General features: G+C 35.5%; 61 protein-coding genes, 2 tRNA genes and 2 pseudogenes. 46 read left to right on the forward strand and 19 right to left on the reverse strand.

What is annotated here, in order from left to right:
- The first annotated feature begins 1 nt into the window (after window position 1).
- The 8 genes from RSC39_RS10200 to RSC39_RS10235 all read left to right on the forward strand — a co-directional run bounded on the left by RSC39_RS10200 (window position 2) and on the right by RSC39_RS10235 (window position 9046).
- Window positions 2-75: transfer RNA gene (locus tag RSC39_RS10200), tRNA-Ile, on the forward strand.
- 42 nt (window positions 76-117) lie between these two features.
- Window positions 118-205, forward strand: a tRNA-Ser gene (locus RSC39_RS10205).
- A 185-nt stretch (window positions 206-390) separates the two neighbouring features.
- On the forward strand, window positions 391-2304 hold the full coding sequence (dnaG, locus tag RSC39_RS10210; RefSeq protein WP_332536988.1) for a DNA primase: 1914 nt from the start codon (window positions 391-393) through the stop codon (window positions 2302-2304).
- Between the two features lie 76 nt (window positions 2305-2380).
- Window positions 2381-3724 (forward strand): RNA polymerase sigma factor RpoD, encoded by a 1344-nt coding sequence (gene rpoD / locus RSC39_RS10215; protein WP_011675564.1) that lies wholly within the window; start codon window positions 2381-2383, stop codon window positions 3722-3724.
- Window positions 3725-3821: 97 nt separating this feature from the next.
- Entirely contained in the window at window positions 3822-4565 is a 744-nt protein-coding gene (locus RSC39_RS10220; protein WP_332536991.1) for a MurR/RpiR family transcriptional regulator, read from the forward strand.
- A gap of 156 nt (window positions 4566-4721) precedes the next feature.
- Complete coding sequence (locus RSC39_RS10225; protein ID WP_332536993.1) at window positions 4722-6101, forward strand: MFS transporter; 1380 nt, start codon at window positions 4722-4724, stop codon at window positions 6099-6101.
- A 308-nt stretch (window positions 6102-6409) separates the two neighbouring features.
- The gene (locus RSC39_RS10230) at window positions 6410-6754 is read left to right on the forward strand and encodes a hypothetical protein (protein WP_332536995.1); all 345 of its coding nucleotides are present in this window, start codon (window positions 6410-6412) and stop codon (window positions 6752-6754) included.
- Between the two features lie 45 nt (window positions 6755-6799).
- A complete protein-coding gene (locus RSC39_RS10235; RefSeq protein WP_332536997.1) occupies window positions 6800-9046 on the forward strand; it encodes an ATP-dependent Clp protease ATP-binding subunit in 2247 nt (748 codons plus the stop codon).
- A 135-nt stretch (window positions 9047-9181) separates the two neighbouring features.
- Here the strand turns inward: RSC39_RS10235 and RSC39_RS10240 are convergent, their stop codons facing one another.
- Window positions 9182-9652, reverse strand: a complete 471-nt coding sequence (locus tag RSC39_RS10240) for an Rrf2 family transcriptional regulator (RefSeq protein WP_011834564.1) — start codon at window positions 9650-9652, stop codon at window positions 9182-9184.
- Between the two features lie 225 nt (window positions 9653-9877).
- Here RSC39_RS10240 and gap point away from each other — a divergent pair.
- Window positions 9878-10891, forward strand: a pseudogene (gene gap / locus RSC39_RS10245) (type I glyceraldehyde-3-phosphate dehydrogenase).
- 224 nt (window positions 10892-11115) lie between these two features.
- Here gap and def read toward each other — a convergent pair.
- The gene (gene def, locus RSC39_RS10250) at window positions 11116-11751 is read right to left on the reverse strand and encodes a peptide deformylase (protein ID WP_011675571.1); all 636 of its coding nucleotides are present in this window, start codon (window positions 11749-11751) and stop codon (window positions 11116-11118) included.
- A gap of 153 nt (window positions 11752-11904) precedes the next feature.
- Here def and RSC39_RS10255 point away from each other — a divergent pair, with 153 nt between their 5' ends.
- The 5 genes and pseudogenes from RSC39_RS10255 (at window position 11905) to RSC39_RS10275 (ending at window position 16587) form a co-directional block, all read left to right on the forward strand.
- Window positions 11905-12360 carry an RNA pyrophosphohydrolase gene (locus tag RSC39_RS10255; RefSeq protein ID WP_043736105.1) on the forward strand — a complete coding sequence of 152 codons (456 nt, stop codon included), beginning with the start codon at window positions 11905-11907 and terminating at the stop codon, window positions 12358-12360.
- A gap of 10 nt (window positions 12361-12370) precedes the next feature.
- Window positions 12371-14449 (forward strand): excinuclease ABC subunit UvrB, encoded by a 2079-nt coding sequence (gene uvrB, locus RSC39_RS10260; RefSeq protein ID WP_332537000.1) that lies wholly within the window; start codon window positions 12371-12373, stop codon window positions 14447-14449.
- A gap of 193 nt (window positions 14450-14642) precedes the next feature.
- Complete coding sequence (locus tag RSC39_RS10265) at window positions 14643-15452, forward strand: ABC transporter substrate-binding protein (RefSeq protein WP_332537069.1); 810 nt, start codon at window positions 14643-14645, stop codon at window positions 15450-15452.
- A gap of 14 nt (window positions 15453-15466) precedes the next feature.
- Window positions 15467-16330 (forward strand): annotated as a pseudogene (locus RSC39_RS10270) (M20 family metallopeptidase); the annotation flags it as partial.
- 122 nt (window positions 16331-16452) lie between these two features.
- Window positions 16453-16587 (forward strand): hypothetical protein, encoded by a 135-nt coding sequence (locus tag RSC39_RS10275; protein ID WP_332537071.1) that lies wholly within the window; start codon window positions 16453-16455, stop codon window positions 16585-16587.
- 51 nt (window positions 16588-16638) lie between these two features.
- Here RSC39_RS10275 and fabZ read toward each other — a convergent pair whose 3' ends face one another.
- Entirely contained in the window at window positions 16639-17094 is a 456-nt protein-coding gene (gene fabZ / locus RSC39_RS10280) for a 3-hydroxyacyl-ACP dehydratase FabZ (RefSeq protein ID WP_011675575.1), read from the reverse strand.
- A 275-nt stretch (window positions 17095-17369) separates the two neighbouring features.
- Between fabZ and fabI the strand changes: the two genes are divergently transcribed.
- Window positions 17370-18122: an enoyl-ACP reductase FabI gene (gene fabI / locus RSC39_RS10285; RefSeq protein WP_011834571.1), complete on the forward strand. Its 753-nt coding sequence runs from the start codon at window positions 17370-17372 to the stop codon at window positions 18120-18122.
- Window positions 18123-18155: 33 nt separating this feature from the next.
- Here the strand turns inward: fabI and RSC39_RS10290 are convergent, their stop codons facing one another.
- From RSC39_RS10290 to RSC39_RS10320, 7 genes are all read right to left on the reverse strand, one after another.
- Window positions 18156-18590, reverse strand: coding sequence for an NUDIX domain-containing protein (locus RSC39_RS10290; RefSeq protein WP_332537003.1), 435 nt, complete (start codon window positions 18588-18590; stop codon window positions 18156-18158).
- Window positions 18591-18723: 133 nt separating this feature from the next.
- Window positions 18724-19686, reverse strand: coding sequence for a membrane protein insertase YidC (yidC, locus tag RSC39_RS10295; protein WP_011834572.1), 963 nt, complete (start codon window positions 19684-19686; stop codon window positions 18724-18726).
- Between the two features lie 174 nt (window positions 19687-19860).
- Complete coding sequence (locus tag RSC39_RS10300) at window positions 19861-20619, reverse strand: HAD-IIB family hydrolase (RefSeq protein ID WP_011675578.1); 759 nt, start codon at window positions 20617-20619, stop codon at window positions 19861-19863.
- 94 nt (window positions 20620-20713) lie between these two features.
- On the reverse strand, window positions 20714-21304 hold the full coding sequence (locus RSC39_RS10305) for an ECF transporter S component (RefSeq protein WP_011834573.1): 591 nt from the start codon (window positions 21302-21304) through the stop codon (window positions 20714-20716).
- Between the two features lie 16 nt (window positions 21305-21320).
- A complete protein-coding gene (coaC, locus tag RSC39_RS10310) occupies window positions 21321-21857 on the reverse strand; it encodes a phosphopantothenoylcysteine decarboxylase (protein ID WP_063281470.1) in 537 nt (178 codons plus the stop codon).
- Entirely contained in the window at window positions 21850-22545 is a 696-nt protein-coding gene (locus RSC39_RS10315; RefSeq protein WP_063281469.1) for a phosphopantothenate--cysteine ligase, read from the reverse strand. Before RSC39_RS10315 ends, coaC begins: the two co-directional genes overlap by 8 nt.
- A 146-nt stretch (window positions 22546-22691) precedes the next feature.
- On the reverse strand, window positions 22692-22877 hold the full coding sequence (locus tag RSC39_RS10320; RefSeq protein ID WP_011675581.1) for a 2-hydroxymuconate tautomerase: 186 nt from the start codon (window positions 22875-22877) through the stop codon (window positions 22692-22694).
- A 195-nt stretch (window positions 22878-23072) separates the two neighbouring features.
- Between RSC39_RS10320 and RSC39_RS10325 the strand changes: the two genes are divergently transcribed.
- The 3 genes from RSC39_RS10325 to RSC39_RS10335 all read left to right on the forward strand — a co-directional run bounded on the left by RSC39_RS10325 (window position 23073) and on the right by RSC39_RS10335 (window position 26697).
- Window positions 23073-25400: a cation-translocating P-type ATPase gene (locus RSC39_RS10325; RefSeq protein ID WP_332537007.1), complete on the forward strand. Its 2328-nt coding sequence runs from the start codon at window positions 23073-23075 to the stop codon at window positions 25398-25400.
- A gap of 31 nt (window positions 25401-25431) precedes the next feature.
- Window positions 25432-25875 (forward strand): GNAT family N-acetyltransferase, encoded by a 444-nt coding sequence (locus tag RSC39_RS10330; RefSeq protein ID WP_332537009.1) that lies wholly within the window; start codon window positions 25432-25434, stop codon window positions 25873-25875.
- Window positions 25876-26100: 225 nt separating this feature from the next.
- Window positions 26101-26697, forward strand: a complete 597-nt coding sequence (locus tag RSC39_RS10335) for a lipoprotein BA_5634 family protein (RefSeq protein WP_332537011.1) — start codon at window positions 26101-26103, stop codon at window positions 26695-26697.
- 204 nt (window positions 26698-26901) lie between these two features.
- On the opposite strand, the gene RSC39_RS10340 is transcribed toward RSC39_RS10335, so the two are convergent.
- Complete coding sequence (locus tag RSC39_RS10340) at window positions 26902-27615, reverse strand: hypothetical protein (RefSeq protein ID WP_332537013.1); 714 nt, start codon at window positions 27613-27615, stop codon at window positions 26902-26904.
- A 632-nt stretch (window positions 27616-28247) separates the two neighbouring features.
- Window positions 28248-28985: a hypothetical protein gene (locus tag RSC39_RS10345; protein WP_063281464.1), complete on the reverse strand. Its 738-nt coding sequence runs from the start codon at window positions 28983-28985 to the stop codon at window positions 28248-28250.
- Between the two features lie 526 nt (window positions 28986-29511).
- On the opposite strand from RSC39_RS10345, the gene RSC39_RS10350 reads away from it, so the two are divergent.
- The 13 genes from RSC39_RS10350 (at window position 29512) to serB (ending at window position 40742) form a co-directional block, all read left to right on the forward strand.
- Complete coding sequence (locus RSC39_RS10350) at window positions 29512-30081, forward strand: thymidine kinase (protein ID WP_011675593.1); 570 nt, start codon at window positions 29512-29514, stop codon at window positions 30079-30081.
- 10 nt (window positions 30082-30091) lie between these two features.
- Window positions 30092-30535, forward strand: a complete 444-nt coding sequence (locus tag RSC39_RS10355; protein WP_332537016.1) for a hypothetical protein — start codon at window positions 30092-30094, stop codon at window positions 30533-30535.
- Window positions 30536-30552: 17 nt separating this feature from the next.
- Window positions 30553-31626, forward strand: a complete 1074-nt coding sequence (gene prfA / locus RSC39_RS10360) for a peptide chain release factor 1 (protein ID WP_332537018.1) — start codon at window positions 30553-30555, stop codon at window positions 31624-31626.
- Window positions 31626-32153 carry a hypothetical protein gene (locus RSC39_RS10365; RefSeq protein WP_332537020.1) on the forward strand — a complete coding sequence of 176 codons (528 nt, stop codon included), beginning with the start codon at window positions 31626-31628 and terminating at the stop codon, window positions 32151-32153. Before prfA ends, RSC39_RS10365 begins: the two co-directional genes overlap by 1 nt.
- 69 nt (window positions 32154-32222) lie before the next feature.
- Window positions 32223-32978, forward strand: coding sequence for an oxygen-insensitive NADPH nitroreductase (nfsA, locus tag RSC39_RS10370; protein WP_332537022.1), 756 nt, complete (start codon window positions 32223-32225; stop codon window positions 32976-32978).
- Window positions 32979-33083: 105 nt separating this feature from the next.
- Entirely contained in the window at window positions 33084-33896 is an 813-nt protein-coding gene (gene prmC, locus RSC39_RS10375; protein WP_332537024.1) for a peptide chain release factor N(5)-glutamine methyltransferase, read from the forward strand.
- Between the two features lie 76 nt (window positions 33897-33972).
- On the forward strand, window positions 33973-34437 hold the full coding sequence (locus RSC39_RS10380; RefSeq protein WP_332537026.1) for an N-acetyltransferase: 465 nt from the start codon (window positions 33973-33975) through the stop codon (window positions 34435-34437).
- A gap of 23 nt (window positions 34438-34460) precedes the next feature.
- Window positions 34461-35354, forward strand: coding sequence for an L-threonylcarbamoyladenylate synthase (locus tag RSC39_RS10385; RefSeq protein WP_332537073.1), 894 nt, complete (start codon window positions 34461-34463; stop codon window positions 35352-35354).
- Window positions 35355-35586: 232 nt separating this feature from the next.
- Window positions 35587-36834 (forward strand): serine hydroxymethyltransferase, encoded by a 1248-nt coding sequence (gene glyA / locus RSC39_RS10390; protein WP_332537028.1) that lies wholly within the window; start codon window positions 35587-35589, stop codon window positions 36832-36834.
- A 180-nt stretch (window positions 36835-37014) separates the two neighbouring features.
- Window positions 37015-37617 (forward strand): lysozyme family protein, encoded by a 603-nt coding sequence (locus tag RSC39_RS10395; protein WP_063281458.1) that lies wholly within the window; start codon window positions 37015-37017, stop codon window positions 37615-37617.
- 126 nt (window positions 37618-37743) lie between these two features.
- Window positions 37744-38841: a 3-phosphoserine/phosphohydroxythreonine transaminase gene (serC, locus tag RSC39_RS10400; RefSeq protein ID WP_332537031.1), complete on the forward strand. Its 1098-nt coding sequence runs from the start codon at window positions 37744-37746 to the stop codon at window positions 38839-38841.
- Complete coding sequence (locus RSC39_RS10405; protein ID WP_332537033.1) at window positions 38838-40034, forward strand: 3-phosphoglycerate dehydrogenase family protein; 1197 nt, start codon at window positions 38838-38840, stop codon at window positions 40032-40034. Before serC ends, RSC39_RS10405 begins: the two co-directional genes overlap by 4 nt.
- A gap of 45 nt (window positions 40035-40079) precedes the next feature.
- Entirely contained in the window at window positions 40080-40742 is a 663-nt protein-coding gene (serB, locus tag RSC39_RS10410; RefSeq protein WP_332537035.1) for a phosphoserine phosphatase SerB, read from the forward strand.
- A 36-nt stretch (window positions 40743-40778) separates the two neighbouring features.
- Here serB and RSC39_RS10415 read toward each other — a convergent pair whose 3' ends face one another.
- Entirely contained in the window at window positions 40779-41072 is a 294-nt protein-coding gene (locus RSC39_RS10415; protein ID WP_332537037.1) for an acylphosphatase, read from the reverse strand.
- A 111-nt stretch (window positions 41073-41183) separates the two neighbouring features.
- On the opposite strand from RSC39_RS10415, the gene RSC39_RS10420 reads away from it, so the two are divergent.
- Window positions 41184-41942, forward strand: coding sequence for an RNA methyltransferase (locus tag RSC39_RS10420; protein ID WP_063281454.1), 759 nt, complete (start codon window positions 41184-41186; stop codon window positions 41940-41942).
- A gap of 210 nt (window positions 41943-42152) precedes the next feature.
- Here RSC39_RS10420 and RSC39_RS10425 read toward each other — a convergent pair whose 3' ends face one another.
- Window positions 42153-42542, reverse strand: a complete 390-nt coding sequence (locus RSC39_RS10425; RefSeq protein ID WP_063281453.1) for a cupin domain-containing protein — start codon at window positions 42540-42542, stop codon at window positions 42153-42155.
- A complete protein-coding gene (locus tag RSC39_RS10430) occupies window positions 42542-42769 on the reverse strand; it encodes a hypothetical protein (protein ID WP_063281452.1) in 228 nt (75 codons plus the stop codon). Before RSC39_RS10430 ends, RSC39_RS10425 begins: the two co-directional genes overlap by 1 nt.
- A 78-nt stretch (window positions 42770-42847) precedes the next feature.
- Here RSC39_RS10430 and RSC39_RS10435 point away from each other — a divergent pair, with 78 nt between their 5' ends.
- Together RSC39_RS10435 and RSC39_RS10440 are read left to right on the forward strand one after the other, a co-directional pair.
- Complete coding sequence (locus RSC39_RS10435) at window positions 42848-43195, forward strand: MerR family transcriptional regulator (protein WP_011834597.1); 348 nt, start codon at window positions 42848-42850, stop codon at window positions 43193-43195.
- Between the two features lie 13 nt (window positions 43196-43208).
- Window positions 43209-43535 carry an inorganic pyrophosphatase gene (locus tag RSC39_RS10440; RefSeq protein WP_332537041.1) on the forward strand — a complete coding sequence of 109 codons (327 nt, stop codon included), beginning with the start codon at window positions 43209-43211 and terminating at the stop codon, window positions 43533-43535.
- Between the two features lie 191 nt (window positions 43536-43726).
- Here RSC39_RS10440 and RSC39_RS10445 read toward each other — a convergent pair whose 3' ends face one another.
- The 3 genes from RSC39_RS10445 to RSC39_RS10455 form a co-directional block, all read right to left on the reverse strand.
- The gene (locus RSC39_RS10445) at window positions 43727-44170 is read right to left on the reverse strand and encodes a flavodoxin (protein WP_011675748.1); all 444 of its coding nucleotides are present in this window, start codon (window positions 44168-44170) and stop codon (window positions 43727-43729) included.
- Between the two features lie 147 nt (window positions 44171-44317).
- Window positions 44318-44692, reverse strand: a complete 375-nt coding sequence (locus tag RSC39_RS10450; RefSeq protein WP_332537043.1) for a hypothetical protein — start codon at window positions 44690-44692, stop codon at window positions 44318-44320.
- A gap of 48 nt (window positions 44693-44740) precedes the next feature.
- On the reverse strand, window positions 44741-45814 hold the full coding sequence (locus RSC39_RS10455) for a DHA2 family efflux MFS transporter permease subunit (RefSeq protein WP_332537045.1): 1074 nt from the start codon (window positions 45812-45814) through the stop codon (window positions 44741-44743).
- A gap of 221 nt (window positions 45815-46035) precedes the next feature.
- Here RSC39_RS10455 and RSC39_RS10460 point away from each other — a divergent pair, with 221 nt between their 5' ends.
- The 3 genes from RSC39_RS10460 (at window position 46036) to RSC39_RS10470 (ending at window position 48727) form a co-directional block, all read left to right on the forward strand.
- Window positions 46036-46665, forward strand: a complete 630-nt coding sequence (locus RSC39_RS10460) for a TetR/AcrR family transcriptional regulator (protein ID WP_332537047.1) — start codon at window positions 46036-46038, stop codon at window positions 46663-46665.
- 279 nt (window positions 46666-46944) lie between these two features.
- Complete coding sequence (locus RSC39_RS10465) at window positions 46945-47799, forward strand: methionyl aminopeptidase (protein ID WP_332537049.1); 855 nt, start codon at window positions 46945-46947, stop codon at window positions 47797-47799.
- A 34-nt stretch (window positions 47800-47833) separates the two neighbouring features.
- Complete coding sequence (locus RSC39_RS10470; RefSeq protein ID WP_332537051.1) at window positions 47834-48727, forward strand: YihY/virulence factor BrkB family protein; 894 nt, start codon at window positions 47834-47836, stop codon at window positions 48725-48727.
- A gap of 101 nt (window positions 48728-48828) precedes the next feature.
- On the opposite strand, the gene RSC39_RS10475 is transcribed toward RSC39_RS10470, so the two are convergent.
- Entirely contained in the window at window positions 48829-49275 is a 447-nt protein-coding gene (locus RSC39_RS10475) for a GtrA family protein (RefSeq protein WP_011675753.1), read from the reverse strand.
- Window positions 49276-49429: 154 nt separating this feature from the next.
- On the opposite strand from RSC39_RS10475, the gene RSC39_RS10480 reads away from it, so the two are divergent.
- The 9 genes from RSC39_RS10480 to RSC39_RS10520 all read left to right on the forward strand — a co-directional run bounded on the left by RSC39_RS10480 (window position 49430) and on the right by RSC39_RS10520 (window position 57581).
- Window positions 49430-50152: a TIM44-like domain-containing protein gene (locus RSC39_RS10480; RefSeq protein ID WP_332537075.1), complete on the forward strand. Its 723-nt coding sequence runs from the start codon at window positions 49430-49432 to the stop codon at window positions 50150-50152.
- A gap of 31 nt (window positions 50153-50183) precedes the next feature.
- On the forward strand, window positions 50184-50459 hold the full coding sequence (locus RSC39_RS10485; RefSeq protein ID WP_063281446.1) for a DUF1294 domain-containing protein: 276 nt from the start codon (window positions 50184-50186) through the stop codon (window positions 50457-50459).
- Between the two features lie 102 nt (window positions 50460-50561).
- On the forward strand, window positions 50562-50738 hold the full coding sequence (locus RSC39_RS10490; RefSeq protein WP_011675756.1) for a DUF3272 family protein: 177 nt from the start codon (window positions 50562-50564) through the stop codon (window positions 50736-50738).
- Window positions 50739-50870: 132 nt separating this feature from the next.
- Window positions 50871-51803 carry an HPr(Ser) kinase/phosphatase gene (gene hprK / locus RSC39_RS10495; RefSeq protein WP_011834603.1) on the forward strand — a complete coding sequence of 311 codons (933 nt, stop codon included), beginning with the start codon at window positions 50871-50873 and terminating at the stop codon, window positions 51801-51803.
- Window positions 51804-51864: 61 nt separating this feature from the next.
- A complete protein-coding gene (lgt, locus tag RSC39_RS10500; RefSeq protein WP_014573041.1) occupies window positions 51865-52650 on the forward strand; it encodes a prolipoprotein diacylglyceryl transferase in 786 nt (261 codons plus the stop codon).
- A 166-nt stretch (window positions 52651-52816) separates the two neighbouring features.
- Window positions 52817-53236, forward strand: a complete 420-nt coding sequence (locus tag RSC39_RS10505; RefSeq protein WP_011675759.1) for a DUF948 domain-containing protein — start codon at window positions 52817-52819, stop codon at window positions 53234-53236.
- Between the two features lie 29 nt (window positions 53237-53265).
- Window positions 53266-53826, forward strand: a complete 561-nt coding sequence (locus RSC39_RS10510; protein WP_011675760.1) for a YtxH domain-containing protein — start codon at window positions 53266-53268, stop codon at window positions 53824-53826.
- A gap of 133 nt (window positions 53827-53959) precedes the next feature.
- Complete coding sequence (gene gndA / locus RSC39_RS10515) at window positions 53960-55378, forward strand: NADP-dependent phosphogluconate dehydrogenase (protein WP_014573039.1); 1419 nt, start codon at window positions 53960-53962, stop codon at window positions 55376-55378.
- 181 nt (window positions 55379-55559) lie between these two features.
- Entirely contained in the window at window positions 55560-57581 is a 2022-nt protein-coding gene (locus tag RSC39_RS10520; protein ID WP_332537056.1) for a potassium transporter Kup, read from the forward strand.
- Window positions 57582-57671: the final 90 nt, after the last annotated feature.

Below are 57671 nucleotides of genomic sequence, written 5' to 3' on the forward strand. Positions count from 1 at the left end.
TGGGAGTTTAGCTCAGTTGGTTAGAGCACTGTGTTGATAACGCAGGGGTCCCAGGTTCGAATCCTGGAATTCCCATAATGGATATGTAAGGTATCTATTCATTGTTAATAAGCCTATGGGGGGTTACTCAAGAGGCTGAAGAGGACGGTTTGCTAAATCGTTAGGTCGGGAAACCGGCGCGAGGGTTCGAATCCCTTACCCCCCTTTGTTCGACGTCTATTGCTAAATAGGCGTCTTTTAGACTTTAAAGCGATAGAAAATGATAAAAAATTTGAAAGAATCGATTTTATTTTGTGAATGAATAATAAACCAGACTCTTTCCTAAGTGTTATACTTAAGTTGTAATTACTTATTTGAATGTTCATAGTCAAGATGAAAGGGGAGTAGCGAATGGTTTCAGTAGATACTGAAGTTGTGAATGACTTAAAGTCAAAGGTTAATATTGCTGATTTGATTTCACAATATGTTGCCTTAAGTCGCACCGGTAAAAATTATATTGGCTTATGCCCTTTTCATGGCGAAAAAACTCCTTCTTTTAATGTGAATGCAGAAAAAGGATTTTATCATTGTTTTGGTTGTGGTAGGTCTGGAGATGCTATTGAGTTCTTAAAAGAATATAATCAAGTGGGCTTTATTGATGCTGTTAAAGAGTTGGCTAATTTCGCCGGGGTCACTCTTGATATTTCTAATGACAGAGAAGAAAAAACCAATCCTAATGCGCCACTCTATGAAATCAATAATCAGGCTGCTCGTTTATATAATATTCTGTTGATGTCAACAGAATTAGGGGAACGAGCCAGAGACTACCTATCTGAACGGGGGATTACTGATGATGTAATCAAAAGATTTAATATTGGTTTGGCTCCTGAGGAAAATGATTTTATTTTTAAAAACTTATCAAATAAATTTGATGAAGAAGTTATGGCTAACTCAGGACTATTTCATTTTTCAAATAATAGGGTTTTTGATGCTTTTACGAATCGAATCATGTTTCCAATTACCAATGAATACGGTCAAACCATTGGTTTTTCTGGACGAAAATGGCAAGAGAATGATGATTCAAAAGCAAAATATATCAATACATCAGCAACGACAATTTTTGATAAATCTTATGAATTGTGGAATTTAGATAAAGCAAAACCAACTATTTCTAAGCGGCGTGAAGTTTACTTAATGGAAGGTTTCATGGATGTTATTGCGGCTCATAAAGCGGGAATAAATAATGTTGTTGCCTCAATGGGAACGGCTTTGACGGAGAAGCATGTTCGCCGCTTGAAACAAATTGCTAAAAAATTCGTATTAGTATATGATGGAGATTCTGCCGGACAAAACGCCATCTATAAGGCCCTTAATTTGGTTGGTGAATCTGATGTACATATTGTCAAGGTGCCTGAAGGGTTAGACCCGGATGAGTATTCTAAAACATATGGTCTAACAGGTCTATCAGCATTGATGGAAACTGGGCGGATTCAGCCCATTGAGTTCTTGATTGATTTTTTAAGACCTGAAAATTTGGCTAATTTGCAGGTTCAGTTAGATTTTATTGAGCAGATTGCGCCAATGATTGCAAAGCTACAATCGATAACGGCTCAGGATGCTTATATAAGAAAATTAGTTGAGATTTTGCCTGATTTCGAGTATAATCAAGTGGAGCAGGCTGTAAATTTGCGCCGTGAAAATATGAATATTACTGACCATTCTGTCAGTGATTATGGGGCTTCAAATCTAGTTGAAAATTTTGCTGACGAGAGAGATTATTCTAATCTTGATTCGGCCATACCTATTGATTTTGAAGAAATCTTTTATGAAAATAATATTCAACCTCAAGTAGCTGATAGAAGAAATGAACCAGCTCAAGTTTTTCAACCAACGATTCAGGTTCCTAAATTGTCTCGTTCGGAAAGAGCTGAGGAGATGCTCCTTCATCGAATGATTTATCATTCATCTGTTTTGAAAAAATTTTCTCAGGATGAAAATTTTAGATTTGTCCATAAACGTTATCAGGATATATTTGAAAAGATATTACTTGAGGCAATGGTTTATGAGCAGATTGATGAATCCCATTTGGCAAGTGAGTTGTCAGAGGAGCAGCGTAGTCTCTTTTATCAGATTATAAGTTTAGATTTACCAGAGACTGCATCAAGTCAGGAAATTAATGACTTGGTTTCCATTTTTTCAAATGAAATGGAACAAATAAAATTTGAAGAACTTCAGCAACAATTAGCAACTGCAGAAAAAGCAGGAAATAAAGAACGTATGTTAGAGTTAACCCTTCAGATTATTAATCAAAAGAAAAAATTATAATATTTTTTTACTGACAATTGGCTAGTCTATTTAATGACAGTTTTGTCAGTAGTTTTACCCAAAGAGGAGGATCGAATTGGCAGCAAATAAAAAAAGAATAAGTCAAATTTCGAAAGAAACAGGAGTTCAAAACCGTGTCTTGGTTGAGAAAGCCCAAGAAATTGGCTTACTTGTAAAATCACATTCAAGTTCAGTTGGACCTGGTGAGGAACGTCGTCTTCTTGAAGCATTAAATGTTAAACCTGTTGTTGTTGAAAAGATGGATAGTCCTAAAACATTAGCGAGAGTTGAAATCAAAGAAAATGGTGATACTTTTAATGTAAAAGCTTATGAAAAAGCAGTTAAAGGCTATATTACCAAACGTAAACCTTTGGGTGAAGCGCTTGATGAAGAAATCATGGATGAGCTTTCTGTTAAATTTGGAATTGTGGATGATGCTCTTGAAGATTTGTTCAAACAAATTCAAGATGCGGGAATTTCAATTGTGGATAAAGATGGAAATCCAAGTCCTTTGGCTCTTGTAACTGATGAAATTGAAAAAGAAGAAGTTTCAGATACTGCAATGGATGAAATCGTTACGAATGTTCGTATTGATGATCCTGTTCGTATGTATCTTAAAGAAATCGGTCGTTATCCATTGATTTCTCTTGATGAAGAAACGAAACTTGCTGAAGCAATTATTGCTGGTGGTGAAGGGGCAGAATTTGCGAAACAAATGCTTGCCGAAGCCAACTTGCGTTTGGTTGTTTCAATTGCAAAACGTTATTCTGGACGTGGAATGCAATTTTTGGATTTGATTCAAGAAGGAAATATGGGCTTGATGAAAGCTGTGGATAAGTTTGACCACACGAAAGGATTCAAGTTCTCTACCTATGCCACTTGGTGGATTCGCCAAGCGATTACACGTGCAATTGCTGACCAAGCCCGCACGATTCGTATTCCAGTGCATATGGTTGAAACAATCAATAAATTGATTCGTGTTCAACGTAATCTTTTGCAAGAACTCGGACGCGACCCTTCACCTGAAGAAATTGGTAAAGAGTTGCACATGGCGCCAGATAAAGTTCGTGAAGTTCTGAAAATTGCTCAAGAACCAGTATCACTGGAAACACCTATTGGTGAAGAAGATGATTCTCATCTTGGTGACTTCATTGAGGATGATGTCATCGAATCACCTGTTGATTATACAAACCGTATTCTTTTACGTGAACAGTTAGATGAAGTGATGGACACTTTGACTGACCGTGAAGAAAATGTTTTGAGAATGCGATTTGGTCTTGATGATGGACGGATGCATACTTTGGAAGATGTTGGAAAACAATTCAAAGTGACTCGTGAACGTATTCGTCAAATTGAAGCAAAAGCAATCAAAAAACTTCGTCACCCACGTCGTTCTAAACCATTGCGTGACTTTATGTAATTTAAAAACTTACTGATACAATTGTCAGTAAGTTTTTTTATATTTTTTTAGAAATTATAGCTATTAAGAGTCAACAATTTTTATTCAGAGGAGTTTTATGAATCATTTAACCAGTGTGGAAATTTATATTTGGAATTACTTAGAAGAAAATAAGACAAAAGTTATCCAAATGACAGTTGCTCAGATTGCTGAATCTGCTCATGTCAGTCCTTCATCAATCATTCGAACTTTGAAAAAGAAAAATTTTTCTGGTTTTTCTGAATACAAAAATACAGCAAAAATAAAAATGAATACAAATAAATGGATTCACGGCTTATCAGAAAGTGCCAATCAAGTTGTGTCTGAAACGATAGAGGAATTGTTAAGAACGGTGAGGCTACTAGAGAGTGAGAACTTAGCTAAAGTCCTTGAAAATATTTATCAGGCAGATTCTGTCGTAGTTATCTCTCGTGGTTTATCAGTGAGAATAGCCGATTCGTTTGCCAGAGATTTGCAATTTTTAGATGTCAAGGCGGTGAGTCTTTATCAAGACAATATGCAGAATTATCTTAGTAAATTGCCTGAAAATACTTTTCTTGTTGGCCTGAGTTTGTCCGGTGAAACAGAATTGATTGTTGCGACAGCCCTCAAAGCAAAAAGAGAGGGTAAAAAAGTTTTGGCTATTACCGGAAATTATGAAAGCAGATTAGCTCAACAAAGCGATTTATCTTTGTTTGCTTATCAAAAAAAGGCTTCTGGAAAAATTCCAGTTGACTATAATAATATGCTCCCACTAGAACTTATTATTCACCTTTTGATTCAACTTTATACAGAATATAAAGAACAGGGGAGGATTGTTTGATGGTTAGAATTTTACTGACAGATTCTAGTAAAATATGGTCTGTCAGTAAATTTTTTATTATTTAAGAATAAATTCCTGAAATTATAGTAAAATTAGGAATTTATTTCAATGGAGAGTAAGTTATAATTAATTTATCAAAATGAAAGGGGATTCAACATGCTTGGATTCTTAAAACCAGCTCCAGATGCAGAGCAAAAAATCTCAGAGGAAAAAGTTCCCCGTTTATATAAAATTTGGCAAACGCGGGTTCTAATTTCGATAGCAATGGTTTACATTGGTTATTATATTATTCGATTGATTTTCACCGTTCAGCAAAATGATATCTCAAAAGCTTATGGCTTTTCGATGGGACAGATTGGGACAATTCTCTCCATGTTTGGGATTGGCTATGGGATTTCAAAACTCATCATGGGAACTTTGGCTGACCGTGCCAATCCAAATCGTTATGTGGCGACAGGATTGATTGTTTCATCAATCATTAATGCGCTTTATGGGACGACTCAAAGTTTTGGAATGATTGTTTTTCTGATGTTGCTTAACTCAGTCATGCAAGGCATGGGGGCTGCGGCCTGTCAGCGATTGGTCGGCTTATGGTTTGGTCGCAAAGGGAAAGGCTCGATTATGGCGCGCGGAACGGCATTTTCGATTTGGTCATCGGCTCATAATGCAGGAGCCTTCATGTGTGTGGCTGTCATTAATTTATCTGCTTTATTTTTCGGCGCTTCGCTTCAATGGAGTTTTTGGACAGCATCAATTGTCTCGATTGTCATTGCTATCATCGTATTATTTCTTGGCTCTGATCGTCCAACAACAAAGGGATTGCCTACGATTGAAGAATATTCTGGCGATAAAGTGGTCATTAAAGATGGAGAAGTTGTTGAAGGCGATGTTTCTGACGAAAATGTCTTTAAAATTTTCTTTGAGTATATTGTCAAAAACAAACTCGTTTGGGCAGTTATCCTGACTTCACTCTCAATTTATGTGGTGCGTTATGGCATCATGAGTTGGATTCCAAATTATCTGGTCAATGTCAAAGGATTTGATAATTCAACGGCAAAATGGCTGACAGGAATATTTGAACTGGCGGCTGTCCCTGGTGTTATTATCATCGGATTTATTACTGATTTGCTCAAAGGACGTCGGGCCATTATGGTTTTGATTTCATTGATCGCCATGCTTGCTTGTCTAATTACTTATTTTGCGGCAACAAACCACACTTTGATTATCATTGTCTTATTAATTATGGGAACATTTATCTATGCACCGGCGACGATTGTCGGGCTGATGGTCAATGAAGCTGTACCAAAATTTGCCAATGGGATGTCAACGGGTACAATGGGATTCTGTCAGTATATCATTGGGGAAGTGACGGCAACCTTGGTCATTGGATGGGTTGTTCAATCTTATGGCTGGTCAGCTGGAAATATCATTGTTTATGCTTTTGCGGGCATTGCCATTTTGGCTTCAATCTATATCTTGATTCATCAAAATAAATTGTATAAGAAAATTGATAATGCTGCTGAGATTGCAGAATAAAAAAATTACTGACAAGAGACTAGAAATTTACAAGAACTATCCTCTAACAAATGAATCGGTAAAAAATAAACTAATCATCTTATATTTTATAATACTGACAGTTTTGTCAGTATTTTTTATTAAAAATTAACCCGAAAAAGTTCAAAAGACTTGATAAATTTTTCCGAAATGATTATAATAAATTTATCAATGGTCAAATATGGTCAAACTTTTTATATTAAAAAGGGAGAAATGATTTATTGATTTTTTAAATTTGATGTAAAATAAAAGTAAACGTTATCACTTAAATTACAAATTAAGGAGAGAAAATGACGACTACTGTTTATTTTGAAAAAGATGGTGGCATTGATATTGAACTTAAAGGGGCAAGAAAAGTTCTTTCTTTAAGAAAACATATCAGGATTGAACCTGAAAAAGTGGAGAATGTCCAGCTTATTTCTGACTTGAAAAAGCCCAAATTTTATAAAAAAGTAGCGGGAACTAATGGCTGGTGCTATGGTGGGTGGTTTAGAGAAAACGGCGAAAATGAGTTTTGGGATGTCCGTAATAATAATCGAGTTCTAGTCATTACCACAAATAATTTCAAATATAAAAAGCTTTACATCGAAGTTGGTCCCGATTTTAGATTAAATTCTTTCGTAAGTGGAAGATAAAAATTAATTTAAAACTGATTACTGAGAATTAAGAGGAGGAAAGCGATGCTTTGTCAAAATTGTAATATTAATGAAGCGACGATTCACCTTTACACAAGTGTAAATGGTCAGAAAAAACAAATTGATTTGTGCCAAAACTGTTATCAAATTATGAAATCTGGTGGTCAAGAAGCTTTATTTGGCGCAGGAAATGCCTCAAATGGAAATTCTGATGAACCCTTTAATCCGTTTAACGATATCTTCAGTGCTTTGCAAGGTCAAGATTTTAATGGGGCAGCAAGCAATCAAACTCCCCCAACACAAACGGGTGGACGTGGTCCGCGTGGTCCACAAAATCCTCGGGCAAAACAACCTAAAGGGATGCTAGAAGAATTCGGTATTAATGTCACCGAATCAGCTCGGCGTGGCGAAATTGACCCAGTGATTGGTCGTGATGAAGAAATCAAACGTGTTATTGAGATTTTAAATCGCAGAACTAAGAATAATCCAGTGCTAATTGGTGAACCTGGTGTTGGTAAAACAGCAGTTGTTGAAGGTTTAGCACAAAAAATAGTCGATGGCGATGTGCCACAAAAACTACAAAATAAAGAAGTCATTCGTCTTGACGTGGTTTCTCTTGTTCAAGGAACAGGAATCCGTGGACAATTTGAAGAACGGATGCAAAAATTAATGGATGAAATCAGAAAACGTAATGATGTCATTATGTTTATTGATGAAATTCATGAAATTGTCGGTGCTGGTTCTGCTGGCGACGGCAATATGGATGCAGGTAATATCCTAAAACCGGCTCTTGCGCGTGGTGAGCTTCAATTGGTTGGAGCAACAACACTCAACGAATATCGTATTATTGAAAAAGATGCGGCACTTGAACGTCGGATGCAACCGGTCAAAGTAGATGAACCATCAGTTGATGAAACAATTACGATTTTGCGAGGTATTCAAGCACGTTATGAAGATTATCATCATGTGAAATACACTGATGAGGCTATTGAAGCAGCTGCTCATTTGTCAAATCGTTACATTCAAGACCGATTCTTACCAGATAAAGCCATCGACCTTTTAGATGAATCTGGTTCTAAGAAAAATCTGACTTTGAAATTTGTTGACCCTGAGGATATCAATCGTCGAATTGCTGATGCGGAAAATAAGAAAAATGAAGCAACTAAGGCTGAAGATTTTGAAAAAGCCGCTCATTTCCGTGACCAAATCAGTAAACTTCGTGAATTGCAAAAACAAGAAGTTACTGACGAAGATATGCCAGTCATCACTGAAAAAGATATTGAACAAATTGTTGAACAAAAAACACAAATTCCAGTTGGGGATTTGAAAGAAAAAGAACAAACTCAGTTGATTAATTTGGCTGATGATTTGAAAGCACATGTGATTGGTCAAGATGAAGCAGTAGATAAAATATCAAAAGCAATTCGTCGCTCACGTGTAGGTCTTGGCAAACCTAACCGTCCAATTGGTTCTTTCCTTTTTGTTGGTCCAACAGGTGTAGGTAAAACCGAACTTGCTAAACAATTGGCTAAAGAATTATTTGGTTCAAGTGAGAGCATGATTCGTTTTGATATGTCGGAATACATGGAAAAACATTCGGTGGCCAAATTGATTGGTGCGCCTCCAGGATATGTAGGTTATGAAGAAGCGGGTCAATTGACCGAACGTGTTCGTCGTAATCCATACAGTTTGATTTTGCTTGATGAAATTGAAAAAGCTCATCCTGATGTCATGCACATGTTCTTGCAAATTCTTGAAGACGGCCGTCTGACAGATGCACAAGGACGGACAGTATCCTTCAAAGATAGTTTGATTATCATGACTTCAAATGCCGGAACTGGTAAAGTAGAAGCTTCTGTTGGATTTGGTGCAGCCCGCGAAGGACGAACTAAATCAGTGCTTGGTCAACTTGGTGATTTCTTTAGCCCTGAATTCATGAACCGTTTTGACGGAATTATTGAATTCTCTGCTTTAAGCAAAGAAAATCTCCTTAAAATTGTTGATTTAATGCTTGATGAAGTCAATGAACAAATTGGACGTAATGATATTCATCTTAGTGTCACTCAAGCCGCTAAAGAAAAATTAGTGGACTTAGGATATAATCCTGCAATGGGTGCAAGACCTCTTCGTAGAACAATTCAAGAAAATATTGAAGATTCAATTGCTGATTTCTACATTGAACATCCTGAATATAAACAATTGGTAGCTGATTTGATTGATGATAAAATTGTCATTTCTAATCAAACCCAAGAAACAGCAGAAACTACTGACGAAGAAGTTCCTGCCGAATAAAAAGTTTTGTCAGTAAAATAGTATTAGTGACAGAAAAACAAAATAATGAAACAATGAAAAAAATTGCTGACATGAATCTCGTCAGCAATTTTTTCTATTCACAATGAACTGCCATAAATTCTGTCAGTAAATTTTTCAATCCATTTCGTCAATCCACTCATCAAGATAGCCGAGATTGTAATTATATTGGGTTTCGTCAGCAACTTGCGCTAGCGATACATTTGACAAGGTTCTGACAAGAGTATTTTCAATCTCATCAAGCGCAGTTGTAATCGCACAATGTTGTGCTTTACCAGACTCTGCACCAATAAAATTTTGTAAGAGTCCTTGACTTTGAAAAATTCGTCCACGGCCCTCAATGGCCAAGAAGACATCATAAAAACTAATATCATGAAGATCTTTATTGAGGGAGAAGCCGCCATTTTTTCCAGTTGTTGAGCGTAAAAGTCCTTCATCAACGAGCGATTTGATTATTTTCTTGAGATAAGAGGGTGAAACTTTGAGACGATTAGCAAGTGCAATGGATGACATCGTCCGATTTTCAGGAAGTCTTGCCAAAATAAGTAAAACGTAAACAGATTGTTCCCAACCAGATGATAATTTCATAATAAAAACTCCTTAAACATTTTTAGTAAAAAAAATTGACACTAAATAAAAAAAGTAGTATCATTTATATTAGAGATAAGAGATGTCTCTAATAACTATAAATTCATTATTTATATTATACCACAGCAGTTGACCTGAAACAATGTTTCGTATTACGAAGAGTGATATTTGTAGTAGAAAAAGAGAAGTTCTCATCATCTAAATAAAAAAACGGAGGACTACATCATGGTAGTTAAAGTTGGTATTAACGGTTTTGGTCGTATTGGACGTTTGGCATTACGTCGAATTCAAGAAGTCGAAGGAGTTGAAGTAGCGCACATCAATGATTTGACAGATCCAGCAATGCTTGCACATTTACTTAAATATGATACGACTCAAGGACGTTTTAAAGGAACAGTTGAGGTCAAAGAAGATGGTTTTGATGTCAACGGAAAATTTGTGAAAGTCACTGCTGAACGTAATCCAGAAGATATTCAATGGGCTGATTCTGGTGTGGAAATTGTTCTTGAAGCGACAGGTTTCTTTGCGACTAAATAAAAAGCTGAAAAACATTTGCATCCTGGTGGAGCTAAGAAAGTTTTGATTACAGCACCTGGTGGAAATGATGTTAAAACTGTTGTCTTCAACACAAATCACACGATTCTTGATGGAAGTGAAACAGTTATTTCTGCCGGTTCTTGTACTACAAATAGTTTAGCACCAATGGCAGACGCATTAAACAAAAACTTTGGTGTTAAAGGTGGGACAATGACTACTGTCCACTCATACACTGGTGACCAAATGACACTTGATGGTCCACATCGTGGTGGAGATTTCCGCCGTGCGCGTGCTGCAGCTGAAAATATTGTTCCAGCATCAAGTGGAGCGGCTAAAGCAATTGGTCTTGTTTTGCCTGAACTTTCTGGTTTGATGAAAGGACATGCTCAACGCGTTTCAACTCCAACAGGATCAATTACTGAACTTGTTACAGTGCTTGAAAAACATGTCACTGTTGATGAAATCAACGAAGCAATGAAAGCTGCTGCTGATGAAAGCTTTGGCTATAATGTTGATGAAATTGTGTCATCTGACATTATCGGCATGGCTTACGGTTCACTCTTTGATGCGACATTGACTGAAGTGACAGACTTAAAAGACGGTGGACAATTAGTAAAAACTGCTGCTTGGTATGACAATGAAATGAGTTTCACTGCTCAATTAATTCGTACCCTTGAATATTTTGCCAAAATTGCTAAATAAAAATTTATGATTATTATTTCCTGAAGAATTTGTCAGTAGAAATTGCTGACAAAAGCTTTGGGATATCCGTAAACTGCTAAGGCAAGTAAGGATAATCTAAGATTATTTAATGTGAACACAGTAAACGTTAAAGCTGTGGATAAAAAAATTACTGACAGAAGCTTGTCAGTAATTTTTACTTTATTTTTCATTTTTGATGACAAATTCATCAGTGAATTTGCTGATTATTTAACAATAATCATGCCATCTTTAATTTCCCAAGGGTCATTCATATTGATGTGATCATAGAACATGACACCATTAGTGTGGTCAATTTCGTGTTGAACACAAATGGCTGGAAAATCTTTTAAGCGAATTTTTTTCTTTTCGCCTTCTTTGTTGTAGTATTCCACAGTTACACGAGCATGACGAACGACGTAACCTGGAACTTCACGGTCAACAGAAAGACAACCTTCGCCACCTTCAACGGCCGCATCTTGTACGGAATGGCTAACCACTTTTGCATTATACATGATTTCACGCATTTTGTAAGCTTCTTTAGGTGGAATTTCATTTCCTTCTTCATCAACTTCAGGTTCATTAGGAATCAAAACGGCAATGACTTTTTTGAGCAAACCAAGTTGGTTAGCAGCAAGGCCCACTCCGCCACGAAGTCCCATTTTTTCAGCCATAACAGGGTCTTGAGAATTGTGCAAGAATTGCAACATTTTTTCCCCTAAGATGATGTCTTCATCTGATAATGGCAAGGTCACATCATTTGCGACTTCACGTAAGGTTGGGTATCCTTCACGAATAATATCGTCCATGCTAATCATGTGACTTGCTTTAATTAAATTTGCTTGAATTTCATCACGATTCATTATTAATAAAACTTCCTTATCTTTTTTTGAATATAATTCAATTATAGCATATTTTTAGCTGTGAAAATGGTAAAATTGTATTAGAAGATTAATAATGAAATGATTTTTATATCTATAGAATTCAACACTAAAATAAATAAAAAGAGGATAAAAATGAAAGAATACAGACAAAACGTCGCAGCCATTATTCTCAATAAAGAAAACAAAATCTGGCTAGGTAAACGAGCAGACGGAATGAATTGGGGCTTTCCTCAAGGCGGAATTGAAGCAGGAGAAAATCCTGAAAGTGCCATTATCCGAGAACTTTCAGAAGAAATTGGCACGAAAAACTTTGAAATTATTGGACAATATCCAGGAACATTAAAATATGATTTTCCTAAAGACATGAAATTTCCAACATGGACTTATGCAGGTCAAGAACAGCACTATTTTCTTGTTAGATTAGATGAGCAAGCAAAAATTGACCTTGAAAGCCATCCTGAAGAAATTGAGTTTTCAAGCTATCAATTTTTATCTTTAACTGAGATTTTAAAAATAGATTTTGGCTTTAAAAACGAGGTTTATCATCAAGCATTAGATTATTTTTCAAATATCATAGAAAAGAATTAAAGGAAAAAGAATGGCAATAGAAAGAATAACAGATAATAAATTTGAACTGGTTTCAAAATATGACCCAGCTGGTGACCAAGGTCAAGCGATTAGTGAACTCGTAGAAAATATTAAAAATGGAGAAAAAGCGCAAATTTTGCGTGGGGCAACTGGGACAGGAAAAACCTATACGATGAGTCAGGTCATTGCTCAAACAGGAAAACCGACTCTAGTCATGGCTCATAATAAAACACTGGCTGGTCAATTATACAGCGAATTTAAAGAATTTTTCCCAAATAATGCGGTTGAATATTTTGTATCCTATTATGATTACTATCAACCAGAAGCTTATGTACCAAGTTCTGACACATATATTGAAAAAGACAGTTCGGTCAATGATGAAATTGATAAATTGCGTCATAGCGCAACTTCAAGCCTATTAGAGCGTAATGACGTCATTGTTGTGGCCTCTGTTTCTTGTATTTATGGTTTAGGTTCACCCAAAGAGTATCAAGATTCAGTCGTTTCATTGCGACCAGGACAAGAAATTTCTCGAGACCAACTTTTAAACGATTTGGTAGGGATTCAATTTGAGCGCAATGATATTGACTTTCAACGGGGCTGTTTCCGGGTTCGTGGGGATGTTGTAGAAGTCTTTCCAGCCTCTCGTGATGAGCATGCCTTCCGTGTTGAATTTTTCGGCGATGAAATTGACCGCATTCGTGAAATTGAAGTATTGACTGGACAAGTTTTAGGTGAAGTGGACCATTTGGCAATTTTCCCAGCCACTCACTTTATGACAAATGACGACCGCATGGAAGAGTCCATTGCCAAAATTGAAGCGGAATTAGAAGCACAATTGAAAGTTTTCCGTTCAGAAGGAAAGCTTCTTGAAGCTCAACGTTTAGAACAAAGAACTAACTATGATATTGAAATGCTTCGTGAAATGGGTTATTGTAATGGGGTCGAAAACTATTCGCGTCATATGGACGGACGTGAGGAAGGCGAACCGCCTTATACCTTGCTTGATTTCTTCCCTGATGATTTCATGATTATGATTGATGAATCACACATGACAATGGGACAAGTTAAAGGAATGTATAACGGTGACAGAGCTCGTAAAGAAATGCTCTGTAACTATGGATTCCGTCTGCCTTCAGCCCTTGATAACCGTCCTTTAAAACGTGAAGAATTTGAAAGCCATGTTCACCAAATTGTTTATGTATCAGCGACTCCTGGCGATTATGAAATGGAACAGACCGATACCATTGTGGAACAAATTATTCGTCCGACAGGTCTGTTAGACCCTGTCGTAGAAGTTCGACCAATGATGGGACAAATTGACGATTTAGTGGGTGAAATTCATAAACGAGCTGAGAAAAATGAGCGAGTTTTTGTCACGACTTTGACGAAAAAAATGTCTGAAGATTTGACTGCCTACTTCAAAGAAATGGGGATTAAAGTCAAATATATGCACTCAGATATCAAAACCTTAGAACGAACCGAAATTATTCGCGATTTACGTTTAGGAGTGTTTGATGTTCTGGTGGGAATTAATTTGCTTCGTGAAGGGATTGACGTTCCCGAAGTTTCTTTAGTAGCGATTTTGGACGCGGACAAAGAAGGATTTTTGCGAAATGAACGTGGTTTGATTCAAACCATTGGCCGTGCGGCGCGTAATAGTGAAGGTCATGTTATTCTTTATTCTGACATGGCTAAAGCCCTTGACGAAAATGAACCGGCAGATAAAGAAATCTTAGATAGTGGTTATTATACAGAATACGAGGGGCAAAAATATAAAATTACACGTTCGATGAAACATGCAATGGATGAAACGGCAAGACGTCGTGACATTCAAATGGCGTATAATGAAGAACATGGAATTACACCTCAAACCATCAAAAAAGAAATTCGTGATTTGATTGCTATTACTAAGAAAACAGATTCTGGTGAGCTGGAAGAAGTTGATGCAAGTGTGATGAATAAGAAAGAACGCAAAGCTTTAGTCAAAAAACTTGAAAAAGAAATGCAACAAGCAGCAGCTGCGCTTGATTTTGAAGGAGCAGCTCAATTACGTGATATGGTTTTAGAATTAAGAGCAATGGATTAAAAAACTAATAAAAATTCACTTTAAAAGTGAATTTTTATTTTATATAAAGTATAATAGTACAGGTTTTTTCCTGTTTAATCGCCTTTTTTAAATAATTATAAAATAAATATGCATTAATTCTTGACAAAACAAAAATAAATTGTATAATTATACTTATTCTATTTATAAAAGAGGTTTAAGGATGAACAAGAACGTGAAGAAAATGACATTGGGATTAGTTGGTTTGGCTGCGGTAGCAACATTGGTAGCTTGTGGAAATGGAAAATCGGCTACTAATCAAGTGGATAAAGTAAAAAAAGCTGGTGTATTAAAAGTCGCTTTATCCCCAGATTATCCACCCTTTGAATTCCAAATGATTAAAGATGGTAAGAATACTGTCGTAGGTTCTGATGTGGATTTAGCCAATGCAATTGGTAAAAAGTTAGGTGTTAAAGTTAAGATTGAAAGTATGGACTTTAATAATGTTTTAGCTAGTTTAAATACAGGAAAGGCAGATATTGCTATCTCAGGTATTTCAAAAGAACCTAGTCGTGAAAAATCTGTTAATTTTTCTGATGTCTATTATACAGCAAGCAATTATTTAGTAGTAAAAAAATCTGATTTAAGTAAATATAGTTCAGTAGATGACTTTAAAGGAAAAAAAGTAGCGGCTCAAAAAGGTTCCATTCAAGAAGGAATTGTAACCAGCCAATTTAAAGGAGCAACAGAGATTGCTTTGCCTCAAATCGGTGATGAAATCAATGAAGTTAAAGGTGGACAGGTTCAAGGAGCAGTCATTGAAAATTTGATTGCCAAAAGTTATGTTGCGGCCAATTCAGATTTGGCGATTGCGAATGTTGAAGTTAAAACACCAAAAGATAGTTATGGTTCAGCAGTTGCACTCCCTAAAGGATCAGATGAATTAACAAAGGTTGTCAATTCTGTGATTAAAGAAGAATTAAAGAATGGACAAATTAATAAAGATATTCAAAAGAACTATACTCTTTCTGAAAATAACAAATAGTTTGGTGGAAATTTATGGAAAAAGCGGTAGAATTGTTAAAAAGTTTGGTTGATATTCCATCAAGTTCAGGAAATGAATCAGAAATCTTAATCTATCTTGAAAAGTGGTTGATTAAAGAAGGCTTTGATTTTGTTGTTCGTGAGGAAACTTTTGTTGCTGGACAGATTAAGGCAAATGTTAACAACGGACAAAAAAAAGAAGCTATTATCCTAACTGGTCATGTTGATACTGTCGTTTCAGGTCATTTAGCTGACTGGAAATTTTCACCTACCGATGCAAGAGTAGAAGAGGGAAAACTCTTTGGACTTGGTGCGAGTGACATGAAGGGTGGCGATGTTGGGAATTTACTTGCTGCTGCAAGTTTTATCGGTCAAGATTTAAGTCAAGATATTTGGGTCGTTGGGACGGCTAACGAAGAGCTCGACGGGAAGGGTTCAGAAGATTTTGCGCGATATTTCAGTCAAAATTGGTCTTATGAGTCTGCTCTTTGTATTATTGCAGAACCTACTGATTTAGAGAAGATTTATATTGGGCAACGTGGAAATCATTTTATGAAGCTGCATTTTTTTGGAAAGGCTGGTCATGCTTCGGTACAAGAGCATTTTCAAGAAAGTGCTTTAGGTGATGTTACTTATTTTTTGGCAAATATTGAACAGATTTTTGAAGAGTTGAAGACTTATAAAAATAATCAGCTACATGTGCCGACTTTTGTTGTGACATCTATTTCTGCCGGTGACGAGAAGTCTCCCAATAAAACAGCTGATTTTGCTGATCTGGTTGTTGACTGCCGATTGACACCTGAACTGGAGTTAGTTTTTGAACAAGTAATGACTGATTTAGCGGCCAAATATCATTTTACTTACGAGGATATTGTGACACCTGTTTTATCAACTTTGACGGATAATCAAGCCCCCTTTATCCAATTGCTGACTGACTTATCAGGACGCAAACGACAGGGGCCTCAGGCTCTAATGACCAAGGATTTTTTGAAAATGTTGGAATCAGAACAGTTGTTTTTGGGCCTGGTCAGCATGACCAATGTCATATTGCTAATGAGTATATTCTATTGGAAAAACTAGAGAAGCATATTGAAATTTTACAATCATTCATCAAAAAAATGCAAGAAATTTACTGACAGAGCCGTTTTAACTAAAAAAATTACTGACAAGTTCTGTCAGTAATTTTTTTAGTTAGTTTGTTCAGCTGCTTCATCAACGATAAAGGTGAACTGACAAGTGGTTACTTTCTTACCATCAACATAAGCTGCGGCATCAGCAGTTCCTACTTTTCCACGGAACTTTGTAATTTCAAATTCAAGTTTCATGACATCACCAGGAGTCACTTTTTGGCGGAATTTCGCCTTATCAATTGCTCCAATGTAAGCCATTTTCCCTTGGAATTCTTCTTTTTTAAGAATCAAAATTGAACCTGCTTGAGCGAGTGATTCAAGAATCAAAACGCCAGGGAAGGTTGGATTTCCTGGGAAATGTCCATTGAAAACTTCTTCATTGATTGTTACATTTTTAGTGGCAACAATTTTATTTTCAGAAATTTCATCAACGTAGTCAATGAACATAATAGGATAGCGGTTCGGAATAACTTCCATCACTTCTGTAGCAGTCATAGCGTATTTTTTAGTCATTTTTTATTCCTTTTCTTCTTAAAAATTAATGAAAAGCCCGAGTAATCAGGCGAAAAGAGGCGTCACTCTAACTTGACAGTTCAAGATTTTTAAGTTAAAATTTTATGTATCAAGTATTTTGATATACAAAACCTTTTACAATTAATATTATCAATTTCTTGTGAGAGTGTCAACTTTTTTATATGAGTTGCAAAGGTAAAGAGATTAAATTTTTCTTTTTTTATTTATTAGTCGCTGAAACCTTATTATTTTAAAGAAAAGGACTTATTTTATTTATGTTTTTAGAAGGTAAAAAAATTGTTATCATGGGCGTTGCTAACAATAAATCTATTGCGTGGGGCTGTGCCAAAGCAATGAAAGATCAAGGCGCAACATTGATTTATACTTACCAAAACGAACGAATGGAAAAACAATTGGCCAAATTGGCTGAACCAGAAGATTTGCTCATCGAATGTGATGTGACTTCTGATGAATCTATTCGTCGTGCTTTTGGGACAATCGAAGCGCGTGTTGGTAAAATTGACGGGCTTGTTCATGCAGTTGCTTACTCTAAAAAAGAAGAGCTTGGTGGAAATGTCACAGATATCTCTCGTGATGGTTATGCACTTGCTCAAGATATTTCAGCTTATAGCTTACTTGCTGTTGCTAAAGCAGCGAAACCTTTGCTTAAAAAAGGTTCTGGTATCGTAACCTTGACTTACATGGGTTCAGTTCGCGCCATTCCTAACTACAACGTTATGGGAATTGCTAAAGCTGCCCTTGAATCTACTGTTCGCTATCTTGCTGCTGAAATGGCACATGTGGGTGTTCATGTTAACGGGATCTCTGCAGGAGCAATTAAAACACTTGCTGTTTCAGGAGTTTCAGGTTACAAAGATTTGATTAAAGAATCTGACAGCCGGACAGCTGACGGTGTTGGTGTGACAATCGAAGAAGTTGGTCAAACAGCTGCCTTCCTTGTTAGCCCACTTGCTTCAGGTGTCATTGGTGATATTGTTTATGTTGATAAAGGGGTTCATTTAACATAAGACAAATATAAAAAAATACTGACAGAAATTCTGTCAGTGTTTTTTTATATCTTTTACTAGCCAAGAATCATGAATTTCTTGATGAATTACTGTTGATGAGCCTGTCAGTAAATTTTTTATTTGCATTTTCCGATGAGGAATCATGAAAAAGGGCAGGTGATTTGGTGAGAAAAATCGGACAGCAGCGGTTTCTTCTCCGTAATCAATAGAATGTCCACCGATGATTCTTCCGGAAAAAATATACTGATGGTCATCAAGTTCGGGATTGAAGTAAATTCCTGATAAATTATCTAGTTTAATCTTGAAGCCTGTTTCTTCAAAAGATTCACGAATGGCAGCTTCTTCAATTTTTTCGGTAAGTTCGACACGACCACCCGGTAAATCCCAGAGTGGAAAATCTCGACGTTTGACTAATAAAATTTTATCTTCATCATTTTGGCAAATGACAAAAGCACCTAAAGTTTTCATGAGTTCAGTCTAGCACAAAAGAACTTTACTGACAAGTCAGTCAGTTCATACGAACAAAAAAATATTGAATAGAGAAATAAAAAATCACTGACAGAAATTCTATCAGTAATTTTTTTATATCTGTCAGTAAAATTTACTTACGATTTTGTTTACCAGCATTTCGTCCACCAGATTTACGTTCTTTTTCATTGCGTTCACTTGTGATAGCTTTGAAATTTTCTTGAACAGAAGTAGGGGTAACATCTTTGATGCCTTCGTCATTAATTTTTGGAGGATTTTTAGTAAATTCCTCATCAATACGACGGCGCATTCTTGGTTTCATGATAAAGGTAATGATGACTTGTTGAATCACAATTACAAAACCACCAACTGCCCAGTAAAGTGCAACACCTGCAGGTGACATGAATGAGAAGACAACAATCATTGCTGGACTCATAATCAACATGGCCATTCCTGATTTCTTTTGTTCAGGAGTCATTGACAAGGTTGAAATCCATGTTTGAATGAAGTAGAGTACACCAGAAATAATTACCAAGACAATACTAGGATGTCCTAAAGGAATACCATAAAATGTTGAACTTGAGATTCCTGTTGTGTAAGCTGCTGCATTGTAGAGAGCAATGAAGAAAGGCCACTGAATAAGCATTGGTAAGCAACCGATAGATGAAAGCATATTAATGCCATTATCCTTTTGGGCGGCCATCAAGGCTTGTTGTGCTGCCATTTTTTCTTCAGGCGTTTGGGCTTTTTTCAATCGTTCTTGTAAAGGAGCAAACACAGGAGCGAGATAGGCCATTTTTTCTTGCATATAAGTTGATTTGTAAGCTTGATTCAAACCTAATGGCAAAATGAGGAAACGGATAATCAAAGTGACGAAAATGATTCCCCAACCATAACCAAGATGTAAATTATTGGCGAATAGGTCAACAAAAGCAGACATGGGACGAACCAAAAGATTGTAAGTAATCCCATGAGTAGCCGCTTCCGTTGGAACACGGACTCCATCAACAACGTGTGTTTGCACACAACCAGAAAGGAGTAACAATCCGGCTGTCATTAAACCAGTCAATGTTAATTTCTTTTTCAAATTTTTCAATATAAGTTCACCTTCTATAAATTAAACATACTTACCTATTTTACCTAAATTCTTTGTTAATTTCAATAGGACTAAAGAATGAAAACCTATTCTGTCTTTTTTAAATTTCTGAAAGTACTTTCTGATAGAAAAGAAAAAAGCTGTCATTAATGACAACTTTTTATCAATCGAAAATTAAGCTTCTTCCATTGCAATAATTGCTTTGAGGATGGCAGCAGTTTCTTTCCAGTCACGAACAGTGATTGTTTCAATTCCCATTTGGACAACTGGATAATCATTTCCACCAGGTTGAGTCATGTCACCAAAGTAGAGGATTTCTTCTTTAGTTACGTTGAGTTCTTCCATCAAATGATTCATTCCAAATTCTTTATTTTGACCAGGAACAAAACCGTTAATTGTTGTTGTTCCGGCAACTTCAAATTCAAACTCTGGAGCATATTGGCTAGCCAATTTAGCGATTTCATTACGTTTTGTCATGTCTGGGTCCCAAGCTTGTTTAGCTTCAACCCCAGCTTTTTGACCAATTGCTGAGTAAGCAATCATTGATTCACGATTTTCATTAATTTCATCACCAGGAAGAAGAACAGATTCGTCCCAATGACCAAGTTCTTTAGCTGCTTTTTCAAGTGCTCCCATAATGGCATTGGCTTGTTCGTCAGTTAAAGCATAATTGAAGACTTGTTTCCATTCACCAGCTTTGTGAGCATAATATTGAGTTCCTTGAGCAACAAACAAATGGAAATTATCCAAATTTGCAGATTCAGGCAAGTTATTAATAATTTGAATCAAAAATTGATCATATTTTTGCCCTGAAATTGGAGCGATAATATATTTTTGAGACAAAGTCGCCAACAATTCAGCCATTTCAGGGAAAATCGGCATTTTTGGTTCATTGAGTGTGTTATCAATGTCGAAACTTAATATTTTTTTCATAAGTTTTCTCCTATTTATTTTCTTATCAACGCTTACATTATAACATTTTTTTAATAAAAAAAACAATCTAATCAAAATAGATTGCTTTTTGAAATCATGAATTATTGCGAGCCTTAGTGAGAGCAGGGACAATAGCAGTGGTTAAAATCACAGCAATAATCACTTCTGTCAGTGAATTTGTCGCAACAATGGCACCTAAGAGGTAACTCAAAGACCATTTTAGAGTTGAGCCAAAGAATAAGAAAATCGATGTCAAAACAAGAACGGTATTAGTAGCAGTTCCGGCAAAGGCAGCCAAGCCAGCACCCAAACGATTATTTGCTATTTTATAAACAAAATAAGGGAGGATACCTACTAAAATTCGAGGAATAAAAGCGATGAATAAACCCCAAGGTGAGCCATGGTGTGTTCCAATCACAGGCTGAAATGGGCTAAATAAGAAACTTGTTGGAGTGGTCACAATCGTTGCCGTAACAAAAGAGATTAAACCCCAGACCAAACCAAGAAAGGCGCCTTTACGCCAACCTAAAATGATTGAGCCAATGATTACGGGAAGATGTAGAAGCGTTGGTTTTACCGGAAAGGGCCAGACGTTAATCACAAACTGAGTAAAAAGCTGGACAACAACCATAATCGCAATAAAAATGGCTAAAATTGCCACATCAGACGCTTTTGATTTTTTCATAAATACCTCATTTATTTTATAAAGAATTTTTTAAATCCGAGATAATGTCAGGTAAGTCGGCGAGAGCTCCCTCACCAAAATCTCCACAAGCGAGTAAAGATTTTTTCGGTTGAATCATATTATAATCTATTTTTTTAAGAATCTCAATGTTTTTTTGAGTTAGAGGATGTTGATACATTTTAGTATTCATGGCTGGCGCAAAATATTTTGGAACAGAGGGTTCAAGTGCAAGGGCAACAGAAGTCACAATATCATCAGCACGCCCTTGAGCCAAACGACTAATTGTATCAGCCGTTGCTGGCGCAACAAGAAAAAGTTCAGTGTTTTTAGCTAAATCAATATGATTAACCAATTCAGGACGTTCCTCGTCCATAATATCTAAATGAACTTTATTTTTTGACAGAACTTGCAAAGTTAAGGGGGTGATGAACTGGGTAGCACTTCTTGTCATTAAGACTGTCACATGATGTCCCTCTTTTGTCAGTAATGAAGTCAAATCAGCCGCTTTATAAGCTGCAATTGAACCTGTTACCGCAAGTGTAATTTTAGTCATTTTTTAATTCCTCCGATATTTTTAAAAGACTGTCAGCAATTTCTGATTTTGTATCTAAAGCAGTTACTTCATTTTTACTGACCAAAAGTGCTTTGTGCTTTTGACCTTCAATATTTTTTAAGTCATTAGCAAGGATAAAATCAGCCCCTGTTGTCAGTAATTTTTCTCTAGCAACATGAAGAAGTTCAGAATTTTCCACACCTACCAACAATTTAAAGCCGAAAAGTAAAACTTTAGGATTCCATTTTTTGATATAAGAAATAATCTTTGGCGTTTTTTCTAAGAGCATGATTTGATGATCAGATTTAGAAGAAATTTTCCCAACCTGCTCAGGACGGTAATCAAGAAGTTCATCTACAGAGAGGCTTCCAGAAAAATTTTCAAGTCCAGTCATGTATACTGGTCGATAGTCACTGACAGCCATACTGTGGATAACCACATCCATTTTAGGAACTAATTTTTCCATTTGCTGATAAAGGTCTTTGGTTCCTTCAATTGGAATATGAGTAAGATGAGCATCATTTTCTGGGAGAACTGCCTGTAATCCAGCCAATAAAAAGACTTCATGACCGGCCTGTAAAAATTTTTCGGCGGCTAATTTACCAAGACTTCCTGTCGCAAAATTACTGATGCCTCGAACCTCATCAATTGGTTCTGTTGTTCCACCAGAAGTAATCAAAACTTTCATTTTTCACCAGTTTCTTTTAGAGTTGCTTTCATTTTATCCTATTAAAAATGTTTTTTCAAGAGAAGTTTATTTACTAAAAAAATTACTGACAGCTGATATAAAAAAGCCATCATTTACTGACAGCTTTTATTGACTTAAAAGAAAGCTTATTTCTTTTTTTTCATTTCTCCACCTTGATAAAGCATTCCTTCTGGAAGGTCATTAAAAATGACATGAATTCCAGAAGTAGGTGCTCCAGCATGTTTTGAGATTGTTTCAGTAATCTCTTTGGCAATCGCAGCTTTTTGCTCTACTGTGCGACCTTCAAATAATTCAACATGGACATATGGCATAATAAATTCTCTTTTCTATAGATTATGACCATATTTTACCATAATTAAATAGAAAAAAACCTAAACAATCAAAAATAATATTTTTACCGTTTGCAGGACTTCTCAGAACTATGTTAAGATAGAACAAAGTATTCTTAAAAATACTAGATAAGTGAAATCAAAAATTGAAATCGAGAAGAAATAGAGAGTAAAAATATGTCTTTAAAAGGATTAACAAGTCTTGAGGTTGAAGAACGAATTCGCCAAGGGAAGATAAATAAAAATATAGATGAGACGGATCGCCCTGTTTGGGAGATTGTAAAACGCAATACCTTTACATTTTTTAATTTGATTTTTGCAGTAATAGCTGTCTTAATCAGTTTAGTTCAAGCATGGAATCAGCTTATTTTCCTTCCAATAATTGTCATTAATACAATTGTCGGAATTTATCAAGAAATCAAAGCCAAACGATATTTGGACCAAATGACCCTCCTACACGCGCCGCAGTCCACAGTGATAAGAAATGGTAAACAAGAAAAGATTGCCTCAGATGATTTGGTTGAAGAAGATATTATCATTCTTAAAACAGGAAATCAAATTGTTGCTGATGCTCGTATTGTTGAGGGAAGTATCTTTGTCAATGAATCTCTTTTAACAGGTGAAGCTGACGAAATTGAAAAAAATGTTGACGATAAGCTTTTGTCAGGAAGTTTTGTTGTGTCAGGAGAAGCAAAAGTAATTTTAGAAAAAGTTGGGAAAGATTCCTACATTTCTAAATTAACAGAGCAAGCAAAGTTGGTCAGTCATGGCGAAGATTCCGAAATGCTTCGAGCACTCAATAAATTATTAAAATGGGTCAGTTTCATTATTCTGCCAATTGCGGTCATCTTATTTACTCAAAATTATTTTGTCAATCACAATACCTTACAAACTAGTGTCGTGGCAATGGTAGCAGCCGTCATCGGAATGATTCCAGAAGGGCTTTATCTTTTAACTACCATCGCTTTAACCCTCAGTAGTGTAAAGTTAGCCCGTAACCAAGTGCTATTGCACAATATGAAAAGCATTGAATCCTTGGCGCGTGTTGATGTTTTATGTGTCGATAAAACGGGAACAATCACAGAACCCAGAATGTCAGTTGAGCAAGCATTTGTCAGTCCTAGTAGTGAGATGAATGAACAAAAATTTATGGGCGTTTTATCTAACTATATTTCCGCAAATACCGATGATAATGACACAATGAAAGCCATTCGAGAATTTATGCTTGCAAAAGGTGATCTTCAAAATCAAATGACAGGCGTCAAAAAGATTATTCCATTTTCATCAAAGGTAAAATATAGTGCGGTTTGTTTTGAAAATGAAAGTTATCTTTTAGGGGCGCCAGAGATTGTTTTAGGAAAAAATTATGAAAAAATTAGTTCTGAAATTAATCATCTCTTAAAAGAAGGATTTCGTGTTCTAGTCTTAGCAAGAACAGAAGAAAAAAACTATGAACAACTTAATTTAGAAACTCAAGCCTTAGGTTATGTTGTTCTAGCAAATCCTATAAGAGAAAATGCTAGAGAAACTTTCAATTATTTTGCCCAACAAGGTGTGAATATCAAAGTGATTTCAGGTGATAACCCACAAACCGTGTCCGCTGTTGCTAAAAGAGCAGGAATTATGGGAGCAGAACACTTTATTGATGCTAATCTTTTGAAGACCGAGGAAGATTTAGACCAAGCGATAGAAAGCTATACTGTTTTTGGACGAGTGACTCCTGACCAAAAGCGCCGTCTTGTACAAGCTCTCAAACGTAAGGGGCATACAGTCGCGATGACGGGAGATGGCGTTAACGATATTTTAGCTATGAAGAGTGCCGATTGTAGTATCGCTATGGCTTCAGGAAGTGATGCTGCGACCCAAGTTGCACAAGTGGTTTTACTCGATTCAGATTTTGGTCACATGACCCAAGTTGTCACTGAAGGGCGTCGTGTGGTCAATAATGTTCAGCGCTCAGCCATCCTTTTCCTTGTAAAAAATCTTTTTTCAATCATTTTAGCGATTATCTCAGCAATCTTTGTCTTCACTTATCCCTTACAAGCCTCACAACTTTCACTCATTAGTTTATTCACCATTGGGATTCCAGGATTCTTACTCTCTTTAGAAGAAAATGATAAACGGATTGAAAAAGACTTTATTAAAAATGTAATCCTAAAAGCACTGCCAGCCAGTCTAACAGAAATTACGGCCGTCTTAGGGGTTGTTATTGCTGGAGCCGCATTTAAATTGACCGCATCAGAAATATCGACATCGGCTGTCATTCTATTAGCCGTTGTAGGTTTCATGATTTTAACAAAAATTAGTGCTCCACTGAATCGATTTAAAATGGGGATAATTATTTTTAATATTGTTGGGATAATTCTCTCAGGTTTTATTTTTAACTCTCTCTTCTCTATCAGTAAAATTTCGTTAGATAGTTTCGTTCTTGTTGCCCTTCTCTCTCTCTTTTCTGAATCATTATTTAGAAACTTTGATTCACTTCTAAAAAAATATTTTAAGTAAAAATAAAAGCTCAAAAAAATAGAAAGAAAAAATGGAAGAAATCAGTCAATCAAGAAGAACACCCGCCTTAATTGAAAAATTAGTCGTACTTTGGGAAAAATCCGTTGAAGTTAGTCATTTATTTTTATCAACTGAAGAAATAAGTGAAATAAAAAAATACGTTCCACAAGCTCTAAAAGAGATTAAACATCTTATCATTGAATCAGACAAAAAAGGAAAACCAATCGCCTTTATGGGAATTTATGAGCATAAACTTGAGATGCTATTTGTGAATCCAGACGATATGAATAAAGGATTAGGCAAAAAATTACTTGAAGAAGCGATTAGTCATTATTTAGTAAGAGAACTTACAGTAAATGAACAAAATCCCCAGGCAAGAGCTTTTTATGAGTATATGGGATTTAAAATTTACAAAAGAGAAGCTATTGATAAACAAGGGCAGCCCTATCCAATTCTTTACATGAATTTGGTTTGAAAAAAATACTCACTTAAGTTATTAGTGAGTATTTTTTTATTAGTTCAAGGATTCTTCCATTGCTGTGCTTTGAGTCTAAGAAAGGTAGAAAAGTGGGAGCAAACAACCAGAAAATATTATATCTGCTTTATATTACAAAAATGTAAGTAGTAATCAAAAGAACTGATGTTAGAATTAAAAAGTAGAGAAAATCTATAAAAAAATATCACTAAAGGAAAGATATAAATGAAAAAAATATTAATAGCGCTAGTAATTTTGGTACCAATTGCCATCACCGGATTTTTCGGATATAACTATTTTCAAAAAAATATAGCTCACGTACACGGGATTATCATGTACAGTGATAATAAAGAAGAAATGGACTCTAAGTTAGAAACTAATAAAAAGAATATAGAGAAAAGCCTAACTGTAGAGGGAAAATACAGTTCAAAATCAGATACATTAGTCTTGAACACACAAGCAGCCAATAAATTAATGAATCAAGGGGCATTTAATCATGTTACGAAAAAAGGGGAAAAGGCTAGTTTTAAGAAAGTCAAAAAACTATCAGCAGAACCTGCCTTGTGGACTTCTAAATCGGATACTTCTGTGACCGATGATAGTGGGAAAATAATTGATTCTAAGAGTAAAGATTACATCGTTTTAGGAGAATATAGCGCGACTTCTAAAATACTAATCCTTGATAATGAAGATTATCAAAATTTTGATGCTAAAACAGAGTATGTCAGTGTAATAAAAGAAAAACGCGACGCTGACAAAGCACTTTTGAGCTATAAGACAAATGGATCTATCCCTTCACACATTTTTCATTATGGAGAATAAACTGGATAATTAAAGCGCAAATTTATTTGATCACTCATTTAAAAGAAGCGAGCGCAATCTTGGTTTTGTCCTAAGAGAATGAAAAGATGATTCTATTAACGAGTAAAATATAAAACAAAATAGTTAAAAAAGTCAGCTGAGGCTGACTTTTTTAGAGTATTAATCATTATGAAGTTTTACACTTATTGTAGACTTAGTTAGAGATTACCATGTACCAATGGCCTTGTCTCCATTGCTAATTCCTTTAGCTGCACCACCAGGCCAAAGTTCAATCCACTCACCATCGGCTAAAAGTCCTTCGAAACCATAGCCGCCAGTTGTAGAATCTGGAATAATTCTCTTATAATCAAAATCTGAAGGGCGATTGAGACTATCTAAGAGTTTACCATAGTTAATTTCAATTTTAATATCTGTCTCGTCACCAAACTGAAGGATTGTATTGGCAGGCAGTTTGAAATCAATTTGTCCTATGTAAGATGTGTTGATATCTTCTAAACTAAAATCAGTATAATCTGTGTGACCAGGGAGTTTATAAGAAGCAGTAATGACAGACTTGAGGTTGGCTCCACTATTCATTGAAGCAATAGTATTGAATTCTTTTGGAAGTTTTAAATTAAAATGTTTATCTCTTGCGATTCCCCAATCAAGTAGGCTTTCAGACTTATAATCAATGACTACCTTACCTGTTTCAAATCCTGCCCCCATATGATTTAATTCATAATTATACTGAATAAGGTTGATTTCTTCAAAAGTTCCTTTATCACCAATCACAATTCGAGGATTTGGTGTTTCGGCACTTGTGCTTTGAATGGTAGTGTTAGGTGAGACTACATCTGCTTGAGCAAGTTGGGCGCCAGTCGTGATTCCGATTGAGCCGAGAGCAAGGATAGAAGTAGTAATTAATGTAATTTTTTTCATTGAGGAAGTCCTCTTTCTTTATTTGATAAACCTAGTATATAGTAATTCTATAAGGAATGCAACCCTTTCCAAACAGTGGATGAAAGTGAATAAATATAAAAAATAGAGTATAAAAATACATGTATGTAATTTATAAACCTGATAAAGACAAGGTTCTGATGAAAAACAAGTGAAAAAACAATGAGAGGAAAATGAGTATTTTAACAAACATTCACATAATGATATAAACATTAAAGCAAAGTTAATTTATTTTAATCTAAAAGTAATTATTCTTTTAATAATCTTTCCAGAATTTTAAAATTATTGTTTGCTATTTTCTGAATAAGTGACTGCAATAATTTTAGAGACTGGTAATAATATTTATAAAGAATTATCTTTTAAATCTTAATAAATCCTATTTTAGAAAATACAAAATCAATCACTTATTATTTAATTAAGAAAGTCAAGAGAAAGGAGGGGTTTTTCATAAAATGCTCCTCTTTTACCTAAGGCTTTTCTACTTTTTTGAAGGGAATAAGACTTTAAATTCAGTATAGAAGTCTAAAAAGCACAAAAACTCAAGTAAAAAATCCACTTGAGTTTTTGTGTTTTAACATTATGTAGAAGATAGAAGTTAAATTTATTATTAGATATTATTTAAAGGGAACAGTTCCATTATCATTTGCTTTGACTGCTTCATCCCCATCACTAATTCCTTTAGCTGCATCACCAGGCCAAAGTTCAAGCCATTCGCCATCGGCGACAAGACCTTCAAAATTATAACCGCCGGTTTTAGAATCTGGAATAATTTTCTTATAATCAAAATCTGAAGGTCGATTGAGACTATCTAAGATTTTACCAAATTGAATTTCAATTTTGATATCTGTCTCATCACCAAGATGAATTATTGTAGTGGCAGGCAGTTTGAAATCAATTTGTCCTACATATTCTGTATTGATATTTTCTCGACTAATTTCAGTATATTCATTATGACCAGGTTGTTTATAAGAAGCCTTAATGAATGATTTGAGAGTTTCTCCATTCGACATCGATGCGATAGCATTAAATTCTTTTGGAAGTTTCAAATTAAAATGTTTATCTGTTTCGAATCCCCAATCAAACAGACTCTTAGATTTATAGTCAATCACCATATTACCTGTTTCGAATCCCACACCCATATGATTTAATTCATAATCATACTGATCAAGCATAATTTGTTCAAAAGTTCCTTTATCACCAACTACAATCCGAGGACTAGGTGTTTCAGAAGTTGTACTTTGGATAGTAGTGTTAGGTGAGACTACATCTGCTTGAGCAAGTTGGGCGCCAGTCGTGATTCCTATTGAGCCGAGAGCAAGGATAGAAGTAGTAATTAATGTAATTTTTTTCATTGAGGAAGTCCTCTTTCTTTATTTGATAAACCTAGTATATAGAAAATTCATAAGGAATGCAAACCTTTCCAAGTTAATGAAAACAGTGAATAAATATAAAAGTTAAGGAATAAAAATACAATGTCGTATTCTAGAAATCGTACAAACAAAGGAATTTAGTTAAAATAAAATAAAAGTATTATGAGATTAAAATAAATATTTTAATAAACTTCTACATAATGATATAAACATTAAAATGAAATTAATTTATTTTAATTAAAAAGCAATACTTTTTTTCCTCGTCTATTATTTAATAGTCCTTTATTTGATTGCGATTGATCGTTAACTAGAATCAATGAATAAGCTAAAGAAATTAATAATTTTAAGTAGCATAGAACAGTAGTTAATTTGGTGCTCGTTTTTATTAAAGCAAGGAGGTAAAATACAAATGAAATATGATATAATTTAGAATGTATTTAGACTTACAAGGACTAAAAAAAATATTTTTGGCGGGGGCTGAAGATAAAAATAATAAAAGGGAAAAGTAATGGCGCAATTATATTTCAAATATGGGACGATGAATTCAGGAAAATCAATTGAGATTTTGAAAGTGGCTCATAATTATGAGGAACAGGGCAAGCCAGTTCTATTGATGACATCAAGCCTAGATACCCGTGCTGGTGTTGGAACAGTTGCGAGTCGGATTGGTATGAAAGCAGAAGCTATCGCAATTGATGATAAAATGTCTGTTTTTGATTATGTGAATAGCCTGTCTGCTAAACCTTTTTGTGTCTTAATTGATGAGGCACAATTTTTAAATAAAAAACATGTCTATGATTTTGCGCGAGTAGTCGATGAATTGAATGTTCCAGTCATGGCCTTTGGTTTGAAAAATGATTTTCGTAATGAACTTTTTGAGGGTTCTAAATACCTGCTTTTACTTGCTGATAAAATTGAAGAAATTAAAACGATTTGCTGGTATTGTAGTAAAAAAGCGACGATGGTTATTCGAACAATTGACGGTAAACCAGTCTATGAAGGTGAACAGTTACAGATTGGCGGAAATGAAACTTATATTCCGGTTTGCCGGAAGCATTATTTTAAACCAGAAATCTAGGAGGAAATAGATGTTTTATCATTTTAAAGGAACAATCACAGGGGAAGATTATCAAAGAATTCTCGGACAAATGACTAAGCGAATGATGCTGGTTTTTTCAGGAATCATGCTTGTTTTTTTAGTTGTTAATTTGTTGATGAGTCAAGGACAATGGATTTGGTCAGTCGTTTCTGCACTGCTTGTGCTTGTTTTAGGGAATCTTTTTTTACATTGGCAACTGAAAAGCCGTTTTTTGAAAAATTTTAAGCCACAAGAACTTGACATGTATGTGACAGAGGAACAAATTAAAGCTCAAATGAATGTACGAAATGTTGAGATTTTTTCAGACCGTGTTCACTTTTTTCAAGGAAGAAATCAAGTGATGATTTTTAAAAAGGACATGCTACAAGATGTGACACAATGGGATTCTTTTGTAAATATGGCAAAAAATTTACCATTAAAAACTAAAAAATAATTAAAGGAAATAAAGAAATGTTTGATCAGTTAGAGTCAATAGTTGGAAGATATGAAGAATTGGGTGAGTTATTATCTGACCCAGAAGTAGTTTCGGATACAAAGCGTTTTATGGAATTATCACGTGAAGAAGCAGATTTACGGGATAAAGTGGCGACTTATAATGAATACAAGAAAGTCCTTGAAACAATTTCTGATAGTGAAGAAATGCTTGGTGAGGGTGGACTTGATGATGAAATGAAAGAAATGCTCAAAGAAGAACTTTCATCAGCAAAATCACAAAAAGAAGTTCTTGAAGAAGAAATCAAAATTTTACTTTTGCCTAAAGATCCAAATGATGGTAAAAATATTATTTTAGAAATTCGTGGAGCTGCTGGTGGGGATGAAGCGGCGCTTTTTGCGGGTGATTTATTAAATATGTATCAACATTTTTCTGAATCTCAAGGTTGGAAGTTTGAAATTATGGAAGCGAATGTCACTGGTATTGGGGGTTATAAAGAGGTTTCAGCTTTGATTTCGGGTCCATCTGTTTATTCGAAATTGAAATATGAATCTGGTGCTCACCGAGTACAACGTGTCCCTGTAACCGAAACACAAGGGCGCGTGCATACTTCGACAGCGACAGTGCTTGTGATGCCTGAAGTTGAAGAATTCGAAATGACAATTGAGCAAAAAGATTTGCGCGTGGATATTTATCATGCGTCTGGTGCCGGTGGTCAGAATGTCAATAAGGTTGCCACAGCCGTGCGGATGGTTCACTTGCCAACAGGGATTAAAGTTGAGATGCAAGAAGAACGGACTCAGCAAAAAAATCGCGATAAAGCCATTAAATTGTTGAATACGAAAGTTTTTGATTACTATCAACAAATTGAATTGGACAAACAAAATGCAGAGCGTAAATCAACTGTCGGAACAGGTGACCGTTCTGAGCGGATTAGAACTTACAATTTCCCACAAAATCGTGTAACTGACCACCGAATTGGTTTGACTTTACAAAAATTGGATAGTATTTTATCTGGCAAAATGGATGAAGTGATTGATGCTCTGATTGTTTATGACCAAACGAAGAAATTAGAAGAATTAAATAAATAATGAATTTTGAATTTGAAGATTTTGTCATTCGAGAAGTTGGTCATGAACAACGGACGATGCAAACCTCAAAAAAAGTGAATAATGTCTTAACAGATGTGACGATTTTTCAGGTCAAAGGGCTAAATGAGTCTTTTGATTTGCTTTATTGTGTGGGAAAAAATGGGGATAGCTGGGTAGTTGCAGAAAAGATAGAGTCTCTTTCGCATCATTTGCACCGAGCACAAAGGACACGGATGTCCATTGAAAAATTTAAGGGAAATAATTACTGCCGCCTTTGGCAAGAAGTTAAAAAAGGTAAAGATTGGAGCCAAACTAAGAAAAGTTTACCTTTATCAGAGTTTGGTAAATACAGTAAAAACCCAATACGTAAGACTTTTTCAGAACTTGGAGCAAAGCTTGGAACTTTGGCGGAGCTGGTCGATGAAACAAATCAAAATCGAAAACAGTATGCCTTGCTTTTTTCACCTCAGGAAATAAAGGTTCCCCTATGTGCTTATCTTCTGACGAGAATTTCACCATTGATTTAGAAATAAAAGTAGTCAAAATAGAAGTTAGTTCTAAAATGAAACCTGTCAGTAGGGAGGAATTTAATTTTGATGAATGAGAAGAAAATTATGAATCAAACAATTGGAAAAATGTTAGTTCACGCGTCAGTTCGTGATTTTAAAGCTGAACCTTTGCCAGCTCAAACAAAAGATTTACTGCTAAAAGCAGCACAATCTGGTGCTTCGTCAAATTTTATACAGGCCTATTCAATTATTGAGGTAGCGGATGTTAATTTACGACGTGAAATTGCTAAAATTTCTGGTTCGGACGCTTATGTGAATCAAACGGGTGTATTTTATGTTTTTGTGGCTGATTGGTATCGGCAAGCTCAGATTTTAAGGGCGGAGAATAAAGATGTGAAAGCTCTTCGTAATATGGAAGCTTTGACAGTTGCCATTGTTGATACTACAATTGCTGCCCAGAATATGACAGTAGCAGCTGAATCTATGGGGCTTGGCATTTGTTATATTGGTGGAATTCGTAATGACACGTCTAAAGTGGCAGAGTTGTTAAATTTACCAGAATTGACACTTCCACTTTTTGGACTGACAATTGGTCTACCAAATAGCCGAAACGAAGTAAAACCACGTTTGCCAAAAGCAAATATTTTGTCAGTCAATGGTTATAATCATGAATCATTGACTGATTTAAGTACTTATAATGAGCAAACGGCAGAATATTATGCCAATCGCAGTCATCATCAAAAGTCGACAAATTGGTCACAGGAGATGAGTGATTTTCTTACGAATCCTCGTCGTGAGGACCTGGCAGATTTTTTGAAAAAACAAGGATTTACATTGGACTGATAAGTTGATAAAGCCTGATTTTATTGGGCTTTTTTGCTATACTTGAAAGAGTAATTTAAAAAGAGATTAGAAAAAATAAAAAGTCTTAGAAAGTGGAAAAGTATAATGCTTTGGATTGAAGCTGTGCGAACTTTGTCAGCAGATTTAGAAGAACCTTTTGAGTTAGAGTTTGTCTGGCGAAATTTACATGAACTTAATAAGTTATCTTGGTTGAATTTAATGCGTGAAAAAATTACTGACCAAGAGTTAAATTTACTGACAGAGCTATCAGAACGTTTGATTAAAAATGAACCCCCACAATATATTGTGGGCTGGGCAGAATTTTATGAATTAAAATTTAAGGTTGATGAGCGAGTGCTCATTCCACGTCCAGAAACTGAAGAATTAGTTGAAATGATTTTAACTGAAAATAACAATGATTCGCTGAAAATTTTAGATATTGGAACGGGCTCCGGAGCAATTGCAATTTCTTTAGCTAAAGCTCGGCAAAATTGGTCAGTAAAAGCTTCTGACATTTCACAAAATGCGCTAGAATTGGCGGCTGAAAATGCGAAAATCAATCATGTCAATTTGGAATTTATTCAATCAGATGTGATGGATGAACTTACTGACAGGTTTGATATCATAGTTTCCAATCCCCCCTATATTGCTTTTGATGAAACTTATGAAATGGATGATTCTGTCATTAAATATGAGCCTGATTTAGCCCTTTTTGCCAAAAATCAAGGTTTAGCAATTTACCAAAAAATTGCTGACCAAGCGGTCAACCATCTGACAGATGATGGAAAAATTTATTTGGAAATTGGCTATAAGCAAGGACAAGCTGTTCAAAAAATTTTTCAAAAAGAATTTACTGACAAAACAGTTAGCATTCATCAAGACATTTTTGGTAAAGACCGTATGATTAGTGTCAAATAAACAAGATCAAGTGAATCACTGAGAGCTCTCGATTTTCATTTCCAAGTGGTCAAATGTGACTTTTTAAGGGAGAAAAATGAATCATTTAAAATTTGAACAAGTATTTCAGCAAAAAAAAGATTTTTTACCAATATTATTATTAGCTGATGATGGTCCGCATTTAGAAAATTATCTGGAAAATGGTGATTTATTTACTCTGTCATTAAAAAATGGAAAGACCGTTGCTTGTGCTGTAGTCATAAAAAAACAAAAAAATACTTTTGAAATTGAGAATTTCGCTGTAGAAACTAGTTTTCAAGGACAGGGATTTGGTCAGCAAATGATGAAGCAACTTATCACTTATTTGAAAGAAAATTTAGCAGCTGATGAGTTCATACTTGGAACAGATGATGTTTCAGGGAATGTTGAATTTTATGAAAAATGTGGTTTTGAAATTACTCATATAATAAGCAATTATTTTGTTGAAAATTATGACCAACCCATTTTTGAAGGGAAACAGCAATTAAAAGATAAAATATATTTAAGAAAGAAGTTAAAATGAAAGTTGAAAATGATTTGCGTACGATGTCCTCTTTTTTGCAAGTGCAATTAAAAGATGTCAAAACTTTGGTTGAATCCAACAAGATAGACCAGGCTAAAGAAACTTTGAACTTTGTTCAAGGCGGACTCAATAATTTTGCTAATGAACTTGAAAAAGTTGAAGGTGGATTTTATGGTATTATTGGCTTTCTTTTTCGCCGTCCTTATAAAGTACCAGATGATTTGAAAGATATCAGAGAAAATCTTTTTATTGAAGCAAATAAACTGCAAAAAGATTTAGATAAACAATCAGAAAAAGAAAATAATAGTAAAAATCGAATGATAGCGAGAGCAGTAAAAGCGCTAAAAAATGGACAATTAGTGGTTTTACCAACTGAAACAGTTTATGGTTTATTTGCAGATGCCATGAATGAGCAAGCGGTCCAAAAACTTTATTCGGTTAAAGGACGTCCAACCGAAAAAGCTTTAAATATGAATGTTTCAAGTTTTGAAGATATTCTAAAATATTCCATCAACCCACCAGATTATTTAGGTAAAATTGTTGATGCATTTCTTCCTGGTCCTCTAACTATCATTTTAGAAGCTTCTAGCGAAGTTCCTGAATGGATTCATATTGGCAAAAGCACTGTTGGTTTTAGAATGCCCAACATAGCAGTGACCCAAAAAGTAATTAAAGAAGTGGGTGTTTTGGTTGGACCTTCCGCTAATTTAACCGGTTCTAAAAGTCCAAGTTTCTTTGCCGATTTAAGTCCGGAGATCTTGGGAAATGCCGCAGTCGCTGTTCAAGATGATAGCATCTATGGATTAGATACGACAATCATTGATTTAACGCAAGAAAAACCAAAATTATTACGTCAAGGGGCAGTAACTAAGGCAGAACTACTTAAAAAAGTTCCTGAACTTGGACAAATTGAATAAAATACGCTGAGAAAAAGTAATCTAAAAATTTCCGAACAATCTTTGGCAAGCTGAAGATTTCTAAGCCAACATATTTCAAAAAATGTGCTTTAGCCGATATAATAGTTTTAGAGTTAAAAGTTTGCTTGCGAAAGTAAATTATAATTTAACTGATTAAGTTTATAGCGTTTAAGACTATAAAATTCTACTTATATTTTTAAAAATATCCCCAATAGACATACAAGGAGAACGAATGATTTTTGATAAAGAAGATTTTGAAAGCTTTGACCCAGAATTGTGGGCGGCCATTCATGCTGAGGAAATTCGTCAGCAACAAAATATTGAATTAATTGCTTCTGAAAATATTGTTTCAAAGGCAGTGATGGCAGCACAAGGTTCTGTTTTGACGAATAAATATGCCGAAGGATACCCAGGGAAACGTTACTATGGTGGTACAGAAGCGGTTGATGTTGTGGAAAATTTGGCAATTGACCGTGCAAAAGAACTTTTCGGTGCAAAATTTGTCAATGTTCAACCTCACTCAGGTTCTCAAGCCAATGCTGCAGCCTATATGGCATTAATTCAACCAGGAGATACAGTTCTAGGAATGGATTTAAACGCTGGTGGTCATTTGACGCACGGAGCTTCAGTCAATTTTTCAGGAAAAACTTATCATTTTGTCCCTTATGGGGTAAATCCTCAAACAGAGCTTTTAGATTATGAAGAAATTCTTAAAATTGCTAAAGAAGTTCAACCTAAACTGATTGTGGCAGGGGCTTCTGCCTATTCACGTTTGATTGATTTTGCTAAATTCCGCGAGATTGCTGATAGCGTTGGTGCGAAATTAATGGTTGATATGGCTCATATTGCTGGTTTAGTGGCTACTGGTGCTCACCCCAATCCACTTCCTTATGCTGATGTTGTCACCACAACAACTCATAAAACTTTAAGAGGCCCACGCGGTGGAATGATTTTAACCAATGATGAAGTCTTGGCTAAAAAAATCAATTCCGCAATTTTCCCTGGAACGCAAGGTGGACCTTTAGAACACGTGATTGCTGCTAAAGCAGTCGCTTTTAAAGAAGCACTTGACCCAGAATTTGCCACATATATTGAACAAGTCATTAAAAATACTCAAGCAATGGCTGACGAGTTTGCTAAGGTTGATGGACTACGTTTGATTGCAGGAGGCTCAGATAATCACTTACTTAATTTGAAGGTCTTAGATCTTGGAATTAATGGGAAAGAAGCACAGGACTTATTAGATAGCGTTCATATCACGCTTAATAAAGAGGCCATACCAGACGAAACTTTATCTCCATTTAAAACCTCAGGAGTGCGAATTGGTGCGGCAGCGATCACATCAAGAGGATTTAAAGAAGCTGAAGCTCGAAAAGTTGCTCAATTAGTTTCTAAAGCCTTGGTTAATCATGACAACCAAGAAAAACTCGAAGAAGTTAGGAAAGCTGCTTTAGAGTTAACACATCAATTTCCATTATAATTTGTAAAAATTAGACAATAATTTTTGTCTAATTTTTTTATATTAAGTTAAATTTAAACGAGAAGTGTTATAATAGAACTTATATAAAAATGGCCGCATAAAAATATTGATATGGACTAGTGAAAAAATTAATTGAAGAGAATTAATTAAAAGTCGGTCAGAAAAATTTAGGTAAGTGATATGTTTAAAAAATTAATTGGATTAATAATGCTGATACTTCTTGTATTCGGTGGTTTTTACGTTTACCGTATGCACGAAAATGTGAAACATGTAATGTCTTATGAAGCAGAGGTTGAGAAAACCCTGAAAGCGCAAGGATTAAGCGGAGATACAAAGTTAGCGCTTGCGATTATTTATACTGAAACTAAAGGGAAACAAGTTGATATTATGCAATCAAGCGAAAGCTTGAATGGAAAAACAAATACTTTTTCCACAGAGGAAGAAAGTATCAAACAGGGGATTTCTAATCTTTCAAAGGTATTAGAATACGCATCAGAAAAGAAAGTTGATGCTTGGACGGGAGTTCAGGCTTATAACTATGGAAGAGCTTATGTTGATTATATTGCGGCCCATGGAGGCAAGAATACCATTGCTCTTTCAAAAGCATATTCCAAAGATGTCGTTGCCCCAAGTTTAGGAAATACGACTGGTGAGACTTATTATCATTTGACTTTTGATTCTTTATTTTACAACCAAGGAAAACTCTATTCTAATGGTGGAAATATTTTTTACGCCAAAGAAGTTGAATGGAACATGTTATTACTTGATTTGTTAAATTGGTAAAATGCTGTTTAGACAGAAGTTCACATCATTGATGTGATTTTTGTCGAACAGTATTTTTTTATAGTTGAATTATCAGAAAATTATATTATAATAGTGTTTAATAAATAATTTGAGGAAGTGAAATCGATGATTTATAATTTTGGTGCAGGACCCAGTGTACTTCCAAAGGAAGTCTTGAAAAAGGTTCAAGAAGAACTGTTAGACTTTGAAAAAAGTGGCATGTCAGTGATGGAAATTTCTCATCGCTCCAAATCTTTTCAAGAGGTCATTGATGAGGCGCAAAATAATTTGCGCGACTTGATGTCCATTCCTCAAAACTATAAAATATTATTTTTACAAGGCGGGGCTTCCACTCAATTCTCAATGATTCCGATGAATTTGGCTCTTGGGAAAAAAGCTTATTATGCAATCTCAGGGGCCTTTGGAAAAAAGGCTTATGATGAGGCAGTAAAATTGAGTCAGAACTTAGATTTTGAAGCAATCAGTTTGGGTTCAACTCAATCAGAACATTATAATCATCTTTTGAAAATTGATAAGTCCAAAGTTGATGAGCAAATGGCAGCTTATTTGCATATAACAACAAATAATACTATTGAAGGAACGACTATTTTTCCAGAAAATCTACCAGAAGTTAATTCTGTTCCTTTAATTACTGATATGAGTTCAAATATTTTGGCAGTTGATTATGATGTGAGTAAATTTGGTTTAATTTATGCTGGAGCTCAAAAAAATCTAGGGATTGCCGGTTTGACAATTGTCATTATTCGTGAAGATTTATTGAATCAAAAAGAAAGTCTTTCATCAATGATGGACTACCGTATTTTGGCTCAGAATGGCTCTATGTATAATACACCACCAACTTTTGCTATTTATTTGGCTGGTTTGGTATTCAAATGGGTCAAAGAACAGGGCGGAGTTAAAAAACTTGAAGCAATAAATCACCAAAAAGCTCGGATGCTTTATGATTTAATTGACCAGTCGGATTTTTATCAGAGCCCAGTTCTAAATGAAGCAGAGCGGTCGATATGTAATGTTGTCTTTACCAGTCCAAGTAAGGAACTGGATGCTTTATTTGTGCAAAAGGCCGAAGAAAAAGGTTTTAAATCAATCAAAGGTCATCGGTCGGTTGGGGGAATGCGAGCAAGTATCTACAACGCTTTTCCAATAGAAGGTGTGCTTGAATTGGTTAAATTTATGAAGGAATTTGAAGAGGAAAATAAATGACTTATCAGATTAAAACAATAGGAAATAATATTGACCAAGTTGCTCTGGATGAAGTTGGCGAACAATTTGCTGTCAATCAAGTACCAGAAAACAAAGCGGACGCTTTTATTTGTCGTGCCCAACCTTTTCATGATTATGAATTTTCAAAAGAACTGTTGGCCATTGGACGTGCGGGGGCTGGATTTAATAATATCCCGATTGAAAAATGCGCAAGCAAAGGAATTGTTGTCTTTAATGCCCCTGGTGGGAATGCTAATGCGGTCAAAGAGTTGGTCTTGTCAATGATGATTTTTGGGACCCGTAATTTGAAACCTGCCAATAAATGGCTGACAGGACAAAAAGGAAATGATAAGGCCATTGACGTTGCAGTTGAAAATGGGAAAAAAGCATTTTCTGGTTCAGAAATTTCTGGAAAAACTTTAGGTGTGATTGGTCTTGGAAATATTGGCTCAAAAGTTGCTAATGATGCACAGCGTTTAGGGATGAAAGTGATTGGTTATGACCCATATCTCTCAATTGAGCATGCTTGGAATTTGTCACATCATGTCAAACGGGTCAATGATTTGTCAGAAATTTTTGAGAAAGCAGATTATATTACGGTTCACACGCCAGCGACTGATGAAACAAAGGGAATGCTTAATTGGAAAAATTTATCAAAATGTAAAAATGAAGTGATTTTGCTGAATTATGCTCGAGATGAGATTTCAGATAAAGAAGCCATTCTTAAGGCGATTGATGAAGGGATTGTTCGTTTCTTTGGCACCGATTTTGGTTCTGAAAAATTTTATCATCACCCTCAAGTTTTTTTGACTCCTCATTTAGGGGGATCAACAGCAGAAGCCAGCTTAAATTGTACTCGGATGGCTCTTGATTCTGTTCAAACCTATTTGAAAACGGGTGAGATTATTAATTCAGTCAACTTTCCGCGTGTTTTGCAAGAGTTAAATACGCCTTATCGTGTGACCTTAATCAATAAAAATGTGCCAAACGTTGTGGCGCAAATTTCTTTAGCAGTTGCCGAAGAAAATATTAATATCGCTAACATTGTCAATCGTGGTCAAGGGGATTTTGCTTATACATTACTTGATTTAGATGAAAAAGACGAAAGAAAATTGGCGGCTTTGGTTTCGCGTTTTGAAGCTTCTGAAAATATTGTGCGTGTACGTTTAATTGAGAATCCAAATTTATTTTAAATTTGATCATAAATATTTTTGAAAGACAAGTAGGATAGAGGAAAAATGACAGTAAAAGGATTACTTGTGATGGATGTCGATAGCACCTTGATTGAGGAGGAAGTCATTGACCTCTTGGGAGAAAAAGCAGGCTTAGGTGAAAAAATCTCTGAAATTACGGCGGCTGCTATGTCAGGCGAGTTGGACTTTAAAGAAGCTTTGAAAGAAAGAGTCGCCTTACTCTCAGGGCTACCAACGACGATTTTTGATGAAATTTATAAAGAAATTCATTTGACAAATGGAGCGACTGGGCTGATTGAAACTTTACATGGCAGAGGTTGGAAAGTTGGTGTCGTTTCGGGTGGTTTTCATGAAATTGTGGATAAATTGGCTATAGATTTAAAACTAGATTATGTTTTTGCCAATCGGTTGGCTGTGCAAGAGGGTTATTTGACTGGCGAAACTTATGGAACGATTGTCGATAAAAGTTTCAAATTGGAAAGATTGAAGCAGTGGGCCAAGGAAAATAAGTTGAATTTGTCTGAGGTAGTCGCTGTTGGGGACGGGGCAAATGATATTCCGATGTTAAATGCTGCTGGTCTTGGAATTGCTTTTTGTGCAAAACCAGCGGTTAAAGCTGCTGTGGCTTATCATATTGATAAAAGAAATTTATTGATGGTTTTAGAACTTCTGGAAAAATATACTGACAAGCAATCGCTTATAAATTGATAAAAAAATACTGACGGAAAATCTGTCAGTATTTTTTTAGTATTTGATATTAAAATCGGTAAAATCAGGGAAACTTGTAGGACTCGACTCGACATAAGTTACTTTCGCAAAGGGAGAAAGACGACCTTTGGAAGATTTTTCGCCACGAATAAGGGCCGTAAATTCTTCTAATTTTTGGGAGTCATCAGTTTGGGCAAGGATACCAACGGTACCATCATCATTATTCCAAACACGACCTAAAATTCCTAATTCACGGGCACTTATAATAACAAAATAGCGAAAGCCGACTCCTTGAACTCGTCCAGAAACAATCATTTTTACTTTGAACATTTTAGCTCCTTTCATTCGTTAAATTATTGAGTGACTTGTTTATTTAAAACGTTTTCTTTTATTATAGCATAAGCACAAGCAAGATTGGCAAAAATCTGATAAAATAAGAGAATGGAAATCATCAGTTCAAAAGATAATAAAAAAGTTAAAGAAGCAAGAAAATTGCTGACAAAAAAATACCGTAAAAATTCATATCTCATCGAAGGATTTCATTTGTTGGAGGAAGCACTGAAAGCTGGTCATTCAATAAAGCAAATTTTTGTTGAAGAAAATAAACTGGATAAACTGACAGCAATGATTGGGTCTGAAAAATCACTGACAGACTTATCTGTAAATCTGGTCAGTAAAGATGTACTAAAATCTTTAGCTGACAGCGAAAGTCCACAAGGACTGATTGCTGAAGTGTCAAAAATTGAAGAAGTTATTGATTTTTCAGCATCAAAATTTTTACTTTTAGAAAATGTGCAAGATCCAGGAAATGTCGGAACCATGATTAGAACGGCTGATGCAGCCGGCTTTTCAGCTGTTATTTTACTTGGTGAAACGGCAGACCTTTATAGTCCGAAGGTTATGCGTTCAATGCAAGGATCAAATTTTCATTTAGCGATTGCCCGCATGAATGAAGAAGAATGTTTTGCTGCGCTCAAACAAGCAAAAATTTCAATTTTGACAACAACGCTATCAGCGAATTCTGTATCTTATAAAACTGTTGAGGAATCATCTTTTGCTTTGGTCATGGGCAATGAAGGAGCTGGAGTATCAGACTTTGCCGTGGAATCTGCTGATAAGCTTGTTCATATTGACATGCCAGGACAAGCGGAATCTTTAAATGTCGCTGTGGCTGCTGGGATTTTGATGTTTTCATTGTAAATTACTGATGAAAACCCTAGCATATTCGTAAGCGCTCAAGCGCTAACGACTATCCTATGACAGAAATTGATTTTGGCTCGTAAATACTAAAGAAACACCTATATTTGCTGATAGGGCTGTCCTTGCTGACGGACTGAACTTCCCCAGTAAAAAATAAAGCTGTCAATTCATTTTGACAGCTTTTGTGTCCTATTCTATTCTTTACAATTTTTACTTTGCATTTATCAGTGCTTTTTTAAAATCAATATCGCTGACGGAATCAGTAAAAGTGACTAATTCATCCCCGTTGCTTTTGTAAGTAATTAATAAACAAGAATTTTCTTCCGAAATAGCACCATGCCAATGATTGCTATTCGCTTTAATAGTAATCACTGTGTTAGAGGGTAAAAGGCGGGGAACGCTGCCTTCTTCTTGATAAATCATCGCTCCTTTAGTTACCAAAATGGTTTGTCCACAGGGATTTTTGTGCCAATTTGTTCGTGAACCAATAGGGAAAGTCAACTGTTCAACCATTGCAAAAAGATTGTCGTCTAAAATATTCAAATAAAAAGGTAAACCTGAATAAGCAGGTTTTTCGACTTTGTTTCCTTTATTAAACATTATTGACCTCCAAACTTTTTAAAAACTCGATTCACCAGAGGTGGAATTAAACGAGATAAAATGAGCAATAAAAGATAAACAATTGCCCAGGAGCGCAACCACAGGAACCATGGGAAATTTGTAAATCCAAGTTTGAGAATATTGAGATTGATATAAAATAAAGAAAACGAGATAATCATTGTTGTAAGAACAAAACTAATCTGTTTTTGTAAAAATGTGTGTGACATAAAAACTCCTTTGTTTTGTGATATACTCAGTATAAACTTTCAAGTGAACTTGAAGGCAAGTAAAAAAGATTGGATAGCATGTATAAAATATCAGAAGTCGCAAAGCAAACAGGATTAACGACTGCAACCTTGCGTTATTATGAACAAATTGGACTTTTACAGACGAAAAGAAAAACCAATCATTACCGAGAATTTGATGATTCTGACCTTGACTGGCTGAGATTTATCGAAAATATGAAAAAAACGGGCATGAAACTTTCTGAAATCAAATATTTTTCTGATCTCAAACAATTAGGTGCAAAAAGTCGTCAGAAAAGATTAGAGTTATTAGAAGAGCAGAAAGTAGAATTAATCGAAAGAATAAAAGAAATTGAACAAAGTTTGAATTTTTTAGAAGAAGCTAAAGCACTGACAAAAAACTGTTGATAGGAGAAAATTGATGACAAACTACATTGCAAAAATTGACCGACCAATTGGAACAATTCATCATGGGACAGTTTATCCAATAAACTATGGATACATCGAGGGACTTATCGCAGGAGACGGCGAAGAACAAGATGTCTATATTTTGTCCAATTTACCTGAGAATCAAAAAGCTCTCAAAACATTCACTGGAAAACGCATTGCTATTGTTCACAGAAAAGATGATGTTGAAGATAAATGGGTATTGACCAGTTTGGAAGAAAAATTTACAAATAAAGAAATCGAAAAGGCAGTCCATTTTCAAGAGCAATATTTTGATAGTGAAATTGAAATGGTAGAATAAAAAATTACTGACAGGTCAATGCGACCAAGCCACAAACTCACATCATAGATATGAGTTCAGCTTGTCCAAGAAGTCAGGTCGCTAAAGCAACCTCTCTATGGCAGAGTGAGCATTGAATCGGTAGATAAAAAAGCTGACAGAATTTCTGTCAGCTTTTTTTCATACTTGTCAGTAATTTTTATGTTTCAACATTAGTTAAAGTGAGCCGCTAAAGTTTCTGCAAAAGCTTCAAGATGGGCTTCGTCTTCATCTTCAGGTGACAAATCGACACGAACGAGCTCTGCTCCTTTAGTTGCCCCTGTTTTTTCAAATTGCGCTTCAAACATATCGACGCAGATACAGAAATCATCATAGAAAGTATCGCCTGAACCGAAACAACCGTAAATTTTACCAGATAAATCAACCTCAGCTAATTCTTCGTAAAAGTCAACAATTTCGTCAGGTAACTCACCGTCACCGTAAGTGTATGTTCCAACGATACAAAGATCAGCATCAGCCATATCATCAGCATCAACAGAAGTACATTCATCAAGTTCTACTTCAAAACCTAATTCTTCAAGTTTATCAGCGACAATATCGGCACAAGCTTCAGTATTTCCTGTCATACTTGCATATACAATTTTTGCTAAAGGCATTTTTCACTCTCCTATAAGATACAAGGAACGTATAGATTTTACGTACCAAGCTCAGTTAATTGATTAATATTTGTCTATCTATCATTGAGATAATTCAATTCAATTATAACAAAATTCAAGTGAAATCAAAGCTAAAAACTATGAATATTATTTCACGCTCTTCTTTTGTGAGAGGAATATTGCTGGAATAGCAATCACAATTAAAACAATTGAAGAGACAAGAAAACCAAGTTGATAACCATTAAGTGTCACTGCTTTTTCAACAGAAGTTTTTGCAGTCGCAATAACCGTGGGTGTTAAAGTGCTATGTAGAGCCGCTAATTGATGCAGTTTAGTCGTCATCTGTCCAGCAATTTCTGATGTTACAACCGCCGTAACAACTGCCGAGATAACGGCTGAGCCAAAAGATGAACCGACATTTTGAATGATTCTTTGACCTACTGATGCCCCAGGAATATCTTGTTTATCTAAACCAATGAAGATATCAGTCATCATTGGCATTTGCAGGCCACCAATTCCCATTCCGCGAATAAATAAAACCAGTCCTAACCAAATTAAATTAGTATTTTCTTAAACGAAAATGAAAGGAACCGTTCCTAGAAGGGAAATGGCAAGAGAAACAAGCACTACAGGTCTTGCTCCAAGTCGGTCAATCATCTTCCCAATCAAAGGGCGGGTTGCCATCATTCCAAGACCTTGGGGAATTAACATCAAACCTGCTTCAATGGCTGTAAATCCTTTGGTATTTTGGAAAAAGAGAGGAAGAAGAAGCATAGGACCATTAGAAGCAATTCCAGCTAGAAAAATTCCTATATTTGCTGCAGTAAAATGTTTAGATTTGAAAAATCTTAAAGGAAGAACGGTATTATTTTTCCGAATTTGATTATAAATTCCATAAATAATAAATAAAGCTAAACCAATGAGGACAAAAGTAATCATTTGACTATTGAAAAAATTTTTAGCATTCGTTGAACCTTTCATCATGCCATATATTAATCCAACAGAGCCCCCAGCAAGAAGAAGGGTACCAAACCAGTCCAATTTTGCTTTTGGATTAAAAGGTTTGAAAGAACTTAGATAAAAATGATTAAGTAAAACAGCAATAATAACAACTGGAATATTGACATAGAATATCCAATGCCAATTGGCTCCAGAAACAATAGCACCACCAAGAACAGGACCGATGATTGGGCCAAGAATAATCGGTGTAGAAACAACGGCCATTAACTGACCAAGTTTATCAGGAGGTGTAATTTGCATCAGCAAGGTGGTCATCAGTAAAGTAATGAAACCTGCAGAAAATCCTTGAACGGCTCGGAAAATGATAAAACTATCAATATTCCAAGCAATTCCCGATAAAAAACTAAAAAGTCCAAAACTAAGGAGAGACCATTGCATGACTTTTTTTCCGTCAATATGATTGACCACATAGCCACAAACAGGTACGGCTACAGCAAGGGCAAGCACATAACCTGTGATTGCCCATTGAATCATGTCAAGAGAGGTATGTAAATCACTTTGTAATTTGTTAATTGCAATATTGACCATGGTGGAGTCAAGCATGGGAGCAATTGCACCAACAACTAGTATCCAAGCATTTCGAGTCAACTCTTTTGGTAATTTTTCTTTTTTTGATTTTGCCATAATGGCTTCCTTTCTTTTCGCCTAAGCGAAAGCTAAGTCTTGATAAACTTAGGAAAATCTAAAAATTTCAATTAAGATACATTTTGTACCTTATTTACAAAAGATATTATAAAACTTAAAGTTTTATTTGTCAACAATAAGATTCTTTTTGTATCTAATTTTGGTTTTTGGTATTAGATAAGAATGATGATATAATATAAATAAGAAACAAGAGGTCTCTTATGCTTGAAGAAAAAGTAAAAAAAACGCCACCCCAATCTCGAAGAAGAGGAAGCGAACTTAAAGAAGCAATTTATAAAGCGGCAATTAATATTTTAGAAAATGAAGGTTATGAAAAAGTAACCTTTCAAAATGTTGCAAAAGAAGCAAAAACGACCCGAAGTGTACTTTATCGGTATTGGAATGATGTTTTTGACTTAATTTTTGAAGCCGTACGTTTTAATATTTCACAAAATCCTAAATGGCGTGGGAATGTCATTGATCAAGAAATCAATAAAGGAAGCTTACGGCAAGATTTGATTGAACTTTTAACTTTTATGAGAGAAAATTTTTTACTCTATCCTAAAGGTTTTCTAGCTTTCGTCTCATTTATGCAATCTCAAGGAAAAAATGTTCTTGAATCGACCGTTGGCAATGTTCTTCCAAGCAATCTGATTATCATGGAACGTTTACTAGCCAGAGCTCAGGAAAGAGGAGAAGCGCGTGAAAAAATTGGACAATCAGCCAAAGTTCTTCCTTTTCAAATGACTCGATATCATATGTTGCTTGAGGGCCAATCAATGAATGATGAACAAATCAAAGAATTGGTCGATGAAGTTTTACTTCCGATTTATATAAAAAACACCAAGTAATGGTGAATTTTATGGTAAAATAGAGTGTATTTATACTAAGCAAACTCGGATTGATTAGAAATAATTAATTGAATTGCTCAGCATTTCAAATCATTTTGAAAAGGCTCATGATTGTCGAAGAAAATTCTTATAGATACAGGCATAAATACTATCTCATAAGAATTCAGTAACCCCAGTAAATAGCTATTTATTTTTCGATGAAGTATGAGTCACTTCAAAATATTAATTTAAATAAAAAGAACTGAGTCTATTCTCAGGACTTTAGAAGGAAAGAATAAATTGATTACATTAAAATCTCAACGTGAAATCGAACAAATGGAACGCAGTAGTAAAATTTTGGCAGATATCCATATTGGTCTTCGTGATTTGATTAAACCAGGTATCGACATGTGGGAAATTGAAGAATATGTCCGCAAAGTTTGTAAAGAAAAAAATGTTTTACCTTTACAAATTGGTGTAGATGAAGGAAATTATAATCCCTTCCCTTATGCTACTTGTTGCTGCTTGAATGATGAAGTTGCTCATGCTTTTCCGCGTCATCAAATTTTAAAAGAGGGTGATTTGATTAAAGTCGACATGGTACTTGGCTTAGTTGAAGACGGCTCTGTTGATGTTTCAAAACTTGACTTTGATGATGCTGAGTCAATGGTTAAATATCAAGAAGAATTTCGTGGTGGAGTGGCCGATTCTTGTTGGGCTTATGCTGTAGGTGAAGTTTCTGAGGAAGTAAAAAACTTGATGGACGTTACTCGTGAATGCCTCTATCTTGGTATTGAACAGGCTAAAGTTGGAAACCGCATTGGAGATATTGGGGCAGCGATTCAAGAATATGCTGAAAGTCGTGGCTATGGTGTCGTTCGTGACCTTGTAGGACATGGTGTTGGCCCAACAATGCATGAAGAACCAATGGTTCCACATTATGGACGTGCGGGTCGTGGTCTTCGTCTTCGTGAAGGAATGGTTTTAACCATTGAACCAATGATTAACACTGGGGGTTGGGAAATCGATCATGATGGTGAACGAGGTTATGTGACTTTTGATGGAAGCTTATCTTGTCAATATGAACATCAATTTGTCATTACCAAAGATGGTCCAGTAATTTTAACTTCTCAAGGGGAAGAGCGGACTTATTAAGAAGTAAAAAAGGAAAAAGCAGATGAGAGGAAAGATGAAAAAAAGTCTACAAAAAATTGGTGAATTAACGACAACTTTCATGACTTTTTTCAAAAGTTCAGAAATGAGTCTATCCTCAATTGCCGTTGCTTATTATCTCTTGCTCGCAATTTTTCCTTTGGGCTTGATTATTGGAAATATTTTACCATTCTTACATATTGATACTTCAGGTTTATTGAGCTTTTTATCTGAGCAGCTTCCTAGTGATGTTTATCAAGGAATTGAACCAGTCATTAATAATCTCTTAAATCAAAGAAATACTGGATTACTTTCACTTTCTGTTTTGGCAGGTTTTTGGACCTTTTCAAGGGCTTTATCTGCTTTACAGATGTCGATGAATAAAGCTTATGAAGTTTTTAATCATCGCGATTTTATTGTCAGTCGAGTAATTGGTTTAGCTGCAGGATTTGCGATTTTACTCTTTCTCTATTTCTCAATTGTCCTTTCAACTTTTGGACAATTAATTTTAGAGCAAGTTCATCGTATTTTCGCTTTTGATGATCATTTGTACCGCACTTTGCATAATATGACCCTGCCAGCGATTGCTGTAGCGACTTTTTTGTCTTTGATGATGCTTTATTTTATTCTACCGAATGTCAAAATAAGAAAATTAAGATATACGATGCCCGGAACAATTTTTTCGACCTTTGTTTTAGTTTTTCTGACAAACTGGATTGCTAAGTATGTTAGTTTTGCTTTGCAACGATTGGATGACTTGAAGTTAATTGGGTCATTGGTTGTTTTTGCTCTGATGATTTGGTTTATTTTCATTGCCCGAGTTCTAATCATTGGTGCCATACTAAATGCTGTCTACCAAAAAACAAAAGTTGGTAAGATTGAAACACGTCGCGGTGAAATCGTTGAATTCATCAAGGAAATTAGAAAATAAAAAAATACTGACAGAAAATCTGTCAGTATTTTTTGTTCGCCGATTCAATGCTCACTCTGATCGCATTGAACTGTCAGTAGTTTTTTTAAAAAATAATTTTCTTAATCATTAATCTTTTTATCTTCTTTAAAGACAAAGAATTTTGAATAGAGATAGTTAATGACAATAATTAGAACTTGAACGACTAGATTGAGGCTAGCCACCATATTGTTTTTAGAAAGTCCAAAAAGGTTCATCAAAATATCTGGATGTTGGTCAATAAACCACCAGTTAATAAAAATAGAAACGAGCAAGAGAACAATCCGGCCAGAAGTAAAATTGATGAAATCACGTAATAAATTGGTTGATTGATGCTTAAATACAAAAAGTTTATTCGTGAAAAAAGCGAAAATAATACTTGAAGCTTGGGCAGCAGTTTCTGAGCCCCAGCCAGAATGCCATGCTTGCCAAGTTAACCATTTGACAAGAGCATAGACAGCAGTTGCCAAAACACCAAAAATAAGATATCTTACCGTTTCGGATTTTAAAACATTCATGAGTTTTTTCATGTCGTAATTATATCATACTCTTTTCTTAGACTCCACTAAAAATAGAATTTTCATAGCATGAGTAGATATTTCAAATAATGTAGGGAATAGGGTATAATAACAAAATAAATATAGTAATATAAATAAAAAGAAATGAGAATGGTTTTTGAATCAAATGATGAAAAAAATAATTGTTTTATTGCTCATCAGTGGCTTATTTTTGGTCACGCCTCATGCTTTTGCAACAGCAGGAGGATACCGAGGGGGAGGAAATAGAAGCACAAGAACTGGTGGTAATTTTGGAGGTGGAAACACTAACAGCGATTATCATAATACTGGTTCCAATAATTATAGCTCTAATTCTGGAACATCTAGAATGGGAAGAAGATATAGTAGGGGAAGGATTTGGGAGTGGCTGATTGTGCTTGTTGGTCTCGGACTTTATTTTGTAAGAAATAAAGTTAAACTTCCTTTTAAAAAAAGAGATTATCATCAAGAAAAGACAATAAATGATCCGGCTTTAGCACAAGGAATAGAAGAAATTTTTCTTAATGTTCAAGAAGCTTGGGATAAACAAGATTTACAAAGCTTATCACCATTTTATGGCGATCAATTGTATGAAAAGCATCAAAAAGTTCTTGAAAAAATGAGAAATAAAGGTCAGATTAATCATACGCGCAGTGCTATTTTAGATGGTATCACGCGTTATAAGGAAATAAAAGATAATCAATTTGAAGTTGACCTATATTTTGTAGCTATTGACTATCTTGTTTCTATTGATTCTGGTCAAATTATTTCGGGAAATAATCAATATCGAAGAGAATTTAAACAACGCTGGACTTTTAGTGGTCAAAAAGGAGCCCTTCGAGTTGAAAAAATGAGAGAATTTAAAATCTAACGATTATTTAAATTAGAATAGAAAGAAGAAAATGATTGTTTATCTATTAGCTTTATTAGCAGTTTGGAATCTTATTGTCTTTGTGTTTTATGCGGTCGATAAGTACAAGGCACAGCAGCACTTATGGAGAATTCCAGAGAAAGTTTTACTTGCTCAAGCACTTTTAGGTGGAGGGATTGGAGCACTTCTAGCTGGGCATCTCTGTCATCACAAAACAAGAAAATGGTACTTTAATCTTTCATGGTATCTGGGCCTACTTGTAGATGCTGTCCTCCTCTTTTTAATCATCAAATTCTTTGTTAATTAATAATGAAATTTCATTTTTTTAGAAAATAAAATGTGATTTTTGTCAGTCATTAATTAAGACAATCCATTGACATTTCTGACTTAAAAATGGCATAATAGAGGCATGCCTAAACAACGATTTTACTCATTTATGATTGGAACGGTTATTGAAGCTTGGATTTTCAGCTGGGCCTTCCTTTCTGCTTCGTGGTTTTTAGCCACATTTTTCGGCTTCCTTTTGGTGCGCCGAATCTTCCTTGCTTATCGCTTGGATAAATTTATACGTGAGATGAAAATGTGATTTTTTATCACAATTTTTATTATAAAAGTACTGACAAAATTTGTGGAGACTTGTAAGTAAAAAAACACGACATTATTCTCTAGCAACTCTGTCAGTTATTCTTAATTTATGAAAAAATAAGGGAGAATTAAAATGGCGGTTTCAGTTCAAGACTTACTTGATAAAATTCACTTTCATGTGATTTACTCAACAGAAACAGCATTACAAAAAGAAATTACAACTTCCGAAATTATGCGGCCAGGTTTAGAAATGGCTGGTTATTTTGATTACTTCACCCCTGAGCGAATTCAGCTTTTTGGGATGAAAGAGTGGTCTTACATGATGACTGTAGTTGGAGATAATCGTTATGACCTCTTGAAAAAGGTCATGGCCAAAGAGACACCAGTTGTAATCGTTGCGCGTAATTTAGAAATTCCAAGTGAAATGGTTGCAGCAGCTAAAAAAGCAGACATTGTCTTGCTTCAATCGCGAGAAGCAACCAGTCGTTTAAACTCGGTTTTGACTTCATTCCTTGATGAACGATTAGCAGAAAGAACCACAGTTCATGGTGTTCTGATGGATATTTTTGGTGTTGGTGTGCTGATTCAAGGTGCGAGTGGGATTGGTAAATCTGAAACAGGTCTTGAATTAGTTAAACGAGGTCACCGATTAGTTGCTGATGACCGTGTAGACGTTTTTCAACGAGATGCTTTTACGCTTTCTGGAGAACCTGCAGAAATTTTACGCAATATGATAGAAATTCGTGGCGTTGGGATTATTGACGTGATGAGTCTTTTTGGTGCAGGTGCTGTCAAGGATTCAACGGATATTGATATGGCTATCTATTTAGAATATTACGATAAAGAAAAAGCTTTTGATCGTTTGGGAAATGCGCCGACAATCGTCGAATTTTCTGATGTTGAAGTGCCTCAAACGCGTATTCCTGTAAAAACAGGGCGTAATGTGTCAGTGATTGTTGAAGCGGCAGTCATGAATTTCAGAGCTAAACAAATGGGCTTTGATGCCACTAAAACTTTTGAAGACCGTCTAACAGACTTAATCAGTCACAACAAAGAATCACAATAAAACTTAGAGGTAACTGACAGACAGAAATACTGTCAGTTAAAATAGAAAACTGATAAAAACTATGAATAATTTATTTCCTTTTTTAGCTCTGGATAAAATTGCTCTCCAATTAGGCCCTCTTGCTATTCATTGGTATGCCATTTTTATCGTGGGTGGTGCGGCATTAGCGGTTTGGTTAGCGTGTAAAGAAGCACCAAAACGAAACATAAAGGTCGACGATATTATTGATTTTGTGCTTTTTGCTTTTCCCTTAGGAATTGTTGGAGCAAGATTATATTATGTAATCTTCCAATGGTCTTATTATAGTCAGCATCCGTCGCAAATTATTGCAATGTGGGATGGTGGGGGAGCCATTTATGGGAGTTTAATTGCTGGAGCGATTGTTCTTTTTGTCTTTAGCTACTACCGCATGATCCATCCTTTAGATTTGCTAGATATTACTATACCTGGTGTTTTCCTTGCTCAAGCAATGGGCCGCTGGGGAAATTTCGTAAACCAAGAGGCTTACGGTAAAATTGTTTCAAATTTAGATTGGCTTCCACCATTTATTAGAAATCAAATGTTTATCGAGGGCCATTATCGAATGCCCACTTTCTTATTTGAAAGTATTGGAACCTTAAGTGGATTTATTCTGGTTATGGTCTTTAGACATCGTATCAAAGGTTTGAAACGAGGAGATATTTTTAGTTTTTATCTCGTTTGGTATGGGGCAGTGCGCTTTATTGTTGAAGGGATGCGTACTGATAGCCTAATGTTGGGCCCAGCACGGGTGTCGCAATGGTTGTCAGTTTTATTAGTGATATTAGGAATTATCCTATTTGTTTATCGTAGAATTAAAAAAAATTAAGAAGGCTATCCTAAGGGATTGCCTTTTTGTCATAAAAAAATGTAAGTAATATTAGAAAATGGCGCAACAATTTGTTATAATGAGGTAAAATAGAATCGCTTTCATCCAAATGAAAGAAGATTAAAAAATGGACATAGAGTTTTAAGTCCGAATAAGAGGAGGAAACGTGGGAAATATTGCATTATTGATTATCGCGATAGCATTTGCTGTATTGGTAGTCTTCTTGGTTATTGTATTACATAAGGTTTCGAAAGTTGTAGAAGAAGCGAACCGTACTGTTAAATTAGTATCGAGTGATGTGGACGTACTGCTTCATCAAGCCGATGGAATCATGACTAAGGCTAACACTTTGCTTGATGATGTTAATGGGAAAGTCGCCACGATTGACCCCTTGTTTACAGCAGTTGCTGATTTATCTGAAAGTGTTTCAGATATTAATGCCTCAAGCCGTAAGCTTGTAACACGCCTTAATCGAGGTTCAACAAAACGAAAAACAACTTCAGCTTCGGCTGTTGTACTTGCCAAAACAGCGAAAAAATTCTTTGTCAAAAAAGATAAATCTGAAGCTGGTGTAAAAGTAAATTAAATTACTTACATAAAGAAAGGACTTAACCGATGTCAAAAAAAACAGGATTTCTAGTTGGTGCTTTAGTTGGAGCCGCAGCCGCTTTATTTTTAGCTCCTAAAAAAGGCAGCGAACTCCGTGAGGAAGCTGGGAAAATTTATGATGATTTAAAAGAAAATCCCCAAGAAACGTTGACAGGGATGAGAGATACTGCTCTTGATTTTTCAGCTGAAAAATTTAATGAAATTAAAGAAAAGTTTGATTCAGGAGAGATTTCAGCAGATAAAGCTAAAGATTTCTTGCTTTCAAAACGTGATTTAATTATGGAAAAAGTGGATTCAGGAGAACTTTCTAAAGAAACTGTGATTGACTTTTTCAATGATACAAAAGATGCTGTCGTTGAAAAGATTAATTCAATGAAAGAAAGTGGTGAAGAACTCTTTGATGAGGATGAATCTGACCTGTCTGATGAAGCTGCAGAAGTAGTAGCTAAATTCAGTGATGCAAAAGATGAAGTAAAAGAAGATATTGACACTCAATCTCTTGCAGAAGAAGCAAAGAAAATTGCTGATGAAGCCAAAGAATTAACAAATTTTCCTGATGAAAAATAATAAAATTCAATCTGTCTTTTAGACAGATTTTTTGATATGTAAAACATTTACACACCTAACTATGGTAATTGGAAATAAATTGCGTTATACTATATAATATATAAAATAAAAGAAATACTCTGGAGGATTTCAAATGGCACAAGCAAACTTTGGTGTTGTCGGAATGGCTGTAATGGGTAAAAACCTTGCACTCAATGTTGAGTCACGTGGATATACCGTTGCTATCTACAACCGTACGACTTCAAAAACTGAAGAAGTTTATAAAGAACATCAAGATAAAAATCTTGTTTTCACAAAAACACTTGAAGAATTTGTCGGAAGTCTTGAAAAACCACGTCGTATCATGCTCATGGTTCAAGCGGGAGCTGCTACTGATGCAACCATCAAATCACTCTTGCCACTTTTGGACAAAGGCGACATCTTGATTGATGGTGGGAATACTCATTTCCCAGATACAATGCGTCGTAATGCTGAACTTGCTGACTCAGGAATCAACTTCATTGGTACTGGTGTTTCAGGTGGAGAAAAAGGAGCGCTCTTGGGCCCTTCTATGATGCCTGGTGGACAAAAAGAAGCTTATGATTTAGTAGCTCCAATTTTTGAACAAATCGCAGCTAAAGCTCCTCAAGACGGTAAACCATGTGTTGCTTATATGGGAGCCAATGGTGCGGGACACTACGTTAAAATGGTTCATAACGGAATTGAGTATGGCGACATGCAATTGATTGCTGAATCTTATGACCTTTTGAAACGTGTTCTTGGACTTAGCAACGCAGAAATTCAAGCCATTTTTGAAGAATGGAATGAAGGCGAACTTGATAGCTACCTCATCGAAATCACAAAAGAAGTATTGAAACGTAAAGATGATGAAGGCGAAGGCTATATCGTTGATAAAATTCTTGATAAAGCAGGAAATAAAGGAACTGGTAAATGGACTTCAGAATCTGCCCTTGACCTTGGTGTACCACTTCCATTGATTACAGAATCAGTATTTGCTCGTTATATTTCAACTTATAAAGATGAACGTGTTAAAGCAAGCAAAGTTTTGTCTGGCCCAGCTCTTGATTTCTCAGGCGATAAAAAAGAAGTAATCGAAAAAATCCGCAAAGCGCTTTATTTTTCAAAAATTATGAGTTATGCTCAAGGATTTGCTCAACTTCGCAAAGCTTCTGAAGAATTTGATTGGGACTTGCCATATGGTACAATTGCTCAAATTTGGCGTGCTGGATGTATCATCCGTGCAGAATTCCTTCAAAATATTACAGATGCTTTCAATAAAGATAGCGAACTTGAAAACCTCTTGCTTGATGACTACTTTGTAGACATCACAAAACGTTATCAAGAAGCTGTACGTGATGTAGTTTCCCTTGCTGTTCAAGCAGGAATTCCAATTCCAACATTCACCTCAGCAATCAGCTACTACGATAGCTACCGTTCTGAAAATCTTCCTGCAAACTTGATTCAAGCTCAACGTGACTATTTCGGTGCTCACACTTATGAACGGACTGATAAAGCAGGAATCTTCCATTACGACTGGTATACAGAAGACTAATTTAAAAATATTCAATCAAAAGCTAGAGTTTTCTAGCTTTTTTTCTTTTAAAGATTAGTGGTATTTTTTGGACCATTTTTTAACAAAAAATGGATAAAATGTTATATTATTAGATAATCAAAATGTGCTTAGCTTATTTTGAAAAAAATGATTGCAACTAGAGAAAGTTGAGGGAGCTAAAATGGGTTATCAACATAATCGCTCATTTAATAAGGCGACAGGCGCAGGTTTCATTATCGCAATGGGAATTGTCTATGGTGACATTGGGACAAGTCCTCTTTACACAATGGAATCCATTGTCCAAGGTCAAGGAGGGCTTGAACGAATTTCGGAAACCTCAATTATCGGGGCTCTGTCATTGATTATTTGGACCTTGACTTTGATTACAACGGTCAAATATGTTTGGATTGCTTTAAAAGCGGATAACAATCATGAAGGTGGGATTTTTTCCCTATTTACTCTTGTTCGTAAATATGCAAAATGGTTAATTATCCCAGCGATGATTGGTGGAGCTGCCTTGCTTTCTGATGGTGCTTTAACACCGGCTGTTACAGTTACTTCGGCAATTGAGGGATTGAGGTCTATTCCAGCTTTTCATGAAGCTTTTGGTCAGCAACAATTACCAATTGTCGTTATAACGTTGGCGATTTTGGCAATTCTGTTTTTGATTCAACGTTTTGGAACTTCGATCGTTGGTAAAGTTTTCGGACCAGTGATGTTTATTTGGTTTAGTTTTCTTGGGATTACAGGCCTGATTAATCTCTTTGGCGATTTTTCAGTCCTTCAAGCAATCAATCCTTACTGGGCCATTCATTTACTCTTAAGTCCAGAAAATAAAGCAGGAATTTTTGTCCTTGGTTCAGTCTTTCTAGCGACGACAGGGGCAGAGGCTCTATATTCTGACTTGGGTCACGTGGGCCGAGGAAATATTCATGTTAGCTGGCCATTTGTTAAAGTTTGTATTATCTTATCATATTGTGGACAGGCGGCCTGGCTTTTACAAAATCGCGGAAAATCATTAGGTGATATTAATCCATTTTTTGCAGTTTTACCTCAAAGCCTGATTATTTTTTCTGTGATTCTAGCGACTTTGGCAGCAATTATTGCTTCCCAAGCTTTAATCTCTGGTTCATTTACATTGGTTTCTGAAGCCATTCGCCTTAAACTACTCCCAAGATTGAGAATCAATTATCCGGGGGAAACCTTTGGCCAATTGTATATTCCAGCGGTAAATCTGGGCTTATGGCTCGCGGCAAGTTTTATTGTTGTCTACTTCCAAAGTTCTGCCCACATGGAGGCCGCTTATGGCTTAGCGATTACGGTCACCATGTTAATGACAACAATTTTATTAACGGTTTATTTAGCACAACATCAAAAAGTCAAAAAGGTATTCGTTGTCCTCTTTTTCGGTGCTTTTATCTTCATAGAAGGATTATTTTTTGCAGCCTCTGCTGTAAAGTTCCTGCACGGTGGTTATGTGGTTGTGGTTTTAGCTGCCCTCATATTATTCGTTATGGCAATTTGGCACAAATCTGACCAACTTTTCTATAAATACCTCAAATCTTCTAATCTTAATGATTACAAAGAACAAATGAATAAGCTGCGAAAAGACGAATCCTATGATCTTTATCATACAAATGTTGTTTATTTGACGGCCAAAATGGATAAAGAATGGATTGACCGTTCAATCTTGTATTCAATTTTAGATAAACGACCTAAGAAAGCCGAAGTATACTGGTTTGTGAAGGTTAATGTCACAGATGAGCCTTATACTTCTGAGTATGAAGTGGATATGTTGGGGACTGATTTTATCGTTTGTGTCAATCTCTATCTCGGTTTTCACATGCGTCAAGAAATTCCACGTTATTTGCGCACAATCGTGACTAATTTGATGGAATCAGGGCGTTTACCACAACAGCATCAACCTTACAGTATCATTCCCGGACGGAAGGTTGGCGATTTCCGGTTCATTCTCTTAGAAGAAAAGTTGATTAATGCAAGACAAATGCCAGCTTTTGAACGGTTCGTTCTTCAAACAAAGGAGCAAATAAAGAAAATTACGGCTTCGCCGGCGCGTTGGTTTGGACTCCATTTCTCAGAAGTTACAGTTGAAACGGTTCCTTTAGTTCTTTCAGACGTCAGAAATTTGGAAATTCACGAGCGAATTTCAAAGGAAAATGAAGTGGAAAATCTGTCAAAATAAATAAGCAAAAAGCTTGGTTTTGATTGATATAGTAGTGTTTTAGAAGAATAGTGTATTTTATATAAAGCTGCGAGAAATAAATAAATGTAA

It is taken from the genome of Lactococcus sp. (assembly GCF_036648155.1).
GTDB lineage: Bacteria > Bacillota > Bacilli > Lactobacillales > Streptococcaceae > Lactococcus > Lactococcus cremoris.

Bases quoted from the DNA above. Each gene is read 5' to 3' on its own strand.
- dnaG (WP_332536988.1), top strand. From the start codon at position 391: ATGGTTTCAGTAGATACTGAAGTTGTGAATGACTTAAAGTCAAAGGTT.
- RSC39_RS10220 (WP_332536991.1), top strand. From the start codon at position 3,822: ATGAATCATTTAACCAGTGTGGAAATTTATATTTGGAATTACTTAGAA.
- RSC39_RS10225 (WP_332536993.1), top strand. From the start codon at position 4,722: ATGCTTGGATTCTTAAAACCAGCTCCAGATGCAGAGCAAAAAATCTCA.
- RSC39_RS10230 (WP_332536995.1), top strand. From the start codon at position 6,410: ATGACGACTACTGTTTATTTTGAAAAAGATGGTGGCATTGATATTGAA.
- RSC39_RS10235 (WP_332536997.1), top strand. From the start codon at position 6,800: ATGCTTTGTCAAAATTGTAATATTAATGAAGCGACGATTCACCTTTAC.
- RSC39_RS10240 (WP_011834564.1), bottom strand. From the start codon at position 9,652: ATGAAATTATCATCTGGTTGGGAACAATCTGTTTACGTTTTACTTATT.
- def (WP_011675571.1), bottom strand. From the start codon at position 11,751: ATGAATCGTGATGAAATTCAAGCAAATTTAATTAAAGCAAGTCACATG.
- RSC39_RS10255 (WP_043736105.1), top strand. From the start codon at position 11,905: ATGAAAGAATACAGACAAAACGTCGCAGCCATTATTCTCAATAAAGAA.
- uvrB (WP_332537000.1), top strand. From the start codon at position 12,371: ATGGCAATAGAAAGAATAACAGATAATAAATTTGAACTGGTTTCAAAA.
- fabZ (WP_011675575.1), bottom strand. From the start codon at position 17,094: ATGACTAAAAAATACGCTATGACTGCTACAGAAGTGATGGAAGTTATT.
- fabI (WP_011834571.1), top strand. From the start codon at position 17,370: ATGTTTTTAGAAGGTAAAAAAATTGTTATCATGGGCGTTGCTAACAAT.
- RSC39_RS10290 (WP_332537003.1), bottom strand. From the start codon at position 18,590: ATGAAAACTTTAGGTGCTTTTGTCATTTGCCAAAATGATGAAGATAAA.
- RSC39_RS10300 (WP_011675578.1), bottom strand. From the start codon at position 20,619: ATGAAAAAAATATTAAGTTTCGACATTGATAACACACTCAATGAACCA.
- RSC39_RS10305 (WP_011834573.1), bottom strand. From the start codon at position 21,304: ATGAAAAAATCAAAAGCGTCTGATGTGGCAATTTTAGCCATTTTTATT.
- coaC (WP_063281470.1), bottom strand. From the start codon at position 21,857: ATGACTAAAATTACACTTGCGGTAACAGGTTCAATTGCAGCTTATAAA.
- RSC39_RS10315 (WP_063281469.1), bottom strand. From the start codon at position 22,545: ATGAAAGTTTTGATTACTTCTGGTGGAACAACAGAACCAATTGATGAG.
- RSC39_RS10320 (WP_011675581.1), bottom strand. From the start codon at position 22,877: ATGCCATATGTCCATGTTGAATTATTTGAAGGTCGCACAGTAGAGCAA.
- RSC39_RS10325 (WP_332537007.1), top strand. From the start codon at position 23,073: ATGTCTTTAAAAGGATTAACAAGTCTTGAGGTTGAAGAACGAATTCGC.
- RSC39_RS10330 (WP_332537009.1), top strand. From the start codon at position 25,432: ATGGAAGAAATCAGTCAATCAAGAAGAACACCCGCCTTAATTGAAAAA.
- RSC39_RS10335 (WP_332537011.1), top strand. From the start codon at position 26,101: ATGAAAAAAATATTAATAGCGCTAGTAATTTTGGTACCAATTGCCATC.
- RSC39_RS10340 (WP_332537013.1), bottom strand. From the start codon at position 27,615: ATGAAAAAAATTACATTAATTACTACTTCTATCCTTGCTCTCGGCTCA.
- RSC39_RS10345 (WP_063281464.1), bottom strand. From the start codon at position 28,985: ATGAAAAAAATTACATTAATTACTACTTCTATCCTTGCTCTCGGCTCA.
- RSC39_RS10350 (WP_011675593.1), top strand. From the start codon at position 29,512: ATGGCGCAATTATATTTCAAATATGGGACGATGAATTCAGGAAAATCA.
- RSC39_RS10355 (WP_332537016.1), top strand. From the start codon at position 30,092: ATGTTTTATCATTTTAAAGGAACAATCACAGGGGAAGATTATCAAAGA.
- prfA (WP_332537018.1), top strand. From the start codon at position 30,553: ATGTTTGATCAGTTAGAGTCAATAGTTGGAAGATATGAAGAATTGGGT.
- RSC39_RS10365 (WP_332537020.1), top strand. From the start codon at position 31,626: ATGAATTTTGAATTTGAAGATTTTGTCATTCGAGAAGTTGGTCATGAA.
- nfsA (WP_332537022.1), top strand. From the start codon at position 32,223: ATGAATGAGAAGAAAATTATGAATCAAACAATTGGAAAAATGTTAGTT.
- prmC (WP_332537024.1), top strand. From the start codon at position 33,084: ATGCTTTGGATTGAAGCTGTGCGAACTTTGTCAGCAGATTTAGAAGAA.
- RSC39_RS10380 (WP_332537026.1), top strand. From the start codon at position 33,973: ATGAATCATTTAAAATTTGAACAAGTATTTCAGCAAAAAAAAGATTTT.
- RSC39_RS10385 (WP_332537073.1), top strand. From the start codon at position 34,461: ATGTCCTCTTTTTTGCAAGTGCAATTAAAAGATGTCAAAACTTTGGTT.
- glyA (WP_332537028.1), top strand. From the start codon at position 35,587: ATGATTTTTGATAAAGAAGATTTTGAAAGCTTTGACCCAGAATTGTGG.
- RSC39_RS10395 (WP_063281458.1), top strand. From the start codon at position 37,015: ATGTTTAAAAAATTAATTGGATTAATAATGCTGATACTTCTTGTATTC.
- serC (WP_332537031.1), top strand. From the start codon at position 37,744: ATGATTTATAATTTTGGTGCAGGACCCAGTGTACTTCCAAAGGAAGTC.
- RSC39_RS10405 (WP_332537033.1), top strand. From the start codon at position 38,838: ATGACTTATCAGATTAAAACAATAGGAAATAATATTGACCAAGTTGCT.
- serB (WP_332537035.1), top strand. From the start codon at position 40,080: ATGACAGTAAAAGGATTACTTGTGATGGATGTCGATAGCACCTTGATT.
- RSC39_RS10415 (WP_332537037.1), bottom strand. From the start codon at position 41,072: ATGTTCAAAGTAAAAATGATTGTTTCTGGACGAGTTCAAGGAGTCGGC.
- RSC39_RS10420 (WP_063281454.1), top strand. From the start codon at position 41,184: ATGGAAATCATCAGTTCAAAAGATAATAAAAAAGTTAAAGAAGCAAGA.
- RSC39_RS10425 (WP_063281453.1), bottom strand. From the start codon at position 42,542: ATGTTTAATAAAGGAAACAAAGTCGAAAAACCTGCTTATTCAGGTTTA.
- RSC39_RS10430 (WP_063281452.1), bottom strand. From the start codon at position 42,769: ATGTCACACACATTTTTACAAAAACAGATTAGTTTTGTTCTTACAACA.
- RSC39_RS10435 (WP_011834597.1), top strand. From the start codon at position 42,848: ATGTATAAAATATCAGAAGTCGCAAAGCAAACAGGATTAACGACTGCA.
- RSC39_RS10440 (WP_332537041.1), top strand. From the start codon at position 43,209: ATGACAAACTACATTGCAAAAATTGACCGACCAATTGGAACAATTCAT.
- RSC39_RS10445 (WP_011675748.1), bottom strand. From the start codon at position 44,170: ATGCCTTTAGCAAAAATTGTATATGCAAGTATGACAGGAAATACTGAA.
- RSC39_RS10450 (WP_332537043.1), bottom strand. From the start codon at position 44,692: ATGGGAATTGGTGGCCTGCAAATGCCAATGATGACTGATATCTTCATT.
- RSC39_RS10455 (WP_332537045.1), bottom strand. From the start codon at position 45,814: ATGGCAAAATCAAAAAAAGAAAAATTACCAAAAGAGTTGACTCGAAAT.
- RSC39_RS10460 (WP_332537047.1), top strand. From the start codon at position 46,036: ATGCTTGAAGAAAAAGTAAAAAAAACGCCACCCCAATCTCGAAGAAGA.
- RSC39_RS10470 (WP_332537051.1), top strand. From the start codon at position 47,834: ATGAAAAAAAGTCTACAAAAAATTGGTGAATTAACGACAACTTTCATG.
- RSC39_RS10475 (WP_011675753.1), bottom strand. From the start codon at position 49,275: ATGAAAAAACTCATGAATGTTTTAAAATCCGAAACGGTAAGATATCTT.
- RSC39_RS10480 (WP_332537075.1), top strand. From the start codon at position 49,430: ATGATGAAAAAAATAATTGTTTTATTGCTCATCAGTGGCTTATTTTTG.
- RSC39_RS10485 (WP_063281446.1), top strand. From the start codon at position 50,184: ATGATTGTTTATCTATTAGCTTTATTAGCAGTTTGGAATCTTATTGTC.
- RSC39_RS10490 (WP_011675756.1), top strand. From the start codon at position 50,562: ATGCCTAAACAACGATTTTACTCATTTATGATTGGAACGGTTATTGAA.
- hprK (WP_011834603.1), top strand. From the start codon at position 50,871: ATGGCGGTTTCAGTTCAAGACTTACTTGATAAAATTCACTTTCATGTG.
- lgt (WP_014573041.1), top strand. From the start codon at position 51,865: ATGAATAATTTATTTCCTTTTTTAGCTCTGGATAAAATTGCTCTCCAA.
- RSC39_RS10510 (WP_011675760.1), top strand. From the start codon at position 53,266: ATGTCAAAAAAAACAGGATTTCTAGTTGGTGCTTTAGTTGGAGCCGCA.
- gndA (WP_014573039.1), top strand. From the start codon at position 53,960: ATGGCACAAGCAAACTTTGGTGTTGTCGGAATGGCTGTAATGGGTAAA.
- RSC39_RS10520 (WP_332537056.1), top strand. From the start codon at position 55,560: ATGGGTTATCAACATAATCGCTCATTTAATAAGGCGACAGGCGCAGGT.